At 35.9% G+C, this 46,002-nt stretch carries 42 protein-coding genes and 1 pseudogene; 28 read left to right on the forward strand and 15 right to left on the reverse strand.

Annotation, left to right across the window (positions count from 1 at the left end; all coding sequences use genetic code 11):
- The first annotated feature begins 518 nt into the window (after window positions 1-518).
- Window positions 519-1,025, forward strand: coding sequence for a hypothetical protein (locus tag DNJ77_RS07445; protein WP_157966642.1), 507 nt, complete (start codon window positions 519-521; stop codon window positions 1,023-1,025).
- A gap of 22 nt (window positions 1,026-1,047) precedes the next feature.
- On the opposite strand, the gene feoB is transcribed toward DNJ77_RS07445, so the two are convergent.
- The 3 genes from feoB to wrbA form a co-directional block, all read right to left on the reverse strand.
- Window positions 1,048-3,363, reverse strand: a complete 2,316-nt coding sequence (gene feoB / locus DNJ77_RS07450) for a Fe(2+) transporter permease subunit FeoB (RefSeq protein ID WP_116964368.1) — start codon at window positions 3,361-3,363, stop codon at window positions 1,048-1,050.
- Window positions 3,360-3,581, reverse strand: a complete 222-nt coding sequence (locus tag DNJ77_RS07455; RefSeq protein WP_116964369.1) for a FeoA domain-containing protein — start codon at window positions 3,579-3,581, stop codon at window positions 3,360-3,362. Before DNJ77_RS07455 ends, feoB begins: the two co-directional genes overlap by 4 nt.
- A gap of 80 nt (window positions 3,582-3,661) precedes the next feature.
- Window positions 3,662-4,246 (reverse strand): NAD(P)H:quinone oxidoreductase, encoded by a 585-nt coding sequence (gene wrbA / locus DNJ77_RS07460; RefSeq protein WP_116964370.1) that lies wholly within the window; start codon window positions 4,244-4,246, stop codon window positions 3,662-3,664.
- Between the two features lie 11 nt (window positions 4,247-4,257).
- On the opposite strand from wrbA, the gene DNJ77_RS07465 reads away from it, so the two are divergent.
- Together DNJ77_RS07465 and DNJ77_RS09955 are read left to right on the forward strand one after the other, a co-directional pair.
- Complete coding sequence (locus tag DNJ77_RS07465) at window positions 4,258-5,439, forward strand: YihY family inner membrane protein (RefSeq protein WP_116964371.1); 1,182 nt, start codon at window positions 4,258-4,260, stop codon at window positions 5,437-5,439.
- Between the two features lie 120 nt (window positions 5,440-5,559).
- A complete protein-coding gene (locus DNJ77_RS09955; protein WP_157966643.1) occupies window positions 5,560-5,706 on the forward strand; it encodes a hypothetical protein in 147 nt (48 codons plus the stop codon).
- A gap of 343 nt (window positions 5,707-6,049) precedes the next feature.
- Here DNJ77_RS09955 and priA read toward each other — a convergent pair whose 3' ends face one another.
- Window positions 6,050-8,224, reverse strand: a complete 2,175-nt coding sequence (priA, locus tag DNJ77_RS07470; protein WP_116964372.1) for a replication restart helicase PriA — start codon at window positions 8,222-8,224, stop codon at window positions 6,050-6,052.
- A gap of 368 nt (window positions 8,225-8,592) precedes the next feature.
- On the opposite strand from priA, the gene carA reads away from it, so the two are divergent.
- The 8 genes from carA to DNJ77_RS07510 all read left to right on the forward strand — a co-directional run bounded on the left by carA (window position 8,593) and on the right by DNJ77_RS07510 (window position 16,674).
- Complete coding sequence (gene carA, locus DNJ77_RS07475) at window positions 8,593-9,645, forward strand: glutamine-hydrolyzing carbamoyl-phosphate synthase small subunit (RefSeq protein ID WP_116964373.1); 1,053 nt, start codon at window positions 8,593-8,595, stop codon at window positions 9,643-9,645.
- An 11-nt stretch (window positions 9,646-9,656) separates the two neighbouring features.
- Window positions 9,657-10,115, forward strand: a complete 459-nt coding sequence (dut, locus tag DNJ77_RS07480) for a dUTP diphosphatase (RefSeq protein WP_116964374.1) — start codon at window positions 9,657-9,659, stop codon at window positions 10,113-10,115.
- 65 nt (window positions 10,116-10,180) lie between these two features.
- Window positions 10,181-10,750 carry a CDP-diacylglycerol--glycerol-3-phosphate 3-phosphatidyltransferase gene (gene pgsA, locus DNJ77_RS07485; RefSeq protein WP_116964375.1) on the forward strand — a complete coding sequence of 190 codons (570 nt, stop codon included), beginning with the start codon at window positions 10,181-10,183 and terminating at the stop codon, window positions 10,748-10,750.
- Window positions 10,751-10,938: 188 nt separating this feature from the next.
- Window positions 10,939-11,295, forward strand: a complete 357-nt coding sequence (gene yajC, locus DNJ77_RS07490; RefSeq protein WP_116964376.1) for a preprotein translocase subunit YajC — start codon at window positions 10,939-10,941, stop codon at window positions 11,293-11,295.
- Window positions 11,296-11,348: 53 nt separating this feature from the next.
- Window positions 11,349-13,295 (forward strand): protein translocase subunit SecD, encoded by a 1,947-nt coding sequence (gene secD / locus DNJ77_RS07495; protein WP_116964377.1) that lies wholly within the window; start codon window positions 11,349-11,351, stop codon window positions 13,293-13,295.
- A 9-nt stretch (window positions 13,296-13,304) separates the two neighbouring features.
- Window positions 13,305-14,264, forward strand: coding sequence for a protein translocase subunit SecF (secF, locus tag DNJ77_RS07500; RefSeq protein WP_116964378.1), 960 nt, complete (start codon window positions 13,305-13,307; stop codon window positions 14,262-14,264).
- A gap of 249 nt (window positions 14,265-14,513) precedes the next feature.
- Window positions 14,514-15,848, forward strand: coding sequence for a chloride channel protein (locus DNJ77_RS07505; protein WP_116964379.1), 1,335 nt, complete (start codon window positions 14,514-14,516; stop codon window positions 15,846-15,848).
- Between the two features lie 64 nt (window positions 15,849-15,912).
- Window positions 15,913-16,674: a methyltransferase domain-containing protein gene (locus DNJ77_RS07510; protein WP_157966644.1), complete on the forward strand. Its 762-nt coding sequence runs from the start codon at window positions 15,913-15,915 to the stop codon at window positions 16,672-16,674.
- Window position 16,675: 1 nt separating this feature from the next.
- Here the strand turns inward: DNJ77_RS07510 and secB are convergent, their stop codons facing one another.
- Complete coding sequence (gene secB / locus DNJ77_RS07515; RefSeq protein WP_116964381.1) at window positions 16,676-17,137, reverse strand: protein-export chaperone SecB; 462 nt, start codon at window positions 17,135-17,137, stop codon at window positions 16,676-16,678.
- A gap of 224 nt (window positions 17,138-17,361) precedes the next feature.
- The gene (gene mfd / locus DNJ77_RS07520) at window positions 17,362-20,817 is read right to left on the reverse strand and encodes a transcription-repair coupling factor (RefSeq protein WP_192877948.1); all 3,456 of its coding nucleotides are present in this window, start codon (window positions 20,815-20,817) and stop codon (window positions 17,362-17,364) included.
- Between the two features lie 102 nt (window positions 20,818-20,919).
- On the opposite strand from mfd, the gene DNJ77_RS07525 reads away from it, so the two are divergent.
- The gene (locus DNJ77_RS07525; protein WP_116964383.1) at window positions 20,920-21,474 is read left to right on the forward strand and encodes a DNA-3-methyladenine glycosylase I; all 555 of its coding nucleotides are present in this window, start codon (window positions 20,920-20,922) and stop codon (window positions 21,472-21,474) included.
- Here the strand turns inward: DNJ77_RS07525 and DNJ77_RS07530 are convergent.
- Window positions 21,453-22,646, reverse strand: a complete 1,194-nt coding sequence (locus DNJ77_RS07530) for a multidrug effflux MFS transporter (RefSeq protein WP_116964384.1) — start codon at window positions 22,644-22,646, stop codon at window positions 21,453-21,455. The two genes, DNJ77_RS07525 and DNJ77_RS07530, sit on opposite strands and share 22 nt — an antisense overlap.
- 328 nt (window positions 22,647-22,974) lie before the next feature.
- Here DNJ77_RS07530 and DNJ77_RS07535 point away from each other — a divergent pair, with 328 nt between their 5' ends.
- On the forward strand, window positions 22,975-23,475 hold the full coding sequence (locus DNJ77_RS07535; protein WP_116964385.1) for a hypothetical protein: 501 nt from the start codon (window positions 22,975-22,977) through the stop codon (window positions 23,473-23,475).
- Window positions 23,476-23,499: 24 nt separating this feature from the next.
- Here the strand turns inward: DNJ77_RS07535 and DNJ77_RS07540 are convergent, their stop codons facing one another.
- Window positions 23,500-23,988 carry an IS1 family transposase gene (locus tag DNJ77_RS07540; protein ID WP_116964386.1) on the reverse strand — a complete coding sequence of 163 codons (489 nt, stop codon included), beginning with the start codon at window positions 23,986-23,988 and terminating at the stop codon, window positions 23,500-23,502.
- Between the two features lie 207 nt (window positions 23,989-24,195).
- On the opposite strand from DNJ77_RS07540, the gene DNJ77_RS07545 reads away from it, so the two are divergent.
- From DNJ77_RS07545 to DNJ77_RS07560, 4 genes are all read left to right on the forward strand, one after another.
- Entirely contained in the window at window positions 24,196-25,206 is a 1,011-nt protein-coding gene (locus tag DNJ77_RS07545) for a glucokinase (RefSeq protein WP_116964387.1), read from the forward strand.
- A gap of 102 nt (window positions 25,207-25,308) precedes the next feature.
- Window positions 25,309-26,463: an acyl-CoA desaturase gene (locus tag DNJ77_RS07550; RefSeq protein WP_116964388.1), complete on the forward strand. Its 1,155-nt coding sequence runs from the start codon at window positions 25,309-25,311 to the stop codon at window positions 26,461-26,463.
- 210 nt (window positions 26,464-26,673) lie between these two features.
- Window positions 26,674-27,567, forward strand: coding sequence for a GTPase Era (gene era, locus DNJ77_RS07555; RefSeq protein WP_116964389.1), 894 nt, complete (start codon window positions 26,674-26,676; stop codon window positions 27,565-27,567).
- A gap of 20 nt (window positions 27,568-27,587) precedes the next feature.
- Window positions 27,588-28,646: an HlyD family secretion protein gene (locus tag DNJ77_RS07560; RefSeq protein WP_116964390.1), complete on the forward strand. Its 1,059-nt coding sequence runs from the start codon at window positions 27,588-27,590 to the stop codon at window positions 28,644-28,646.
- On the opposite strand, the gene DNJ77_RS07565 is transcribed toward DNJ77_RS07560, so the two are convergent.
- Window positions 28,647-29,492: a 2OG-Fe(II) oxygenase family protein gene (locus tag DNJ77_RS07565; RefSeq protein ID WP_116964391.1), complete on the reverse strand. Its 846-nt coding sequence runs from the start codon at window positions 29,490-29,492 to the stop codon at window positions 28,647-28,649. It lies immediately after the preceding gene.
- Between the two features lie 262 nt (window positions 29,493-29,754).
- Between DNJ77_RS07565 and DNJ77_RS07570 the strand changes: the two genes are divergently transcribed.
- Window positions 29,755-30,708 (forward strand): DNA-directed RNA polymerase subunit alpha, encoded by a 954-nt coding sequence (locus DNJ77_RS07570; protein ID WP_116964392.1) that lies wholly within the window; start codon window positions 29,755-29,757, stop codon window positions 30,706-30,708.
- Window positions 30,709-31,055: 347 nt separating this feature from the next.
- Here the strand turns inward: DNJ77_RS07570 and DNJ77_RS07575 are convergent, their stop codons facing one another.
- The 5 genes from DNJ77_RS07575 to DNJ77_RS07595 form a co-directional block, all read right to left on the reverse strand.
- On the reverse strand, window positions 31,056-31,913 hold the full coding sequence (locus DNJ77_RS07575; RefSeq protein WP_116964393.1) for a DMT family transporter: 858 nt from the start codon (window positions 31,911-31,913) through the stop codon (window positions 31,056-31,058).
- On the reverse strand, window positions 31,910-33,142 hold the full coding sequence (hemA, locus tag DNJ77_RS07580; protein WP_116964394.1) for a 5-aminolevulinate synthase: 1,233 nt from the start codon (window positions 33,140-33,142) through the stop codon (window positions 31,910-31,912). The genes DNJ77_RS07575 and hemA overlap by 4 nt, the downstream gene beginning before the upstream one ends.
- A gap of 663 nt (window positions 33,143-33,805) precedes the next feature.
- Window positions 33,806-34,300, reverse strand: a complete 495-nt coding sequence (locus DNJ77_RS07585) for an Hsp20/alpha crystallin family protein (protein ID WP_116964395.1) — start codon at window positions 34,298-34,300, stop codon at window positions 33,806-33,808.
- A 174-nt stretch (window positions 34,301-34,474) separates the two neighbouring features.
- Window positions 34,475-35,188 carry a Crp/Fnr family transcriptional regulator gene (locus DNJ77_RS07590; protein ID WP_116964396.1) on the reverse strand — a complete coding sequence of 238 codons (714 nt, stop codon included), beginning with the start codon at window positions 35,186-35,188 and terminating at the stop codon, window positions 34,475-34,477.
- Window positions 35,189-35,337: 149 nt separating this feature from the next.
- Complete coding sequence (locus DNJ77_RS07595) at window positions 35,338-36,597, reverse strand: MFS transporter (RefSeq protein WP_116964397.1); 1,260 nt, start codon at window positions 36,595-36,597, stop codon at window positions 35,338-35,340.
- Between the two features lie 301 nt (window positions 36,598-36,898).
- Between DNJ77_RS07595 and DNJ77_RS07600 the strand changes: the two genes are divergently transcribed.
- The 10 genes from DNJ77_RS07600 (at window position 36,899) to DNJ77_RS09960 (ending at window position 45,787) form a co-directional block, all read left to right on the forward strand.
- Window positions 36,899-37,966, forward strand: a complete 1,068-nt coding sequence (locus tag DNJ77_RS07600) for a hypothetical protein (RefSeq protein WP_116964398.1) — start codon at window positions 36,899-36,901, stop codon at window positions 37,964-37,966.
- A gap of 25 nt (window positions 37,967-37,991) precedes the next feature.
- Entirely contained in the window at window positions 37,992-38,702 is a 711-nt protein-coding gene (gene purC / locus DNJ77_RS07605) for a phosphoribosylaminoimidazolesuccinocarboxamide synthase (protein ID WP_116964399.1), read from the forward strand.
- 3 nt (window positions 38,703-38,705) lie between these two features.
- Window positions 38,706-39,500, forward strand: coding sequence for a phosphodiester glycosidase family protein (locus DNJ77_RS07610; protein ID WP_116964400.1), 795 nt, complete (start codon window positions 38,706-38,708; stop codon window positions 39,498-39,500).
- 619 nt (window positions 39,501-40,119) lie between these two features.
- Window positions 40,120-41,595, forward strand: coding sequence for a class I tRNA ligase family protein (locus DNJ77_RS07615; RefSeq protein ID WP_116964401.1), 1,476 nt, complete (start codon window positions 40,120-40,122; stop codon window positions 41,593-41,595).
- Window positions 41,596-41,597: 2 nt separating this feature from the next.
- Entirely contained in the window at window positions 41,598-42,872 is a 1,275-nt protein-coding gene (locus tag DNJ77_RS07620; protein ID WP_116964402.1) for a lysine N(6)-hydroxylase/L-ornithine N(5)-oxygenase family protein, read from the forward strand.
- Window positions 42,854-43,213: a cupin domain-containing protein gene (locus DNJ77_RS07625; protein ID WP_116964403.1), complete on the forward strand. Its 360-nt coding sequence runs from the start codon at window positions 42,854-42,856 to the stop codon at window positions 43,211-43,213. Before DNJ77_RS07620 ends, DNJ77_RS07625 begins: the two co-directional genes overlap by 19 nt.
- Entirely contained in the window at window positions 43,210-44,253 is a 1,044-nt protein-coding gene (locus tag DNJ77_RS07630) for an FAD-dependent oxidoreductase (protein ID WP_116964404.1), read from the forward strand. The genes DNJ77_RS07625 and DNJ77_RS07630 overlap by 4 nt, the downstream gene beginning before the upstream one ends.
- Window positions 44,250-44,762, forward strand: a complete 513-nt coding sequence (locus DNJ77_RS07635; RefSeq protein ID WP_116964405.1) for an MFS transporter — start codon at window positions 44,250-44,252, stop codon at window positions 44,760-44,762. Before DNJ77_RS07630 ends, DNJ77_RS07635 begins: the two co-directional genes overlap by 4 nt.
- On the forward strand, window positions 44,717-45,445 hold the full coding sequence (locus DNJ77_RS07640) for an MFS transporter (RefSeq protein ID WP_116964406.1): 729 nt from the start codon (window positions 44,717-44,719) through the stop codon (window positions 45,443-45,445). Before DNJ77_RS07635 ends, DNJ77_RS07640 begins: the two co-directional genes overlap by 46 nt.
- Window positions 45,446-45,637: 192 nt before the next feature.
- Window positions 45,638-45,787 carry a hypothetical protein gene (locus DNJ77_RS09960; RefSeq protein ID WP_157966646.1) on the forward strand — a complete coding sequence of 50 codons (150 nt, stop codon included), beginning with the start codon at window positions 45,638-45,640 and terminating at the stop codon, window positions 45,785-45,787.
- Between the two features lie 60 nt (window positions 45,788-45,847).
- Here DNJ77_RS09960 and DNJ77_RS07645 read toward each other — a convergent pair.
- Window positions 45,848-46,002: pseudogene (locus tag DNJ77_RS07645) on the reverse strand (IS5/IS1182 family transposase); the annotation flags it as partial.

The following is a 46,002-nucleotide window of genomic DNA, read 5'->3' on the forward strand; positions in this document are numbered from 1 at the left end:
GTGTTGTTCAATTGAGCTTCATTCTCTACAGCTGTAGGGGTAATGCTACAGCCTGTTATTAGTAAAGCTCCAATCGCAAAAGGTAAAGCTTTTACAAGAAGGTTCCTTTTTTTATTAGTATGATTATTCATAGCGTTACTCCAGTGAATGATTTGTTCATAAGCTTAAGTGATAGTTAATTAGAAACTTAGACGAAGATTTTTAAAATGCAATATAATATATTGATAATGTACAGATAATATAAGCTAATAACTATAAATTGTTTCATAAGGATATGTAAAAAACTTACTATAGGATAGGGTGCAAAAACTCTTGATAGTAAGCAATTTAATTACTTTCAATAAAACTCTTCCTATATATGGTTTGGAGATATTTTGGAATTGCTGTATATTTAATGAGCTTGAACTATACTTTAACTATACAAGTATAAGAAAAGCATAAGGACAGTTGCAATGAACAGGCAAATGGGCCTCACAGTTTTTGCACTTGCAACATTTTTGAGTGGATGCAGCTTTCTTTTGCCATCCAAAAAGATTGAGCGTAATGACCAGTGGTCATCTTTTGATAGTATTCAACAGGTTTACGATAAAGTCACTCCAAATAAAACAAGTGTAAATGAGTTAAAAAATATGGGTTTTGATCCATACGCGGCCAATAATGTTAAGATTGAAAATTACTTAGATACACGTATTCGTTTTGACCCTTTGAGTACAGGTAAGAATATTCCTGCTCCTGTTGCCAAATGTTTAAGCATGTTTAAGCATTGCCAGGCATACGTTGTCAATGTCGATTACGACTATGAAAAACGTATTGGTAATGTCTTTCTTGATTTAACGAGTTTTCGTCGAGAAACAATGAAAGAAGGCTGGGGGTTTCAAGCAGTATTTATTATTCAAGATGAGCTTGTCGTCTATAAGCTATGGTCAGGTGAGCCTAAACGTAAAGCCTATATTGATGAGATTCGCCCATTGGGACCACTGCAAAGTTTAGATGATTTAATCACAGGAGCTGCTATTTCTTTCTAATATTATCGTGTTGCAATATATTTTAATGGCAATTTGAAGTAACTTTTGAAACTTTAGCAGTCGTTCCACAGTCTTTTAAACATGTTTGATTGAGCTCTAGTTTAAAGCATAGCTTTTGTGACAAACGCTTCATTATAATAACTAACATTGCCATATAAATAATAACTGCAAGTATCCAGCTCAATGCGTGCAAGGGGGCTATGGTCAATTGTGCTAATTGATAGGAGATAACAGCAGCTGTATAAGCAATTGAGGTGCTCCAGATAACAGATATTACTGCCCAACCACGTGTAGCTTCACGTGCCATAGCACCAATCACTGAAGCGCAAGGAACATAAAGTAGAACAAATAACATATAAGAAAATGCGGCAGCCAGAGAACCAAAAGCAATAATCATTGAACCCATCGCTGTTTTATCCATATTAGCATCACTTTCATTAGCTGAGAATGGATTAATAAAAGCACCAATGTTCATGTTTTTGAAACTATCAACAGTGTCGTACCAAGATACAGCAAGACCTTCCAAAAGGTCAAATGTTTCATCAGCTGTGGCGGCAAGACTCTGAGGTTTTTCCTGAGTATAAAGAGTATTTAATGTGCCAACAACAACTTCTTTGGCCAAGGTTCCTGTAAGTAAGCCTACAGTTGCTTGCCAGTTTTCTTCAGACACTCCCATTGGTTTCAGAATTGGTGTAATAGCACGTCCAGTTTCAGCAAGTATAGATTGTGGAGACCCTCCTGCTATAACTTGACCGTTTGTTTCAATACTATTGAGCGTTCCCACTAATACACAAATCGGGATAATCACCTTCCCTGCACGAAAAATAAAACGTTTTAAGCGATCCCAGCTATTGAAGCAAATGGTTTTAAGGTTAGGTAGATGATAGACAGGTAATTCCATAACAAAGGGGGTACTTTGACCGGTTAACAATGCAAATTTCACAACATAGCCTGTAACAATAGCACCAATAATTCCAGCGATGTAGAGACTAAATATAATAAAGGCACTATTATGCGGAAAGAACGCTGCGGCGAATACTGCAAAAATCGCTAAGCGTGCACCACAGGACATAAAGGGTGCCATCATGATTGTCATTAATCTATCACGACGTGTTTCAAGTGTTCGTGCAGCCATTACCGATGGCACATTACAGCCAAACCCAACAATCAAGGGCACAAAAGCCTTCCCTGGTAGTCCAATCGCTTGCATGAATCTATCCATGACATAAGCAGCACGCGCCATGTAACCAGAGTCTTCTAAAAAGGATAAAAATAAAAACATGCAACCAATTTGTGGAATAAAGGTTAAGACGGTATTAATACCTAAGCCTATCCCTTGTGCAATTACTGCAACAAGCCATAAAGGTAAGCCAAGGTATAAACTTAAATGGGTCATGCCTTCAATAAAAATTATATTTGATGTATTATCGAATAAAGGTTGTAAGGCACCACCAATAGTGATCGAAAACTCAAACATTAAGTACATTACAAATAAGAATATTGGGATACCAAGATATTTATTCATACATACTTTATCAATCAGTTCAGTGGTTTTATGGGGTGTAATTGCTTGAGTTTTACAGACTTTTTTGATGACGTTTTCAATTGCCTTATAGCGTGCAGTAGATAAAGCGATGTCAGTTTTCTGATCAAGTTTAAAGTATGCTTTTAATTGTTGTAAGCGCTCGTAAGTTATACCGTCAAATAGTGTTTTTAACAGGTAGTTATCTTCTGCTAACGATGTAGCAAGCCATAAATTGGGATAATCGTGAGTAAGCTCAGTCAAAGTATTGGTTAAAGCATTTATTTCGTTTGGGTAATACTGTTCCAATGTATAACAAGACGATGAGTGTGTTTGAAATAACGCACTTTTTAGCTCATCAATTCCTACTTTTTTACGACCAATGACTGGAACAACCATACAACCTAACGTTTCTTGAAGCTTTTGATAATTTATGACAATTCCTTTTTTATTTGCAACATCTATCATATTAATTGCTAAGATAACAGGAATTTCTGTCTCGATTAATTGCATGGTCAGATAGAGATTTCTCTCTAAATTTGATGCGTCAATGACGTTGATAATTGCATCTGGCTTATCTTCGACGATAAAGCGTGATGCAATTTGTTCATCAATTGAAGATTGATCGCTTGTGGTTAGTGTATAAATGCCAGGTAGATCAACGATTTCAAGGCGTTGATTATCAGATTCAATATAACCAACCTTTCTATCGACGGTAACACCACTCCAGTTACCTACTTTTTGTTTAAGCCCAGTTAAAGCATTAAAAAGAGTCGTTTTACCACAATTGGGATTACCTATGATTGCATATTTCATATTTTTTCAACCTGCATGAATAAAATTTCTGATTTGCGAAGTGAAACCGAAAAGTTTTTTATGGTAATGTGGTAAGGGTTACCAAACAGTGCTTTTTTAGCAATATAAAAGCTACCCCCTGGAATAAAACCAAGTGAGAGTAATTTTTGCATGTAGTTACGAGGGCAGTTGTCGTTAAATCCTAGGATTTTATAAGCCTGCTTGGTTTTAATAGTCATAATTATCGTGAATTGGTTAGCAAGTAGCTTGGCATTATAGCTATCAGTTGAGTTTGAGTCAACTCAATTGATAAGCATTATCATTTAAGTTTTGCAATGTCTGCAACTCGCTTGCCAAGTGCCTTGGCTAGGATGATTTCATCATTTGAAAGCGAGTTATTTGAATTGATCCCATCGTAATGACTTAAACCATAAGGAGTCCCCCCTGTTTGGGTATTTTGGAGTGAGGGTTCGCTATAAGGAATGCCAACGATTATCGCACCGTGATGCAAAAGTGGTAACATCATTGATAACAAGGTAGTTTCTTGTCCTCCATGTAAGCTAGCGGTAGATGTGAAGACAGCGGCAGGTTTATTGATGAGTGTCCCTTTAAACCATAAATCAGTCGTGCTATCAATAAAATATTTAAGGGGGGCTGCCATGTTTCCAAAGCGTGTAGGGCTACCTAAAATAATACCTGAACAGTTGATAAGGTCTTCTTTAGTGACGTAAATTGCACCTTCTTTGGGAATATCAGGCTCTGTTTTTTCACAGTTGCTAGAGATATTTGGCACTGTTCTAAGTTTTGCTTCTAAACCCGTTAGTTCAACACCTTGAGCGATCTTATGTGCCATTGCTTTTGTAGAGCCGCCCTGACTATAATAAAGAATTAAAATGTTCTGCATAAAGGATCCTTATGGCAAAGTTAATATGCCACTATAGTAAGCGATTTTTAAGTTTCTGGGTATGGGTGTTTAAAGCATATATGCAACAAAATTGCCTTGCCAAAGCATCGGTCTTAGCATTAACGAGTCTATTTGCCTTGGTGCCATTGTTAATGGTGTCAATTTCTATTTTAAGTATGTTACCTGTCTTTAAGAGTATGCAGGGTGACTTTCAGCAGTTTATTTTACAAAACATGCTGCCAAGTTCAGGTGAAGTAGTGAATGAATATTTAAAAATGTTCATGCAAAATCGTGCAGGGCTTCCAATTACTGCTGTGGTGGTATTGTTCTTTATCAGTATTATGATGATGCGTTCACTGGAAAAAGTACTCAACGACATCTGGCAGGTCAAAAAAGAGCGCCCCTTATCCCAAGCTTTTTTATTATATTGGGCGGTGTTGAGTTTGGGACCGTTACTGGTTGGTGCAAGTTTAGGTTTGAGTTCATATTTGCTGTCATGGCATTGGCTTAATGATGGTGTGAGCAGGTTTGTGAATTTTTTGCAGATTTTGCCATTTGTCTTTAATTTAATCGCATTTACGTTTATCTATCAGGTTGTGCCCTTCACGCGTGTGAAGCTTAAGCACGCCATATTAGGCGGCTTGTTGATGGCGCTTGTGTTTGATCTGGCTAAAAAAGCATTTGCTTGGTACGCGCTGAATTTGCCGACCTATGAGATGCTGTATGGTGCCCTGGCGATCATTCCGTTGTTTATCCTTTGGGTTGCCATTTCCTGGCAGTTATTGTTACTTGGTGCGATCGTTGTTCGCATGTTAAGTCTTGAGCCAGTCTTGCGCGGACAAGGAAAAGCCATGCGTTTTGAGCTTTCGATCAAAATTTTAAAAGTGCTTTATGAACAGCAAAAAAGCAAACGGGCTGTGAGTAAAAATGAGTTGATTAAAATTGGCTTAGATGTTGATTTAAACGCATTGGATGAGCTGCTAGCGCTACTGGTAAAACACCACTATGTCTGTATTACCCAAGAGCAAAAGTATGTGTTAAGCTGTGATCTTGCCACGGAAAAGCTCAATGTGCTCTATCAAAACCTGGCATGTTTTCTGAGTCTTAGTAAGGATGAAAATATTGAGCTAAGCTCGCTTAAGGCAGGCATGCACAAACAGATGGATTTAGCGCTAATTAACTTGGTTATTTGACTAAATAAGATACAGTTTGGTCAAAATAATCGGTTAACTTTTTTGTAGACACTGGCAGAAAAATCACTGGGTATTTCATTGACTGCAATAAGGATTCGCCATCAAAAGGAAGTCAGGTAATTGTCAGTTATTCTCCTTCCAGATTTCATCATCCCAAAGGTGGTCGCTCATACTTTTGATAATCTTGAGCGAATTGTGACCAGAGATGAGCCAACTTGGCTTATTGGTCCTGCGGCTGCTGAAATGTTAATCTTCTGGTTTAATTGACCTAATATGGGTGTTAGCTGTTGCCATTATTTTTCAGTTGATCGTTCTATGGGCAGCATATCGTTATTGTTGCCATAAGCATGTGCTATTTGGTGTTTAGAAGGAAGCTGTGGATGCTGGAAATATTAAGCTATCCGTAAAGCTGGATGAGTAAGTATAATACTCTCAACTATCTTGACAGTTGGGGGTATTTATAGTGCTTAATGTGATTTGGCGAAAGAGACAGTTTATGCCCTTTACCCAAATTTAGGTTATTTCTTAGATCTAGATGAAAAGCTAGAAGGTAAATTAAGTAGTGTGCAACAAATCATTAGTATGATACTCAAGTAACCCATTATTGACTTTATTTAATTTCGATCGGATCGATATCAACTGTGATTTTTACTTTTTTTCGTGTAGTTGCAATTTCATGTTTAATGGATTTAAGGAGTTTTTGCAAAGTTGAGCGGTTTTTTGCTGTGAGCATCAACATAAATCGATAATAACCTGCTTGTTTGATATTAATGGCTGGCAAAACAGGAGAAATGTCACATTTAAATTGATAGTGCAGGTTATAGTGAGATAAGCTGTGATAGAGTTTTTGCAAAGCATAAGTACACATTTCAGTTTTTGTGGCTTGTGCGTAGATGTATGCTTGATAGGAAAAGGGTGGGTAGTTTAAAAGTTTACGTGTTTCAAGTGCATGGTGCAAGAATTGCTCATAGTGTTTTTGTAAAATCAAATGCAAAATTGAGTTATCTGGTTGATAAGTTTGGATATAAACTTCTCCACTTTTATTACCACGCCCTGTTCTTCCTGCCACTTGCGTAATTAATTGCGCAGTTTTTTCAATAGCGTGGAAATCTTGACTATAAAACCCAGCATCAGCATTGATAACTCCAACCAGTGTGACATGCTGAAAGTCGTGTCCTTTGGTGATCATTTGCGTGCCAACAATAATATCGATATGGTTACTTTTGATATTGTTTAATTGTGCTTCAAGCTCACCTTTTCTTTGTGTTGAGCTGCGATCTAAGCGAGCAACGTTGGCATAAGGGAAAATATCCATAAGCTGGTCTTCTAGCTTTTCGGTACCATTACCAAAATCAATTAAATTATGTGATTTACAATTTGGGCATTCAGTAATGATTTCTTTTGCCTTTCCACAAAAATGACAGGCTAAGTGTTGGGGTTTTTTGTGCAAGGTATAAGGTTTTTGGCAGTGGTTACAGTTTGCACACCAACCACATGCTTGGCAAATAAGGCTATGTGCAAATCCACGCCGATTAATAAACAGCAATGCCTGTTCACCTTTAGCAATTACTTGTTGTATTTTATCGATCAATACTTGGCTTAAACCTAAGACAGTTTGTTGTTTTTGCATATTAATGATGTGTATCGTATTTTGTGTTTGATTAAGTGCTCGTTTTTTAAGAGAAATCAAATGATATTTATTAGAAATGGCATGATGATAGCTTTCCAGAGAGGGTGTACCACTACCCAAGAGTATTGGAACATTGAACTTTTGTGCTTTCATAATTGCAACGTCTCGCGCATGATAATTGGGTATGTTCTGCTGTTTGTAGGATGCATCATGTTCTTCATCTACAATAATCATTTTAAGCTTAGGCAAATCAAAAAACAGCCCAATTCTGGTGGCAATAATTATATTAATGTTCCCTTCCTTTGCATGAAGCCAAACATCTAACCGTGCTTGATCTGTTAGTTGTGAATGAATAACAGCCATTGGTTGAGTCAATCTGTTTTGAAAGCGATTAAGCGTTTGTGGTGTGAGATTGATTTCAGGAACAAGAATCAAAACTTGCCCACCTTTTTCTACAATAGGTTTGATTGTTTCAATGTATATTTCCGTTTTTCCACTACCAGTTACACCATATAATAGTATTGTATTGAAATAATCTAAACGAGTAGAAATTGTTGAGACTATTTTTTGTTGTTCTGTTGTTAGTGTTTTAGGATACGTTTGTCGTTGTGTGTTATAAAACGGATTATATGGATACACGTATTTCTGAATGGCGCTTTTATTTAGTAAAGCTTTTAGTGTTTGTGGCAGAACTCCCAATTTAATGAGTTCACTATGGTTGAGAACTTGACGTTGCTTGAGTAATTCAATTAACTGATTTTGTTTGTGTGCATTTTTGGCAAGTTTAATATTAGAATTCGCTAATCTATATTCAATTACTTCAGAGTAAAAGGCTTGTTCTTTTTGTAGTAGAAGCTTAGGAATTGCCAATTTTAATGCCTGATAGAGTGAGCATTGGTAATAGGTTGAAAGCCAATTAATGAGCACGATGGTACGATTAGAAACGATGGCGTTACAATCAAGCACTTTGATCACTTGCTTTAGCTTATCCTTAGTAACGGCACAGTCAGGATTGATTTGGCTAATAATACCAATAAGCTTGCGCTTTCCTAAAGGAACTAAAACACGTGTATAAAGCACGGGATGAGAAAAAGGGTAAAGATAGTCCAGTCCATCCTCAAAAGGTCCTTGCACCAGTATTCGAACGATTATCATTGTAATACTGCTTTACGAAGGTTGATCACTTTTTTTCTGTAATCTTACGATGAACTACATTATTTGTTTGACCATCATAAATCCCTGTTACTATGTGTTGCTTTAATGTCATAAATTACTCCAGGCTTGAACTTTAGAGTGCTACAGTAATACAAAATAATGAAAATTCCAACTACAATAAGTATGCTATTTCTACAAGGATGCTGCTTTAAAAATTGTGATAGGAATACTCTTGATTAGATACTTAGAGTAAAATTTTAATGAGGTGATTCTAAAAATGCTTTCTAACTTTAAAATATCCTTTTGCTTATTTGCAATCTGAGGATGCTTCCCATAGAATAGGTCAACTTCAATCAAGGCGTTTTTTCATGATTCCAGCAAAATTGGTTTTACAGACAGGAGATGTATTCGAAGGTAAGGTTCCAGATTGGGTCAAAGGTATTAATTTTGGCGAAATTGTGTTCAATACTGGAATGGTAGGTTATACAGAAGTATTGACCGATCCATCTTATAAGGGGCAAATAGTTTGCTTTACATACCCTATGATTGGTAATTATGGTGTTGAAAACCAGGATCATTGGGAATCAGATCAAATTCATGCTGCCGGGATTATTGTGTCAGAATTGGCACCATTTTATGCACGTGTGCAAGGTGAGCACTCCTTGAAGGAGTGGTGTGAAAAATACAACACTCCCATTATTGCAGATGTCGATACGAGAGCGCTCACCAAAGTCTTACGCCAGCACGGTGTGGTTGCAGGAGCTATTGTTGTGGGCGATAATATGCCCATAAGCTATCCAGATATTAGCGATTTAGACTTAGTTGCTGAGGTCACAATTAAGGAGTCTGTTGTCTATGGTGATGGTCAGAAAAAGGTTATTGTAGTAGATTGCGGGATGAAAGCCAATATTTGGCGTTACCTTTGTTCATATTCAGGGGTAACTTTAAAACGAGTGCCATATGATTATGATTATACGAAGGAACCTTATGATGGTATATTTATTTCGAATGGTCCAGGTGATCCTGCTCGTTGCCAGCAAACAGCAAACTTCTTGAAAATAGCAATGGCAAAGTGCCCACAAAAGCCAATTTTTGGTATTTGTCTTGGTTCACAAATTATGGGGATTGCAATAGGTGCTAAAACCTATAAGTTAAAATTTGGTCATCGTGCTCAAAATCATCCTTGCCTATTAGAGGGGACGAATCGAAGCTATTTGACTTCTCAAAATCATGGTTTTGCCGTTGATGAGAAAACCATCCCAAATGATTGGGAGGTATGGTTTAGAAATTTAAATGATCATACTATTCAAGGCATTAAACATAAAACCTTGCCATATTCATCAGTACAGTTTCATCCAGAGGCAGGACCTGGTCCTGTTGATACAGTATGGTTGTTTGATCGTTTTATTGATCAGCTATAAGGAAAATATAAATGCGTATTCCAACAATAGAGTTAAAGTTATTAAAGCCTGAAATTTTTTCGACATTACCTAAATATGGTACAACTGGAGCAGCAGCAGTAGATTTGCATGCTGCAATTGATAAGGTGCTTATTCTTAAACCTAATGCGTGTGAGCTTGTGTCTACCGGTATTGCAATTCATATTGCGGATCCATCGCTAGCAGGTATGATACTCCCACGCTCAGGTTTAGGGCATAAAAAGGGACTTGTTTTAGGTAACTCTATCGGACTCATTGATTCGGATTATCAAGGAGAGTTGATGGTATCTTGCTGGAACCGCTCAAATGAAGATATCATTATCGAGCCCTTGATGCGATTTGCACAATTGATCATTGTTCCGGTGGTGCAGGTTAATTTTGTAGCGGTTAATGAATTTAATAGCGAGAGTGAGCGCAACATTGGTGGTTTTGGGCATACAGGTGTAAAGTAAAGGCTTGTTGCACTTATAAGCCAATGCTACACTAACAAAGTGTTAGGAAAAATGGTTGTAATAAGATGATTTGGACAGTCCCTAATATTTTAACCATGTTGCGGATTTTATTGATACCTGTATTAGTGGTTGCCTTCTATGTACCGTTTCCACATCATCATGGTGTGAGCGCAACTATATTTCTACTTGCGGCTATAACTGATTGGTTGGATGGTTTTTTAGCGCGTTATTTTGAGCAAACGACGAAGCTTGGAGCCTTTTTGGATCCTGTTGCTGATAAGCTTATGGTTGCAACAGCTCTTGGGCTTTTAATTGCTTTATATCCGTACCCATGGGTGGCGCTTCCTGCAATTATCATTATTTGTCGTGAAATTATTGTTTCTGCCTTGCGTGAATGGATGGCAGAAATTGGACAACGTGCTGTGGTAAAAGTTTCTTTTGTTGGCAAGGTGAAAACAGCTGCACAAATGGTGGCGATCTTTCTTTTGTTGCTTAAACCAAAGGATCTTACTAATTTGTGGGTAATTAGCGGTTTTGTGCTGCTCTATATTGCAGTCATTCTAACGGTTTATTCGATGTGGTTATATTTGTCAGCAGCTTATAAGGCTGTAAAGGCTGATTTAAACAAGTCATAAATAGTTAATCGAATAAGAAATAGCTATTTGAGATAGGGTCAATTTCCATAAAAGTTGCTAGAGATCACTCATTTTTTAATGAGGATGCTGCATTTACAGCAGACAGTTGTTGTCAAAGTACCACCTGTCATGTACATTAGTTGGGTTTTGAAATAAGCCAGAATTTTAGATATAACAGGAGACAATAAATGAAGAGATTAGTTGTGATTCTATCGACCTTATTATTAACAAGCACTGCATTTGCTGAAGGTGTAGCTGCAACAGGTAGCGGTGCGATGAGCTCTATTTTAATGTTGGTTGCATTTTTTGCTATCTTTTATTTTTTGTTAATTCGTCCACAGATGAAGCGAAATAAAGAGCAACGTAAAATGATTTCTGAACTGACTAAAGGTGATGAGGTCATGACAACAGGAGGTATTCTGGGCAAAATTGTTAAGGTGGGCGAAAATTATACTGAAGTTGAAATTGCAGAAAATGTAGTAGTCAAACTACAGAAAAATGCTGTTTCAGGCATTTTACCAAAAGGTGCCGTTAAAACGAATTAATTTTTGCTACCTTCTATACAACTCAAGCATATAATCAATAAGGTATTATGACTATGCTTCATCCTAGACAAAAAGCTGCGGTTAACAAGTATCCTTTATGGAAATATTTGATGATTCTAATGATTGCTATTTTGGCAATCATTTATGCTTTACCAAACCTGTTTGGTGAAACACCTTCATTACAAATATCACCAAAAGATGGCACAATTAAAGCATCTCTTATCAGTCAAATCAAAGATACATTAGAGCAACAAAAGCTCCCATATAAATCATTGCATCAAGAATCAAGTACAGTTGTGCAAGTTAGTTTCTCAAATGCACAAGATCAGATAGCGGCACGTACGCTTTTACAAAAGTCGATTAGTAATGATTATATTGTTGCCCTTAACATGGCAGGCAATACGCCAAACTGGCTATTAGCATTAGGTGCTGAACCCATGAATCTTGGACTTGATTTGCGTGGTGGAATGTATTTGGTGTTAGAAGCTGATACACAATCGGCAATTAACGCGCGTTTAGATAATACTTTAGAGAGTATTGTTCAGGGACTTAAAAAGTTCACAATTACACCGGAATCACAGCTCAAAGCAAGTCAAAAAATTAAATTAAGCAAAGATTTTTCCGTGCCTGTGACGTATAGCAGCATTGGTTATGTTGCCTTACAATTTGCAAGTAGCGGGGATTTAGATAAGGCTGTCAATTATTTAAAGTCAGATTACACTAAAACACAAAATAACCAGCTTGTTTATAGCGTGCTTAAAGACAAAATGCTACTAATAAGCTTTAATAGCCAGTTGATTGCACAAATCAAGCAAGAAGCCATTTCACAGGTTGTGACTGTTATGCGTAATCGTATTAATGCACTAGGTGTAGCAGAAGCTTCTGTTGCTGCATCAGGTGACTCACGTGTGATTATTGAGTTACCTGGTCTTCAAGATGCAGCTCGAGCAAAACAAATATTAGGAGGCACATCTACTGCGAGTTTCTATATCGTTTCTCCTGTTATCGATCGCTTGAAAGTAGAAGAGCAGGGTATTAAGGTGTATCCATTAATCTCAAGTGGACATACATTTTACTATCAACTTGAAGGAAGTTCTGTTGTCAGTGGAAGCTCGATTGTTAATGCTTCACCTGGAGTTGATCATCAAACAGGTCAACCAATTGTGGCGGTGCAATTAAGTTCAGATGCGGCAGGGCATTTTAGGGAGATAACCAGTAAACATGTTGGTAATCTAATGGGTGTTATGCTTGTTAATACAACGTATAAAAAAGAAGTCATTGAGGGTAAAGAAGTCAATAGTATTGAAAAAACAGAAAAACTTGTCAATGCAGCAACTATTCAAACGGCTTTAGGTGCAAACTTTCAAATTACAGGTCTTGATCAGCGTGAAGCAAATAACTTAGCACTTATGATTCGCTCAGGTGCGTTGCAAGTTCCTGTGCATATTGCTCAAGAGCAACAAATTGGACCTACACTAGGTAAGCAAAACATTGACCAGGGAATGATTTCAATTATTGTAGCGCTTGTTTTGGTTGTACTGTTTATGGCAATTTACTATCACTTATTTGGCATGATCGCCAATGTGGCATTAGTGCTTAACTTGATTTTAATTATTGCAATTATGTCGATTATTCCAGGAGCAACTTTAACGTTACCAGGAATTGCTGGTATTGTGCTTAATCTTGGGATGTCGATTGATGGTAATGTGTTGGTATTTGAGCGCATCCGAGAAGAACTTAGAAATGGTATGCCGGTCCAAAGCGCAATTTCAGCAGGATATGAGCGCGCATTTGGGACGATTGTTGACTCCAATGTGACAACGCTTATTGTAGCAATCATTTTGTTTGCGATTGGCACAGGAGCAGTGAAAGGGTTTGCAGTAACACTTATTATAGGTATTATCACTTCCATGTTCACAGCGGTGACTGTATCACGTGCGATGACCAATTTGATATATGGTTCTAGGCGTAATCTTAAAAAATTATCAATTGGGATATAGGGGTGCAGCATGGAGTTTTTTAGGCATACAACAAATATCGACTTTATGGGCATCCGCAAATGGACTGCTCTTGTTTCGATCATATTAATTGGATTATCAATCATTTTTTTAATTGTGCGTGGTTTGAATATGGGACTGGATTTTACTGGAGGTTATCAGGTCCAAGTCAATTATAAAATAGCACCATCAACGCAAGATGTTGCAAAAATCCTTGCCAAAGATGGTTTTCCTACCGCACAAGTGACGACTTTTGGCTCAGTCGATAGCTTGATGATTAAACTACCAATTCAAAAAAATGAAAACAATCAAGTGATGATTGATAAGGAAGGTCAGTCAGCACAGCAGCTGTTAAAGCAAAGAATTGAAGCGACGCTAGGCAGTGAAGCTCAGGTTGCAAGTTTGAATTATATTGGACCTCAGGTTGGTAAAGAGTTGGCAACAAATGGTTTATTAGCACTTCTAGTAGCCATGATCTGTATCGTTGGTTATATCGCCTTTCGTTTTGAAATGAAATTTGCAATTAGTGCGGGCATTGCGCTTATTCATGATCCAATTATTATTTTGGGTGTGTTTTCAGCCTTCCAATTGGAATTTACTTTAACAACTTTAGCAGCAGTATTGGCGGTAATCGGTTATTCGTTAAATGATACGGTTGTGATTTATGATCGGGTACGTGAGAATTTCCGTAAAATGCGTAAAGCAAGTGTGATTGAGGTAGTTAACCGCTCAGTAAATGATACTTTGTCACGCACGATTATGACCTCAGGCTTAACATTGCTAGTGGTGGTTGTACTTTATTTCTTTGGTGGACCTTCATTACACGAATTTTCTTTAGCATTAATTCTCGGTGTGATCGTTGGAACTTACTCCTCAATTTATGTTGCAGGTGTATTAGCTGTCCTGTTTGGTCTTAAACGTGAATCTTTACTGCCACCACAAAAGTTAGCTGATAGCGATAGGAATGAATGAGATCATTTCGTAAAATTCAATCATATGGCAGTGTTAAGTTATTTAAACCCTACTATCGTTCAATGATGATTATTTAATAACACAAGAACAAAAGCAACATGTTATTTCACACCTTTTTATGCTTTTATAATAGCTAATGAACTGACTAATTTTGTCATAATAAGTAATCAATTTGTGCTTTTTTTTCAAAGGAATCCAGCGTAAAATGCGTAAAGCCATTTTGCCTTAAACCCAACGCAGATACATTTCATGAAATATTTTGCTTTAAAAGCGCTAAAAAAGGATAAAATCTTTACTGAATCCCGTAAGCTTATGTCTTTTTCGTCGTGGCGTAGGCGTTTGATTTTCTGGGGTGGAGCGATTTTGGTAGGTCTGATATGCGTATTATTTGCCTATGTTTGTGACAATTTAAATGATAGCTTTAATGCACTTAGCCAAGCTCACCCTTATTGGCCACTTTTCATTATGCCAATTGGTTTTATGGTTATTATTTACTTATTAAAAACATATTTTGATGGTGCAGAAGGCAGTGGTATTCCACAAGTGATAACGGCCTTAAAAGTTAAAAATATGCAACGACGTAGCAGGCTTGTTTCGATGCGTATTGCCTTAGGGAAGTTTATGTTGACAGCACTAGGCTTTTTAAGTGGTGCATCGATTGGTCGAGAAGGACCAACAATTCAATTGAGTGCATCAGTGATGCACTTTTTAGGTCGATTAGAAAAATTTAATCGTGAAGATACCGAGAAAGGTTTGTTATTAGCAGGTGGTGCAGCTGGAATTGCAGCAGCCTTTAATGCACCATTAGCCGGAGTTGTGTTTGCAATCGAAGAGCTTGCTGGTTCATTTGATAAAGGGATTACAGGTACGATGATTACAACAGTCGTGCTATGTGGTTTTGTGTCATTAGAAATCATGGGTAATTATGCTTATTTTGGTGCAAGTTCTGCTACTTTGGATATTTTAGGTGGTGGTTGGATTATTATAATCGTTGTTGCTGTGGCATGTGGTTTTTTAGGTGGACTTTTTAGTCAAATGCTTCTAATAATATCAGCAGCATCTATTAGGATTATTCGTAGGTATCCAATTATTTTTGCAGGTAGCATTGGCTTTGTTGTTGCTGTGATTGGTGTACTAACAGGTGGTATTATTTATGGCAGTGGTAAAGATACTGCAGTAGCGTTATTAAATGGTTATGATACACATATAACTGCTTTTTTTGGTTTATGGAAAATGATTGCGACGTTGTTATCTTTCATTAGTGGTATTCCTGGTGGGATATTTGCGCCATCTTTATCCGCAGGTGCAGGATTTGGACATATGATGAGTTTTTTGTTTGCAGATAAATATGCGAGTGCAGTGATTTTAATTGGCACAGTTGCTTATTTCTCAGGCGTTGTGCAAAGCCCAATTACGTGTTTTATCATCGTATCTGAAATGACACGTAATGTTTCAACAGGAATGCTGTTACCGATTATGTTAGCAGCGCTGTTAGGTACAGCTACCTCAAGAATTGTCTGTAAAGAACCTATTTATCATATGTTATCGTTGCGCTATTTAGATAAGTTAAGGGGGGAGAAATAGACCTTTGGTATTTACATAAAGCTTCGTTACAATAGGGCACTTTTATAAAACGATGATGTCAATCATGTTTGATTATAATTTATTCAATAAACATTCTATTAAAAACAAACAAAGATTTAGCCAACTAAGCTTTATTAAGCTTGAAATAGGTAAGCGGTTACTCGATAAGCTTAGTTTTATAAAAATAATTCCTAAAATCATTTATGTTGAGGGATTGAGTGCAGAAGATCTGACAAATTTAAAAGTCTGGTTTACAGATGCCAAAATCATAACAGAGTTATCACAACCAGTTGATTTAATTCTTTCAAATTGTTTGCTTCACCTTAATGAGAGCATCGTAAAATGTTTAAAAAACTGGCAAAATTGGCTAAAACCGGAAGGGATCATCTTATTTACAAGTTTTGGTAGCACAACTTTGCAAGAGTTAAAAAAAGCCTGGCAATTCATAGATTCGTATCCCCATATCAATCAAATGGTTGATTTACACGATTTAGGTGATTTACTGCTAAAACAGTATTACCAAAATCCAGTAGTTGATGCTGAAATTTTGACTTTGTCATATGATAATTTAACTATATTATTTAGCGATATTCGAAGTCTAGGTGAGCCATTAGCCGATACCAAAATGCGCCGTACATTTATAGGCAAAACTCGTTGGCAGCAATTTATAGCTCGATTGGAGAAAAAAGGGTTAAATATCAGTTATGAAATTATTTATGGTTATGCTTATAAAAGTCGAAAAAGTCTGGCTACAAAAACAATAGATGGTGAAGCGATGATAAGTTTTGAGCAATTACAGTCTTCCCTTAGAAATAGGAAAACTTAATTTAATGTTGCGTTTGTTCAGTTGCTTGTTGTTGAGCAAGTCTTTGCATATAAAGTGCATCGAAGTTAATGGGTGCTAAATTAATTTGAGGAAAGCCACCACGGTTAATAAGGCTGTCGATAGTCTCTTTAGCATATGGGAACAATGTAGTTGGACAAAATGCACCCAACATTGGCTCAATTTGGTCTTTTGGCATATTTTGTAATGTAAAAATACCTGCTTGTGATACTTCAATTAAATATGCATTTTTGTCTTTGTTTTTTACAGTCACGGTTAAGCTGAGTTCTACTTCGTAAACATTCCCACCCTCCAGTTTCTTGGAGTTAGTGTCTACATTTATATTGGCTTCTGGTTGCCATTGTGCTTTAAATACATCTGGGGTGCTTGGCGCTTCAAATGAGATATCCTTAGTATAAATTTTTTGAATAACAAAATTAGGTTTAGCGCTATGTGTGTTTTCCATTTTGGTTTCCTGTTTAACGAGTCATGATTTATTGAACTATTATGCCTCATAGCATAGCAAAGTCCAACCACTTTACTGGCAACAAAAATGCTTAAGTACTGTATTTATAATTAACCTAAATTGGCAAATACAATTTATATGTAAAAAAGAGTAAAAGCCATAGATTAAATATCACGTTGTGATTGATGGTGATTGGTTCTTAATTAACCTTTTGTATGAGTATCCTATGTAGCCGAAGGTACAATCGATTTTTCAAGCTTGGTAATAAAGTGATTGATAAATGCAATTCTCTCTTTTGCATGGGGTAATGCTTTTTTTATTAAGAGGTTTTGAGCTTGACTTAACTGAAAATCTTGAGCTTGCATTTGGACGATTTTGATCAAATGAATAGGGTCAAATTTAAGTGGTGTAATAAAGCTGATCTTGCCACCACTTGAGTGCATTTCAATTTTTTGAATGCCAATTGCAGTGGCATTTAGCTTAAGATAAGTAATATCAAATAAGTATTGCCCATATTCAGGTAACAAACCAAAGCGATCAATGATTTCTACCTTAATTTGATTGAGTTCATCTGAAGTCATAGCGCTAGAGATACGTTTATAGAGTCCTAAACGTGTGTGAACATCAAAAATATATTCTTCTGGAAAAAGCGTTGGAATGCGAAGTTCAATAGACGCATCACTCTGGAAAGATTGATTAATTTTTGTTGCATCAAATGTTTCCCCTTTTTGTAAAGCATTAATTGTTTTTTGTAATAAATCCATGTAGAGATTAAAGCCTATGCTTTGGATGTTGCCACTTTGTTCTTTACCTAGCATTTCTCCAGCGCCTCGAATTTCCAGATCGTGATTTGCAAGCATATAACCACCACCTAAAGATTGCGTTTCAGCAATTGCTTCTAGCCGCTTTTTAGCATCTTTGGTCAGTGAAACATCAGGTGGTGTAAGTAGATAAGCATAAGCTTGATGGTGTGAGCGACCTACTCGACCTCTAAGCTGATGCAATTGTGCCAAGCCAAAATTATCAGCACGCTCGATGACGATGGTATTAACATTAGCGATATCAATACCTGTTTCAATAATTGTTGTACAAACTAATATTTGGTAACGATTTTGTTGGAATTCGAACATGACCTTTTCAAGTTCACGTTCACGCATTTGTCCATGTGCAACAGCTATTTTAATTTCAGGAAAAATTTGTTGTAATTGCTCTGATTTGTCATATATGGTGATGACACTATTATGTAAATAATAAACTTGTCCACCACGCAAGGTTTCACGCATAATCGCTTCACGAATAATGCTGATATTAAACTGCCTTATAAAAGTCTTAACAGAGAGTCGTTTAGCAGGAGGTGTTGAAATAACCGATAGATCACGAATATTTGAAAATGCCATGTTAAGCGTACGTGGAATAGGCGTTGCTGTCATGGTTAAAATATCTATATTCGTACGCAGTGCTTTCATTTTTTCTTTGTGTGTGACACCAAAACGATGCTCTTCATCAATAATTAATAATCCAAGGTTATGAAATTTAATTTTATCGGATAATAGTTTATGGGTGCCAATTATAATATCAATCATTCCATTATTGATTTTTTCAATGGCATCACCTTGCTCGCGTGTGGTTTTAAAACGAGATAAAACATCAACATTAGCACCTGTTTCACTAAAACGGTCACTGAAATTTTCAAAGTGCTGCTGTGCAAGCAATGTGGTAGGTGCTAAAATGGCAACTTGTTTGTTATTGTTGATAGCAATAAAAGCAGCTCGCATTGCAACCTCAGTTTTACCAAAACCCACATCACCACAAACCAATCTATCCATTGGCTTTTCAGTGATCATATCCTTTATTACATCATTGATTGCAATAGCTTGATCAGGTGTTTCTTCAAAAGGAAATCCCTCACAAAAAGCAAGATATTCGTTTTCATTAAAAATATTACCATAGCCTTTTTTAAGCAAACGTTTAGCGTAAATATCTAAAAGGTCAGCTGCAACATCATTAATTTTTTTAGCAGCCTTTTCTTTTTCCTTTTCCCATTGATCGGAACCCAATTTACTAATTGGTGCATGCTCAAGGTCTGTACCGCTATAGCGACTAACAAGGTGTAAAGCATAAATAGGCACGTAAAGTTTTTCATCATTTTTAAAACTTAAAGTGAGGAATTCTGTCTCTTGATTGCCGACATCTAATTTGGTCAAGCCATCATAACGGGCAATACCATGTTCAATGTGAACCACAGGACTACCAATAGTGAGCTCCGATAGATCCTTTAACGCTACAGTTGGAAAATTCTCAATATCTTTTTTTATTTTACGGGAGCGTAAGTTAATTGCACTGTGACTTGCAAATAAATCAAACTCGGTAATGATAGCGTAGTTTTGATTAAGAATTACTCCTTGCGTAAACGGTGCTACGATGATGATGTACTGCTCATCAGTGGATATGGCTTCCGACCAGTTAGTGTGGTGATGTAGCTTAAGATGAAGTTTTGTTAGGTTTTCATAAAGTAAAGCTTTACGACCACTGCTTTCAGCGCAGAAAATCACTTTTTTAAACGTTTGACCATTGAGTAGATCCAATAAATTTTGATAGGGTTCTTTATAGTGATAATGCACATGAATATCTGTTATGGGCGCAGTAATAAGATTATTTGCTTTTGGCTTATAGTTTTTAAGCCATTTGATGTGGTTAAAGGTTTGAAGTTTTTGATTAAAATCAGTTACTGATAAAAATACTTTATCATATCTCAAAATGGGTCGCTGATGATCATGAGCCAGTTGGTCATGACGAATGATAATATCTTGATAGTAACGCTCAAGCGCTTGTTGACAGTTATAAATGCTATGAACAATTGTCTTTTGGGGTACATAATCAAAAATAGTACATAACCTTTCATAAAAAAGTGGCAAGTAAAACTCAATACCACTGATGCTTTGACCTTTGATAATCTGTTGGTAAATTTGATTTTGAGACTTGGCGTGTGGTAAAAACGAAAACCAATTTTGTGCAAATTGATCCAAGCTTTTCTTATCTAGGACAAATTCTTGCGTTGGTAAAATCTGAATTTTATCAATCAGATTATTTGATCTTTGAGTTTCTAGGTCAATGGTGCGAATGCTGTCTATTTCATCGTCAAATAGATCAATACGATATGCTTCATCTGATCCCATTGGAAAAATATCCAAAATACTGCCACGAACGCTAAACTCACCGCGACTAATAACTTGTGATACATTTTGGTAACCAACTGTTTCTAATTGACGCTTTTTTTGAGTAATGTCAAGCCGATCACCTTTTTTCATTACGAAACTTTGTTGATTTAAAAAAGATTGTGGGGGTAAGTATTTTAAAAGTGTGGTGGCATTTGCAATGATAATCAGTTGATCATGGTTTTGGATGCGGTTTAAAGTACTTAAGCGGGAAGAAATAACGTCTTCAGAAGCGGAAAAATGGTCAAATGGCAGAATCTCCAAATCCGCAAAATAAACAACGTCTTGAGTTGTTAATAGAAAACTTAGCTCATCATAAAGTTGTAGTGCAAGTTGTGCATTTTCAGTAATAACTAAGTGTGTACAAAGACTATTTTGGTTGATATATTCGCTTAACGCTAAAGAGATTGATGTTGTTTGAGCATTAGCGAAAATATTGCGTGTTGTATGGGGTAACAGTTGCATTAATATGGGACTTACTTTTCAAATTACGCTATTTTAAAGACTCATGTTAAGGTTCGCAATAAAAGTTACCAAACTCTTAATATTTAAACAGGAATATAGAAAATGAAAATAAAGCGTTGCCTATGGGCTGAAGATGATTCTGATATGATTGCTTATCATGATGATGAATGGGGCATCCCTTTGTATGATGAGCAAAGACTATTTGAGTTTTTATCGTTGGAAGGTGCACAAGCTGGGTTGAGTTGGAAAACGATTTTAAAGCGAAGAGAAGCTTATCAAAAAGCATTTCACTGTTTTGAAATCAGCAAAGTGGCATTAATGAGCACTGAAGATATGGAGTTATTACTGACAAATAGTGGCATTATTCGCAACCGTTTAAAGGTTAAAAGTGTAATTAATAATGCAAGATGTTGGCTTAAACTTAAAGAGAATCTATCTGTGGTTGAGAAATTATGGACATTTTCGCCAGAAAACCAAGATATTTATTATCATCAACATGACGTTCCTGCGTTTACAGATGAAGCACAAGCAATGAGTAAATGGCTAAAATTAAATGGTTTTACATTCGTTGGTCCCAAGATATGTTATGCCTTTATGCAAGCAACTGGTATGGTGAATGATCATATAAAAAGTTGCTATTTGTCACGGACACAATAAGTTACTAAGATTGCAACGATTGACATAACTAGAATTAATAGCGCAATGAGTAAATTAGGGGTAATAGGGAGGGTTAGAGCAACGCCACTAATTAAGCCAGCAGCCAATATGTTGAGACAGCCGTATAAACTACCAACTGCACCTATACGTGTTTTAAACGTAACAATAGCTAAAGCACTACTGGTTGGGAAGATAATCCCCGCTGAGAAGTTAAAAATAATCACCGCAATCATAATAAAGGAAAGGCTAGTTGTGAAAAATATAGCTTGAATCGTGATCAATATTCCAGAGAAGAAAAATAAAAAAATCGCTAGACGTTGAACCTTCTCAATAGGTATGTATTTTAAGGCAATGCCGTTAATAAACATACCAACAGCAATAAAAGTCTCTCCTACAGCGAAGACGATTGCATAATCGATTTCACTTAGACCAAAATAGTATTGAAATAAAAATGCACTTATAGATAAATAAGTAATAATAGCGCTCATAATCGTACTTGTAATTACCATGTTTTTAATAAACACTTTATTTTTAATTACCCAAATATAGGTTTGTAGCGATAGTTTAGCTGATAGTCTTTTTTGAGGATTTAATAATGTTTCAATAAGGTAAAAATAAGCAAGACCGTAGCAAATTAGGCTTAAAATGATAATAAAGACGAAATCTGCACGCCAGTGATATATATGGGCTAAGAATGCGCCTAAAATGGGAGCCAAAGCAGGTGCTATGAGTATGCCTATGCTCATAAATGACATAAATCGTGCATAATTGATATCATTTGGAATGACATCACGTAATATAACACGCCCTAAAGACATTGGAGCTGCCATTCCAATGGCTTGAAATGTGCGTCCGATCATAAGCATACTAAAATTAATGCTAAAAATGGTAATAAGTGTGCCAACAATGCTAACGGAGAGCCCAAGCAGGAAAATTTTGCGGCGACCAAAGCGCTCAGATAAAGGACCATATATAAGTTGGGCACAGGCAAACATAATAAAATAGTAGGTGACACTAAAAGCAAGCAAATTTGTGCTTGTCCCAAAATCATTACTAATGTTTGGTAAAGAAGGAACGTAAATGTCGGATATAAAAATTCCCAACATTGATGTTACCATAATAATTGTAACGAATATTGCCTTGGCAGTAGCCGAGGTTTTCATGTTTAGCATATTTTTACCTTATTTATTTTTTATATCTATGTAATTGTATTTTTAATTTGTAATTTTATTTGAAAATACGTTGATATTTGTAAAATAAAAGTTTAGATTGGGAAAGTCAATCGATTGATGCTTATCATTTATCAAACCTTACACAAGTAAGAAAACAAGGAGGAAAAGTTATGAATAGTATTAATAACGATAGCACATATGTACATGGAGAATCATCTGCAAAAGAAATTTGGTAGTATTGTCTATTAGCTGCATGTGTGTGAGTTGAAAAACATGTATATATCCAGCACACTTTAAACTAACCACTCAGTATGCATAAGGAGGTATTATGAAAAAGATAATTTTACCCATAACCTTAGCTTTAATTTCCAGTGAGGTTTTTGCTGACGCTTATGATGCATCTGGGAATTATATTCCAAGTGGTCAAACCACTCCAAGATACGAAACTAAAATGGTTGTACACAAGTATCAATATGCAGGGCAATATATTAATGACCTTAAATTGGTCAATTTTATAGACTATTATTTGAGCTTATATCCATCGGGGTTAACTGATCTTTATTTTAAGGGTTTTTCACCCCAACAGGCAGAAGAGTCAACTGTATATGATATTCAGGAAACTAGTATTATAAACGACAGCAATAAACTAATGACTTTTAATGAGTTTAAAACTTGGGCTTTGCACAACGTTAGTCCTAATAGTAAAGGGCTGGAAAAGTTACAACAATTAGATGAAGCAACTTTTATACAAAAAGTTGTTCAAGCGCAACAAATTTTAAACAAAACAAATAATGATGTGATTAGTATAAACACCCCGAAAGTCAAATAGCCGGTAGTGTCTTACTTTAGCGTTTTAGATATTTCTACCCCATTCAATACGGTTAATGTAAAGCCCGATAACGGTATCGTGCATTAACTCGCTTTTTGAAAAGCAGATACTTTTCCTGGCAAATTGCTTTATTCTGGTTCTAAATGTTAAAAATTTGCGTTCAATCTTCTGTGTATTACGTTTCCCTATATCATGATATTCACCGGGAATAAAGCTCCGGTTACATTTCAACAATCTAAAGGCTTTTTTTATCGTATTAATCACGGTTTTTGTGCTAGCTTTTAAAACACGTGCTATATCTCGTATACCACTACCATTGCTACACATATCAATAATTTTTTCTTTTATCTTGGGCAGCCGACCTAGTGCTTTATATTCAAGTTGAAAGTACTTTCTGCAACCTTGACAGGGATATCTTTGCGTACCATTTGGACTAGATTTCAATTGGTTTTTACCTGATTTAACTGTTTTTATTGAGTTGCAATTCCTGTAACGTACATCAATTTTTGCCATTTTTGATTTGGGATTATAAAAACAAATGTGCCAGATGATAACACTACCCGCAATTTTAAGTCGAACTCATTTAATGCTAAGTTAAAATATTTTCTTAAAGTAATAAGTTTAAAGTAATAAGAATGTCATAACAGATGGATTTACATTTAGCTCAAACAGTGATTATATAGCTAGACTCAGAAATAAAGCTAACGTATTAACATAATAATGATCGTACTATCTGGAGATGTCGGGGGCACAAATACACGCCTTCAAATAACGGAGCATCAAAGTAAAAAAGCGAAAATAATCTTTGCCAAAAAATATTTGGCAGCTGAGTTTAAAAGTCTATCTGCGATCATTGAGCAGTTTTTGGCAGAGGCTACATTTGATCGATCCAAGATTCAAGCTGTGTGTATTGCAGTTGCAGGTCCTGTTAAAAATGGAGCAATTGAATTTACGAATTTACCCTGGGGTTTAACCGAGAATGAGTTAGCAGAGGTGCTTTGTTTGGATAAAAGCAAAGTAAGATTAATTAATGATTTTACATCGATTGGTTATGGTCTAGATTCGGTAGAAAAAAACAATTTAATTTGTCTACAAAAAGCGGAAATTGATCCTGATGCGCCAATAGCCATGGTAGGGGCAGGCACAGGAATTGGGATGGGAATTGTAACTAAACATAACGGTCAAACTTTAGTCTATCCAAGCGAAGGAGGACACCAAGATTTTGCGCCAGTAGATGATGAGCAAATTGGATTATTTCAATTTTTGAAAAAGCGGCTACATCGGGTTTCAATCGAGAGAATTTGTTGTGGTCCTGGTCTTATTAACATCTATAAATATGTCGTTGCAAATCCATTGTATAACCAGCCTGAGTCGCCAGAATTAAAGCGAGATATGCACAAAGGGATTGACCATGCTCAGCTTATTACTCAGTATGCGTTGGAAAAAGGTGATCCTATGGCGTTAAGAGCCGTGGATATATTTATTCGTGTATATGGTGCAGTTGCAGGTGATATGGCACTGGTTACTTTACCAAAAGGTGGATTGTATATTGTTGGTGGAATTGCACCTAAAATTATTACACAAATGCAGGATGGTCGTTTCATGAAAACCTTTCAAGATAAGGGGAGGTTATCTGGTTTAATGAAAGAAATTCCTATTTTTGTTGTTATGGATACTGACGTTGGTATCAAGGGGGCTGCCGAATTTGCGTTATCATTGTGCAAAAAATAATCCTGGCAATTTTACCAATATCCTATATGATACCCATGCAAAATGGGTTTATTTTAAAACGTCCAATTTGATTATATATAGACGGTTAATGAAGGTAAAAATATGCAGAAAATATTAAAACAACCAATAGACTTAAAAAGTGTATTGGTCTTAACGTTGACTCCTATTGCTGCTGTTATTTTTATTCCATATTATGCAATTAGCTATGGATTTTCAGCAGCAGATTGGTTTTGGTTTAGTTTTTTTATGATAGCAACTGGAGTTTCGATTACAGCGGGTTACCATCGATTATGGGCTCATCGTGCTTATAAGGCAAAAGCACCATTGAAGATATTCTTCATGTTGTTTGGTGCAGCTGCGCTACAAAACAGCATTATCAAATGGTCCTCAGATCATCGTAAACATCATCGTTTTGTCGATGATAAAGAAATGGACCCTTATGCAGCAACAAAAGGCTTTTGGTATAGTCACTTTACATGGATGTTACGTCATTTACCTAAAAAAGTGGCGCAAGTTGAGAACGTAAGTGATTTAGAAAATGATAAAATTGTTGCTTTTCAGCATAAATATTACGTTCTATTAGCAATTTTTATGTGCGTGATTTTGCCCATACTTATTGGTGCGAGCTACGGTAGTATTGGTGGTTGTTTGTTATTAGCAGGATTATTGCGTTTGGTGCTCAATCATCACTTTACTTTTTTTATTAATTCACTTGCACACATTTGGGGTAAGCAAAAATTTTCAGACGAAAACACCGCGCGTGATAATCCAATCTTGTCGTTAGTTACTTATGGGGAGGGTTATCACAACTATCATCACAAATATGCAGGTGACTATCGCAATGGAGTGAAGTGGTACGACTTTGATCCATCTAAGTGGTTGATTTATGGAGCATCCAAAATTGGTTGGGCATATGATTTAAAAACAATACCTAAGCCTGCTATTGAGGCAGCAAGAGCATCCATGCAACTAAAAGAAGCACAAAGTAGAATTAAAGACAAACGCTATATTAAGCTCGTCGTTGACTTTGAGAAAAGGTTGGAGGATCAGTATAAAGTGCTTTTTGATAGTATCAAGGAGTGGGCAAAAGCCAAACAAGCTTGGTTACAAGCTAAAAAAGATAAGTTATCTGCCACCCAAATTTTACAGTTAAAAGAGCACTATAAGTCATTGAAACAGAAATTTAAAACCGAACGTAAATTATGGCGCACACTTTCAAACTCATCTGTCAAGGTTGCTAAATTAAAAGTTGCATAGTTTAAAATTCCTCCCACCCATCTAAATGATGGTGGGTCAATAACTACCTGTTTTAGCAGGCAGTCATTTAACATTTAATGTGAGTGATTATCTTATAGTCCACGATTAGTTTAAACCTTGCAATGCAACATAGGTCTCATGATTTTGTTCGACAACATGCAAGTGTACGACTACAATAAACACAAATTTATAAGGACAGCAATCGTTAGAATGAAAAAATGTGGCTATATTGCAATTATTGGGCGACCTAACGTAGGTAAATCAACATTGCTTAATCATATCTTAAAGTATAAAGTCAGCATAACTAGCCGCAAACCACAAACAACAAGGCATCAAATTACAGGAGTTAAAACCGTTAAAAATGCACAGTTTATCTATGTTGATACTCCAGGCTTGCATCAAGATGAGCCACGAGCAATTAATAGAATGATGAATAGGCAAGCAATGAGTGTAATCAACGATGTTGATGTCGTGCTATTTGTTGTTGAAGTGGGTAAATGGACAGCTGCTGAAGAATGGATTTTGCAAAAACTTGGGAGCGTTAAGGTATCTGTGATATTGGTTATTAATAAAGTTGATCAACTACATAATCGCCAGCAAGAGCAATTGTTTGAAAAACAAATAAGACAAAAATATCATTTCGCGGCGAGCTTTTTGATCTCGGCAAAACAAGGGCATTTAATCACAGAGTTGGAGCAAACAATTGAGCAGTACTTACCTGTAAGTGAACACTTTTTCTATGCTGAAGATCAAGTTACTGATCGTACAGAGCGTTTTATGATCGCAGAAATTATCCGTGAGAAACTTATGCGCACTTTAGGTCAGGAAGTGCCATATCAATTAACGGTTGAGATCAATAAATGTAAATTTGATGAACAGCGTCAATTAATGGAAATTTTTGCAACGATTTTGGTTGAGCGTATGGGACAAAAAGCAATGGTAATTGGCAGTAAAGGACAAAAACTCAAGAAAATTGGTAGTGAAGCACGCAAGGATATCGAATATATGCTGGGGAAAAAAGTCTTTTTGGAATTATGGGTTAAAGTCAAAGAAGGCTGGTCAGATGATGAGCGTGCACTTAAATCATTGGGATATGATTTGTAATTTTAAAAAGGTAATGGAAAATGACAGAAGGTGATAATATATCCACGGCTGATACATCGTTTGTAACTGAAAATGCTCAAATTGAAAATAGAAAAAATAAAGCATGGATTAAATATCTAGTTTTAGCAATTGTCGTAGTTGTCTGTGTTGGTGGTTTTTATACTTATGTAAAATATACAGAAATCTATCCATCAACAGATGACGCTTATATAAATGCCAATATTATTCAAATATCAGCACAAGTGACAGGTAAACTTGGTAAGCTATATATTGAAAACAATCAAGAGGTCAAAAAGGGGCAGCTTTTATTTACTATCGAGTCACAGAGTTTTCAATATGCACAAGATAAAGCAAAGGCTGATTTAATCCTCTTAGAACAGGAGGTAGCTGCAATTGAAGATAATATTGAAGTACAGAAAGCTAAACTTAAACAAGCTCAAGCACAGCAGTTTGTAGCTGAACAAAAAGAAATAAGGATCATAAAACTTGTATCTAAAGGCATGGCATCTCAAGAAAATGGAGACGAGGTGAAAGGGAATTTAGAGGTTGCCAGAGCGAATGTAAATGCTGCGCTTGCAGGTATTGCCCAACAACAAAAGCAATTGGTATTACAGCAGTCTAAAATTGCAGCAGCGAAAGCAAACTTGTCTACCGCTGAACTTAACCTGAGCTATACCAAAATCTATGCACCTACCTCTGGCTTTATTACCAATTTTAATTTACAGCATGGATCTTTGATTACCCAAAATCAAAATTTATTTGTATTGGTAAGTAATGAGCATTTTTGGATAGATGCAAATTATAAAGAAACTCAAATGTCACGCATGAAAGTTGGTCAAAAAGCAACGATTAGATTGGATATGTATCAAAATGTCGAACTAAGTGGCACAATTCAAAGTATTTCTGAAGGAAGTGGTAGTATATTTTCGCTTCTTCCACCTGAAAATGCATCTGGGAACTGGGTGAAGGTAGTGCAGCGTTTTCCAGTTAAAGTTATATTAGATAAAGGGGAAATAAATAAAGTTCCACATTTACGAGTTGGGTCATCTGCCACAGTTCAAGTCGATACAAACAGTTAATTATTTAACGCCTAGCTCAATCAATCTTTCTTGTAAAAAACTATCTGCAGTTGGGTACCTTTTGGAAAGATAAACTTCAGGTTTAGCATGCATAAAGCAAGGAATAGACATCCGATCAATCCCTAGTGCTTCACCTTCTGGTTTAATAACACGGTGTTTTGTCGCAATGTACTCAAAATCAGTCATTTCTTGTAACATATCGCCGATGTTAATAATGATTGATTGTGGTTTGCAAAGTACCTCATACCATTTATCTTCTTTATGCGAATAAACTTCTAATCCTGGAGAAGATGCAACAGGTAGTAATGTAATGAGATTGATATCTTCATGTGCAGCAGCTCGAATTGCACCTGGTTCTTCATCACCTTGGATAGCAGGATAGTGCAGAATTCTAAAGAGTGTACGTTCTAGCGACAGCGCATCAACTAAAGGCATTGCGAGCTTGTTAGATACTGCATGATCCATATGACTATCTATCCATTGCAATAGTGTTTTTCCTAACGTGAAAAGTTGATTAAACAGTTCTCGTGCTTGATTGGAAACTTCTTTTGGATATCGTCCATGTGGAAAATATAAATGGAAGTAATGCTTAATATCACGAGTTATTTCACCTTTGGCGATTTCAGAGACATCAAGTGGAAAGTAACCATCTTGTGTATCCTTATTATAATAATAGTTTTTTGCAGCATCAGAGTTAATGAATTGACGCCACTCGGTATAAACTTCTTCAACTAACTGCCAATCAATAGGATGTTTCTCTAATACTGCAAACCCCGTTTGTTTTAATGAGTCAGTAAAAAGTTTTGTAGCATTTGCTGCATAAAAATCAACGTTTAAAATTTTCATAAAATACCTTATGATTAAACCAAGTTTTGGCTATCCTAAAGAGCGAGTAAGATGATGTCAATAAATGGTAAAAGAGATGATAATAAATACCATTTTTTTTTACTTAGATTGATTTTCTTTTAGGTTTTTTGGTAAAAATTTGCTAGAATACTGCAAATTTCTGACACCCGTATCCTTTTCATAAATTACTATATAATGATTTATTGTTAATAAATTGTGGTTGTTTATGTTAGGTATGCAAAAGTAAAAGGTATATGAGAGAATGGCATTAGAGCATTTATTGCATCCAACAACAGTGAATAATCAAGAAAGAATTGGCAATCAAGCAAAGATTACTTTAGAGCCTTTGGAGCGTGGCTTTGGTCATACCTTAGGTTTTTCGTTAAAGCAAATCATGTTACACGTTTTATCAGGTGCATCGTTAACAAAAGTTAAATTTAACGATGGTGTGAATAGTGAGGTCAAGTTAGCAACAACTGAATCAGTTGAAGAGTTATTGCTTAATTTGCAAATCATTAAGTTTAAACTGGATTCAGCTCATACCACTGGTAATATAAGTATTAAATTATCAGGAAAAGCTCGTGAAGTATACGCTGCAGACTTAACCTTATCAGAAGGTGTAGAGATTTTAAATCCTGATGTGCTTATTTGCCAATATGTAGGAAAAGATAAGCTTAGCATTGAAGGATGGATAGAGTCAGGTGCTGGTTATAAACCTGCAAATCAGAACTTTATAGATGGTTACTTTATGTTAGATGCTTCTTTTTCACCTGTTGTCAGTCTCAATTACAACGTTGAAAACGCGCGTGTTGCACAAAGAACTGACTTGGACAAACTTATTTTAGATGTGCAAACAGATGGCAGCTTGACACCTTCGGAGGCATTGAGTTTAGCGGCACAAAAGATTCAATCTCAAATGTCTAGAATTGTTGATGAAGAAGCATTAGCTGAACGTTTGCACATTGAAGAAGAACCAAAAATTGATCCGTTTTTATTAAAAACAGTAGAAGAGTTAGACTTAACTGTGCGTTCTGCAAACTGCTTGAAGTCTGAGAATATTCGTTATATTGGTGAGCTTGTTCAACGCACGGAATCTGAGCTTATGAAAACACCAAACTTTGGACGTAAATCTTTAAATGAAATTAAAGAAAAACTTTCTTCGTATGGATACTCATTAGGCACAATTGTTGGAGATTGGTCAAGGGATTTAATATAGTAGAGTCGTCAATATTAGGTTCTGTTCTGTAAACCAAAAAAACTACACGCTACGTAATTAGAGTATGCAAGATACGATGCTTGATTCAACGATTGTAAGAGGTGCATGCTTGTTCGGCAGGTTATAAAAAGAAGGCAATGCGCTTCAAGCGTTTGGTAGAAGCAAGGGTGGCTTTATCAATATGATCCTGTACATGAAGAAAAAATTGCAAACAACTGCTTGAAGCGTTATTTTTTCTTGATTTGCATAACATGAAAAAGCATCTCAAGCAGCTGACAAGTAGTTTTAATGGGAACGGAGTATACGAGTGACAAACTAAGACACTACCCACTCACTACCTTGAATAGTTACCTTAAAGCAATAAGCGCTCCAACACCACTGAACAAACATCCAAATAGTAAATAAAAGGTAGGAGCAGAATCTCCAATGATTACTGAGGAAATACCGCCTATCGCGGGGAAAAGTGCTACCATATAGCTGCTTGCAGATGCTCCGATGCGCGCAACTAATTTAAGATAAAACATCCATGCAGTAAAAGAGGAAAAGACAATTAAAAACATCAAAGCCCCGAGGTAGGAAAAGGATATTGGCAATGTAAAGCTCTGTTTTTGTATCAGACAAACCATAAGTGAAAATATAAAAGCGACGGCAAAACCAATGCTATTTGAATACATCGCATTCACACCACATCGTACATTTCTTGCGGAGGCAACATCACCAATCGCCGTCAATAGCGTTCCAAGCAATGCAATGGCTATTCCCTTTAAATTGCTCACTCCAGCGCCATTCATTAACAAAGGATAAACAAGTATGGAGACACCCATAATGCCCATCGAGCCTCCAACCAGAATTCTAGGATGAAGACGGTCTCCTAGACATATGCGAAGCGCAATTGGAGTCATAACAGTTTTGAGTGAAAATATCAACGTTACAAGTGCAGCAGAAACCCATATTGTCGCATAATACAGGCAAATATAACTCAAGGCTAGGTTGCATATTCCAAAGCTCGCTATAGGGAGAAAATCCTGTCGAGAAAGCCTTCCCCTAGGTTTTATAAGATACAAAAAAGCAACAAACAATAAAACGGTTCCGCCCAATCGATACGTCAGCGATAATTCAAGGTTCACAGGGGTTCCTTGAATTTTGATGACGACAAAGTTCACTCCCCAAACAATGGCGCAAAAGGCGTACATAAAAACTGTCATGCGTTTAAAAAATCCTGCTCGTGACTGAAAGAAATTCCAAAATAGTGAAAAACTTCCGTGAGTGCGAAAGCTAATTTCTCGATCTGCTCTTTGGTATGGTTTGGCGTCACGTTAACGCGAAAGCGCTCTGTGCCTATAGGAACTGTCGGTGAATTGATTGGCTGTAGATAGATATGATGTTGTTCTAGTAAACGCTTTGCAGCATCCTTGCATTTTTTTGCATCTCCAATCAACACGGGAAGAATATGTGTGCGACTTGATGCCATTATTGGAATATGTGCGCGAATTAGCGCATCCCTTAACGTATTGGTCTTCTGATGCAACACAATTCGTTCGTTATCTGATGATTTCAGATATTCAACGCTTGCATGACAAGCTGCAACAACCGCAGGAGGTAAGGACGTTGTAAAAATAAATCCAGGTGCAAATGAGCGAATAACATCAACAAGTAGTGATGAGGCTGCAATATATCCTCCAATGACTCCAATACTCTTTGCCATTGTTCCCTGAATGAAATCTAACTTATTGGCAATTCCTAATTCAGCAGCAATGCCAGCACCGCGCGGTCCATAAATACCTATTGCATGCACTTCATCAAGAAATGTTAACGCGTTATATTTCTTTGCAAGCGCTACAATCTTTTGAATTGGAGCAATATCACCATCCATGGAATATACCGATTCAAATACAATAATTTTTGGTCGATCAAATGGTTGAGCTACAAGCAGTGCCTCTAAATGCTCAACATCATTGTGTCTAAACACCATTCTTTCAGCCTGAGTACTACGTATCCCATTAATGATCGATGCATGGTTACGTTCATCAGAAAACACTATGCAGTCAGAAAGCAACCGTAGCAGACATTGTAATGTTGCATCATTTGCACCATATCCTGTGGGAAACACCAATGCGGCTTCTTTTCCATGCCACTCAGCAAGAGCAGATTCAAGCGCGGTGTAGTAAGAGTGTGTCCCACCGATATTTCTAGAACCACCAGAGCCGGCGCCCAAAGATCGAATTGCGTCATGCATGGCTTCTGTCACGATATGATGTTGTGACATCCCTAAATAATCATTGCTGCACCAGACAACAACCTGCTCTGTACTTTTTTGAGTTACTGATTGAGCTAACGGATATTGTCCGCGTATCCTATTGATGGTGACGAACTCTCGATACTGTCCACTTTCCTTCAAAGACTCCAGTTTTTGGCTGATAATTTTTGTATACACCTTGTAAAACCTTGTTTGCTTTTGTTATTTGAATAGTGCGGCGAATTAATATGCCCTTAAGGGGGGGGAGTCAAGCGGAAAATAATTCTGACTAGTCATAAGGGGTTCTGTCGCAGACTCAACAATTAGTTCATAATTTATACAAACAGTCATTCTCTGGACATAATTATGCTGCGAGTGCATAGAACTGTTCATATATGGAAAAACTGTGAAAGGAAAATTAATACAAGTTTGCAAATGGTTGTACTCGCTTCATTAGGCTAATAGCACAGAAGAAACTTTGAACAGGCTCTAAAGTATGACACCACTAATTAATAGTTACTGGCGAAGAAAAATTGACTTTGTCATTATTAAGAAGGTTTTATGCGTGTTGCTAGCGATAACACGCAATTTCTTAGCATATTTCAAACTTCTGATATAGGCAAAATTTGTTTAATCAAAGATCGTCGTTAATAAATTAAAAGACTCTTGGCAACTTCAAAAACAATACATACGCTTTTTATTGATAGTGCTTATCTTAAGTTTTCTTTTTTAGCTTGATAAGCCAGTACTGATTGGTTGATTTTGGTCTCAATTATTATAATTTTTAATTAAGCTCATAAGTTTTGATTGGACTTAAATCACTGAATGCTATAAATGTGTGCTAACAAAATGTACTCTGTGTTACGCTTTTTCAACAATAATTTCTCGAGATTTTTTAGCACACTCTGGCTTCTTAGGTAACGTGATCCACAGCATTCCCTTTTTGAAAGAAGCCTTTGCTTTATCTACATCAACTGTTTCAGGCAAAAGTATACTACGCTCATATCTCCCATAACTAATTTCGCGCATCATATAGTTCTTATTTTTATCTTGTTTAGAGCTGGTTTTTTCACCTTTGATAGTTAAAATGCCATTATCGATTGAGACTTTGATGTCATTTTCACCCATACCAGGCATTTCAATTTCAACTTTAAATTGGTCATTATCATCCACGATATCAGTGGCGGGGTTAAGTGAAACGTTTTCAAAACGTTCGCTAGGAAAATGAAATGGTTCGAACCACTCATTAAAGTCACTCATAACCTTATTGAGTTCATTTTGTAGTGACCAGAATGGGTTTTGCTTGCTTTGACTAATAGTAACAGGAATGTTTTTCTTTGTGCTTAAAAAATTCATAATGCAACCTCCTATGTAATACCTAAGATTAATTAAGCATGACAAGTATCTTTTAGTTTTTAAAAGGCTGCCTTGACTAAAGTCAAGTTGTAAGAAAAAAATGATCTTTTTTTATTGTGTGAGTCAACATTATAGATGATAAATTAAGTCTTAAGAGGGTCGATTGGATTGCATTTATCTCTCTGCCCTACAAGGAAAAGTTTTGGGATAATGATAACAAACATATTGATTTAAGTTAAAACGATCAGGGATATTAATATGTTCATTGTTAACTTGTATCCCACATTGCTTACTAAGCTTGCCTAAAGCACGAGAAAATGTTTCAGGTTTCATACCTAGGCGCAACGCTAATAAAGCTTTATTATAAGGTAGTTTTAAACTTATATTTATTTGCTTTTTTGTATTGTCACATAATTGTAATAGAAAACTGCCAACTCGTTGCATGGCATTTTGAGTAGACAAATGTTCAATGTGTGTAGTTAACTGTCGTTGCTTTTGCAAAGTAGCTTGCAAAAAGTTTAACGATAAGTTGTGATCAGACAATATCAGCTGTTTTAATGATTGAATGGGTAAGGTAAAGATTTCAAGATGTGAAATAGATTGTGCTTCATAAGTATACTCTTTACTCGATGTAAAGAGGAAGTTTTCACCACAATAATGACTTTGAGTAAGCACATCGACAATGATTTCTTCCCCGTCAATGCTTTGTTTATATAACTTAATACTACCAGTTATGACATATAAAAAAGTTTGTTGGCTTTGGGCGTGGTTAAAAACAATGGCATCTTTTTTATAAACGTACCGTTTAGCGATTTGTGATAGTCGTTTTAAGCTTTCTTGTGAAGCTTGTGAAAACAAGCCAATGCATTGAAAGAAGTCTACTTGCATAACAATTTACCAAAATCATGATCAGAATATCAAACTAGCTGTTTCTATATTGTTATTATTTTACATTGCAAACTATATGAAATTGGTAATAAAGTGTATTCTATTTAATATAAATAAATAGTAGGGTAATATCTTAAATAATCTTGTTTTTAAATGTTCCTCTTGGTTAATTTAGAATTTTGCTGAGGGATAAAAGCCAGAATAACAGCGATGATCAAACCAATTGTAATAGGTAAAAGTGCCGTTTGGAAACCAGATAGTGTATTTGTAGTATATTGATAAGCAGATTGATACCAACTTAAAATCCAACCAATTAATGGCTGCAATAGCGGACCACCTAGACCAATGATAATCATGTTAGTAAAACCCATTGCCATGCCTTGTGCATCTGGATGTACAATTTTTTCGACACTACCAAACGGAAGAATATAAGCACCTGATCCGCATCCTAATAAAAACAAGACAATATTAGCAATGCTAAATTGCATGGGTAAGTACAAAAGCAGTGAAAAGCTAATAAATGCAATGATACTGAAGAGTTGCATCACGAGCTGACATCCTATCTTGCTAGCAAGCCAACCGCTTAGAGCGGCACCGACAGCTGCACCAATAAAAACAAATGCAGTGGCATATGCGGCATAATTTACATGATCTGGATATAGAGTTTGTAAAAAGCCAATACACCACAAAGAGGCAAAGGCACTAATAATGGTAAAAATTAAACCGCCAAATAAGTTATAACGCCAAACGTTTAGGTTTTTAAGTAATATAATAAAGTGTTTTAATATGTGAGGTTCACAATTTGTTTTTTGTGATTTTGTTGTATTTTTACAAATTTCATGTTGAGTGGATTTTACAAAGATAAGAATAAGAAGTGCAAGGATAAACCCAATTATCGCACAAATAATCATAGCAATACGCCAGCCATAACTTTGAATCCAAATTTCCAAGAAATAATCTCCAAGGGCTCCTCCTAGCATCCCCATCATTTCAATAAGTCCTGCAAGGAGGGTAAATCTTTGAGGGTACCAACGTGCCGCTAAGTACATTGCACAAGCCACACCTGGCGCACTTGCGATTCCCATGATAATGCGAGAAATATTGGCACTTCCAAAGCATTCAGAAAAAGAAAAGCCTAAAGTACTGACTGCAAGTATAAAGGTTGAGACAAACAATGTCTTTTTAGGACCAAATTTATCAATAATAAAGCCTGCTGGAATTTGTAACAGAATGTAAGGATAAAAAAAGGCTGATGATAGAAAGCCAATTTGTATCAAGTTAAGATATAAGTCTTGCATTAAAGTATGCACCATTAAGCTCGTTGAGCCTTGTAATAAAAATTGGTACAAAACAAAAAAGCCGCCTAGAAAACAAATCCAAGCAGCTATGAGATTACGATGACTAATCATAGATCCTAATTTACGTTAAGAATATCATTTCTAATATGCTTCTTTATACTGAAAAAAAAGGTAAATGTCGAAATATGTTTTTGACAATAGTGAATGTACGAAGGAAAAAAATGGAAAAACCAATTTAAGTAATGGACCTAAACTAGCTTTTGAATCCATAATTATAGGCTTGACAAAAACTTTTTTATCTTGTCTATCTTGAGTATTGGCTTAATTAACTGAGCTTTTGCGCTAAAATCAAATGCGTACTTTGGCTGCTTTTGTGTATAATAGGGTTACTTTTTCTCAATCACCATAACGCATGAAATTAAAAAAAATTATCTTATATTCATTCACCATTTTTGGCGTTACAACACTAACAAGTTGTGGTTCAACCAGTGATTTTTTCCGTAACCGTGACTTTGATTATGCACGCCAACCTGTAGAGCAAAACAAGCCACTTGAAGTGCCAAAGTCTGTGTCTGACAACCCTAATATTCATCCAGCACTTGTCGTGCCAGAAGGGCAAACAAGTTTTACAACTAATGAGTTTAAACAAGCACAAAGCGCTTTATTGCCACCTAATTTTGGATCAGGCTATAACGTGAGTCTTATTGAACAAAAGCAACTTTACGTGGTTTCTACTAAACTTGATTATGATAAAAACAATCAAGCAAAGCTTATAATTTATGAGCCATATAAGTTAGTATGGAAAATTATTGAAGATGCTTTACAAAATAAGGTATCGACAATCGTAATTGAAAAAACAGACAAAGACAATAGTCGGTTTGTGATTAAAGATAAACTGTCAGCTAAATCATACTATGTATTTATTGAACCTATTAAAAATGAATTTAGACGTGCCCAGCTTTCATTGTTTGAAATAGATGAAAAGCCAGCAACAGATAAACTATCTCAGCAATTGGTCGAAGCGATTGATAAAGCGATAAAGGGTCAACAAGTTGATGAAGCAATGCTCATTAATGCACAATTTGGCTTTATTAACACAAATAGTGGTTTGAAGTTCCAACTTTATACCGACGATACACTCGCGTCTATCGTATTTGTAGGTGATGAGCAAACCATAAATAAGACTTTAAAACAGGCAATTAATAATGCTGGTTTTAAATACATAGCGTATGATGAAAAACAGCAAACAATTTTGATTGAGGATAGCAAAGACCAAAGCTATTTATTGTATTTATACCCTTATACACAAAACGGATCAATTTTCAGTGATATGAGTAATTGGCGCAACTTCTTTAGAGAAGAGCAGCAACAATTAAGAGTATCTTTATTTGATATAAAACAAGTTCTTATTCCCGTTGAAGTCGCTAAACTCATTTTAGCAAACATTGCAAGTCATATTCCATTAACATCCGCACAATAAATGAAGTAGAAAAAGGCTAAATAAAATGAAGAAGTCATTAATATACCAAGGAAAAGCAAAATCAGTTTATCAAACAGACAATAGCAATGAAGTTGTGATTGAATATCGAGATGATGCTACTGCTTTTAATGGTGTGAAAAAGGAAGCCTTAAAAGATAAAGGTCATGTCAATAACTTATTTAATGCCTATATTATGCAAAAACTTGAGGAGAGAGGAGTAAAAACACACTTTATTAAAGTGCTATCCGAAACAGAAAGTTTGATGAAAAAGCTACAGATGATTCCTGTTGAATGTGTTGTTCGTAACTATGCTGCAGGTGGAATTTGTAAGCGCTTGGGACTTGAAAAAGGCATGAAATTTGAGCGTCCTGTTTTTGAATTTTTTTTGAAAGACGATGCCTTAGGTGACCCTATGATCAACACATCACACATCTTGACTTTTAATTGGGCAGCGCCTGAGGAAATAAAATATATGCGCAAGGTGACTTTTACAGTTAATGATATTTTGTCTAAGTTATTTGATGATGCGGGGTTGCTATTAGTTGATTATAAGCTTGAATTTGGTCGCTTTAATGGTGCGTTATTGTTGGGTGATGAGTTTAGTCCTGATGGCTGTCGGCTATGGGATAAACAAACAAAAGATGTATTTGATAAAGACCGTTTTCGTCAGGATTTAGGTGACGTGGTAGGGCACTATAAAACCGTTGCTAAACGTATTGGGCTTACGTTGATATAACTAATGCGTTTTGTTTTGTATAAATTTTTATTGTTCGCATTGATTTGTTTTTTAGGAATAACCTTAAGTTATGCGTGGCAATTAAACACCGTTAGTCAACATAAATTAGTAAATGCTGGTGTATCTTTTTATGAGTTTGCAGCTATTGAAAAGAAAACCTTTCCTATATTAGTTGATGTTGTTGTTCTTAAAAATAATCAATATCACGCGGGTTTGTTTATCCAACGTGAGGATAATATTCAAAGTACACTAGATATAGCATCATATAACAATGCTTTTTTAGCCACAAATGGGGGCTATTATCGTGAGGGTTTTTTAGTCAATGGGCTTTTAATTGATCAGGGAAAACTCAGATTGGGATTAGTTGAAAATAGCTTGCTATCTTCAGTTATAACGATAGATAAAAATGGTCAAATAAGTATTTTAGACAAAGATCAAAACTATAAAAATGCATATTATGCGTTTCAAGCAGGACCAGTTCTCATGAAAAATAATGAGATACAAAAAGTTGAAAACACACGTATTTCAAAAAGAGTAATTTATGCAGAAACTACGAATAATCATTTAATGGTATTTTTTATTGATAGTGCAACTTTGCAACAAAGTGCTAATGTCATAAAGGCAATTACAGCTCAACTTAATTTCCATGTTACACGAGCAGTAAATTTTGATGGAGGTATAGCAGCAGCTTTTGTATTGCGTCAAATTGTAACACCAATTATTTATCCAGAGTACGTTCCAGTAAAAAGTGTAGTGTATTTCAAACTTACTGAAAATGAAATAGGCAAAAATCGATAAAAAAACTTAATTATTATTTGAAATATTTGATAGAGATCAGATTTGATGAATATGACTAAGGACAACAGATGATAATCACATGCTGCGAGACACGGAAAGCGTTATTGCCGCTAATCAATCAACATATAAAATTATATTTAGAAATGAAAAATGAGTATGAGAAAATTAAAAATGCGTGAGTCCAGTTAGTTAAAGGCTTTATCAAGCAGTTTGGCGTAGATCTTATTGCAGGTGTTTTAGGTGATCGTGAGTTTATTGGTGGAGTATGGTTAAAGTTACTCAATGATCATGGAATTCCATTTGTTATTCAGGTAAAGCAAAACCAATTAACCACCATTGCAAAGGAGGCTTGAAGTGGATGTTTCGGCACTGCTTTATGGCGTAAAAGTACATGAGATTAAAAAATATCAAAGATAATCAGTTGTAAAATCTTTCATATAATTTGCGATAAACCAATAACTTTTAAATGCGATTCCTCTGATAAACTATTCTTTTTGTGTTGATTTATATTTGCTTTTTCAATATTATACATTTAGTTACTTAAATTAACTAAAAACTAAAATGTTTCTGAATAATAATTGCAAAAAGTACCTTTTAGTTTCTGCCATTCCAACCCCAAATGGAATGGTTGCATTTGGGACATATTGGAGGGCCATTTTTAAAGTTAGACGTAATCAAAAGATCAAATCAGCAAATTGGCAACGTTGTCTTCTTTTGTAGTGGCTCTGATAGCTATGAGTCTCATGCTTTACTTGCCGCACATAACCAAAAAAAATCAATTGAAGCGCTTTGCTTTTTTTATCATGATCAAATTGTAAATGACTTGAAAACCATGTTAATTGATATGGATCTTTTCTTGAATCCATTGGATATCAAGTATAAAAATCATTTGACTGAAATAACACAACAGCAAGTAAAGCAATTGGTTGATATGGGCAAAGCTGTTGAAATTAATGAACAGTACCCTTTTTCTAATAACTATGGATTTCTACCTCCCAGTTTTATTGCTGGTATCTGCCCAGAGTGCAAGCACGCTACTTCTGGCTTTATTTGTGAAACATGTGGATTTACCTATAGACCAGAAGAAATGACAGGCGTTCACTGTCGCTCAGAGTTTAAGTTAACAGAAATGAAGAGAGTTAGTACGCTATTTCTCAAAATGGATAAACCACAGCTGCAGAAGGCGCTTGTGGCTTCTTATGTCCCGAAAAACTCTCTTGAATTGACACAAAGTTTTCTAGCCAAGAATGACTACACACGATTAACCCTTCCAATTAAGTGGGGGATTTCAGCTTCGCATGAACGAGTTTATTATAGCTATGGTACATTTTTTTCTTACTACACAGCATTGAGAGAGTCTTGTGTTAAAGCTTTAAATTTAAAAACTCTACCCTTTACTGAGGATGCGGACGTTAATACAGTGGTCAGTTTTGGTTTTGATAACACATTGACTTTTTTGGTAGAGACATTAAATCAAGCTCTGTCATTAGGTCATAAAGGTTTTGATTGCTACTTGTCAAATAAATTTTTAACATTAAATGGAGATAAGTTTTCTACCAGTAGAAACCATGCTATATGGGTTCACAAGTTACCTAAAAATATTAGCATCGATTTGATTAGATTATTCTTGCTCAAAGTTAATGCTGATCAGGATCAGAGTGATTTTAATCTGCAGGAATTTGTAAGTTTCTATAATTGGATTGCTTGTATAATAAACGCAAAAATAATTAGTAAATTAAAAGTTCCAAATTTCTATTTGCCTAGACAAGAGCACAACAAACATAGTAGCGGCCTGTTAAGATTATGGGAGCAGAAAAAAATGGATGCAATCCCCAGTAATTATAGTGGAAATAAGTTTTATTTGGATATTATAAGCTGGCTGGAAGGCGACGTTTATGAAAGTGAGTATATGGAATGGTTGCACGGTATCGCGATTCTTTGCTATCCGGTAATGCCAGTGTTGAGTCAAAGAGTGTGGGATTTTCTTGGAGGTACCGGAGTACCATCATTAGAGAATTGCAATCACTTTTCTTCGGAGCCATTCTCAATGAGTGAGATTGAGCAAATTAATATTTCTGAAATCAAGGTAGGCTAGTAATGAATAAGTATGACATAGTTGGCATAGGAGCTGGTCCTGCCAATCTGAGTTTATCTGCGTTATTGGGTGTGAGAGCCCCTGAATTAACGGCGCGATTTGTCGAAAGGCAGAGTAGCTTTAATTGGCATCCTGGCATGCTGCTACCAGAGGCTAAGCTACAGGTGTCTTATCTGAAAGATTTGGTAACTTTGGTAGATCCAACAAATCCATATTCTTATCTTAATTACCTGCATTCAAAAGGCTGTTTATATCAATTTATCACTGCCAATTTCGAAGCAGTTAGCCGTAGTGAGTTTGCTGATTATTTACAATGGGTTTTTAACAGTCTAAATAATGTAGACAAAGGCTCTGAGGTGACTGACCTTGATTATAATGGTGAGCATCTTAAAGTAACGACTTCTACAGGAGATATTTTATTAACTAAAAACCTTGTTTTAGGAACTGGGCTGCGACCCTATATTCCCAAGTGTTGTCGGAGTATTATTAGCGATACCGTGTTTCACAATAGTGAGTTTATGTTTAAAAAGCGAAACTTTAAAAACAAGACATTGGCCATTATTGGGGGCGGTCAGAGTGCGGCAGAAATAGTTCAATCTTTAATAAGTGATGAAGAAAACATGCCCGCAAAAATTTTGTGGTTTTCGAAAAGATTAAATTTTTTGCCTATCGATGACCCCCCATTCACAAACGAGCTATTTGTTCCCGCGTACTCTCGACACTTTTTTTCGTTGTCATCCGCCAAAAAAGAAAGATTATTGGCGCAACATAAATTAGCGAGTGATGGAATTTCAGAGTCCACTGCTGTATTGATATATAGGCGTTTGTATGAGCTGAAATATGTGAAAAAACTCCCTCAGATTTGTTATTTATTGCCATCTCATGAGTTGCATGACGTGAATCAACTCGATGACCGATATTCAATTTCGGTTTCTGATTTGGAAGCAGAATTAGATAAGCAATACAATGTAGATGGAATAATATTGTGCACAGGTTATCACTATCATGAACCACATTTCTTGAAAAAAATTTCAAATCAATTAAATAGGGATAAGCATGGTCTTATAGTTGATGAGGACTATCGCTTGCATTGGGAAGGAGATAAAAACTGCGCCATCTACATTCAAAATGGTGCACGACATACGCATGGTGTTGCCGATCCCAATCTGAGCTTGCTTGCTTATAGGAGTGCAAGAATCATCAATCAAATTTCAGGGAAAGAGGTTTATCAAAATGTTGAAGGTGATTGCCTGATTCAATGGGGCTTGGTTCAATAGCTGAAGAGAGATTTATGGAAATTTTAGAAAAACAATTTTTAGAAAATCTTCCGTTAGGTATAGAAGTTCAAGAGGTTTTATTTGCTGGCAATATACAGGGAGTTGCTCCTTTTAAGTCTTCTTTCTTTACGGTTCAGCCAGGCGTTACTACGCCATTCGATTGCCATGAAGTAAGAGAACTATGGTTAATCGTCAGTGGTACGGGACGTGTAACGTGTGATAAAAGTGTTTCTGAGGTAAAAGAAAAGGATGCGGTGTACTTTGATTCTTTTCAGCGGCATTCGGTAGAAAATATTGGTAATACTCCGCTTATTATTATTTCGATTTGGTGGAACCCATGAAAGAATATCAAAGCGATTTATTAATTATTGGTTGTGGGATTGTAGGGCTGACAACAGCAACACTCGCTGCAATACGTAACCCAAGCCTTTCAATGACTCTGGTAGATAAAAATTTAATTGGTTTTGGAGCATCAGGGTATTCTGCTGGCTTCTCGACACCACTTGCAAAAACGGACACAGAGAATGGAAAAAAATTGATTATTGAGGGTAGCTCTGTAATGCAAGAACTCCAAGACCATATTGATCTGAAGTTAAAAAAGAAACAGGCATACTACATTGTAGGTGCTACAAGCATAAATAATTTTCAGAAATATTATATAGCATCTGACTTGGAAGATTCTAATGATTGTGCATTAAAAACCAAATGTTCTATAGGGAATTATTTAAACATCCCAACGGATAAGAAAATTTATTTTTCTAGGCAAAGCGCTCACTGTGCTGATTTGCCAATGCTGATGAACCAAATGTCATTGTTTCTCAGAAGAAAAGCCCATATGATTTTTGAATGCTCTCCGATTCATCACATGGATAAAGAGCATATTACATTGGAGAGCGGGGTGAGCTTAAAAAGCAAAAAAAACCTTTTTACAACTGGTCCTTGGCAGTATGGGGAGGCACTTCAAAAAACTAATCAGGTGAAAATAAAAAAGGTTGCAGCATTGCATTTAGCTTCTATACCTGCTGAGGATGATCCAGCAATTATTTTTTTTGATGAGAAAGCTTTTTTATTGCCCTTGCCCGAAAAAGGTTATTGGCTGATGAGCTTCACTTCAGAAGATTGGGATGTAGCACCTAAGCAACAGCTGACATTTTCAGAGAAAGATTTAGAAATCGCTCTTGGGATTCTGAGGAAATATTCAAACGAACTGGGTGATTTATTTTCAGGTGGAAGAGTGTTTTGCGATCATTATTCGCCATCTGGGGAGATTTCAATTTCAACCCTGTCAAAAGCAAACCTTCTTGTTGAAGGAGCATCCGGATCTGGATATCGATTCTCTTATGCTATCGCTAGCCAAATATGTAGAGAGTTTTTAACATGAAAGAAAAGTCTGTGGTTTTTATTTTTATAGGTGCATTATTGCTATCATTTTCATATGGTGCTTTTTTCCTGTTACCTTTGTTTATAGAGCACTTGGGTGGGGCTCAAGATGCTACAGGGTTTCTCTTGGGAGTTACTGGAATTGGAACTATCTTTGCCGTTATTGTTAGTAAATTAATGTTAAAAAAAATGAAAAGTAATTTAGTAACTGTAATTGGTTGTATCTCATATACTGTTGGAATTTTATTATTTGTTTTTGTTGTACATTCTATGGGACTTAAAATTATTCTAGCTTCTCTACTGTTAGGTATAGGTTGGGGGTTTTATTACAATTCAGCACCATATTCCCTTTCTTTATTTGCAAATAATACCAATAGAAGTGTGTTTTTTAGTTATTTATCAGCTTTTAGCGTTCTAGGTTCTGGTGTGGCACCTGTTGCAACGCATTTTTTTGGAAGGACCAAATGGATTTTCAATATTTATTTTTTATTGCGGGTATTGCAAGTTTAGTTGCTGCAGGTTGTTTTTATTTAGCAAGACCTGAATTCAAAGAATTTCCAAAAAATGAAACACATTGGAAAACATTTTCTTTGATTATAAAATCAATGGCTCTATACCCTCTCATTATGGTATTTTTGGGAGCCTGTGCGTTTACCATTATGGTGAATTTTCAGTCAACATACGCAAATAGTATTGGAATGAATTATTCATCTTTTTATTTAATTTATTCCCTTTCTGTTGTTTTATCGCGACTTTTGTTGGGTAAGCGTCTTTCTCAATATAATCAGTATAAAGTTGCAATTGTGTTGTTAATCCTAATGGTGATAAGTTTGACCTCATTCTTGTTTTCAAGTGACAGTGTTTTGTTGTATTGTATTAGCTCAGCTTTATTTGGCATAAGTTATGGTTTAGTATATCCGACAATACAGGCTATTGCTGTTAATGTTACACAACCAAATCACCGGGCGGATGTGATTACCTTTTTTTCTTTATCATATTTTATTGGTGTCTATGCCTTTCCTCCAATAGCTGGATTGGCTATCGTGGCTTTTGGCTATACGAGTGTTATTATTATAATTTCTACCTTAGCTTTTATTGAGTTGATATTGGCACTTGTTTTACTAAAATTATCTATTTTTTCGATTAATCCAGAATCTCTGTACACGAAGAAAGATTTGCAAAGTGCTGAGTAAGACGTTATTTTTTCTTGATTTGCACAACATGAAAAAGCATCTCAATCAGCTAACGAATAGTCTAAAGAAAATTTCGGTAGTGTTATTATCTAGCAAATTTGTTTTTATAATTTCAAATAAAAAATAGCGAAAATTGATGTACGCTGCAGGAATTACAACTCAATAAAGACAGTTGAAGCAGGTAATAACCAATTGAAATCTAGTCCAAATGGTGCGCAAAGACACCGTTGCCTAGATTGTGGCGAATACTTTCAACTTGAATATAAAGCACTAGGTCGGCTGTCCAAGACAAAAGAAAGAATTCTTGATATGTGTAGCAATGGTAGTGGTATTCATGGTTGAACTATTCTACAGCCATGACTGGAAGAGCTATTCAAAATATATTAGAGTTCTTTCCAAACCTCAATTAGTCAATTTAAAGTTGTAAATTCCCGTTATTAAATTAAATCGAAGTCCAAACCTTTTTCGTCTATTCCGATATTTGTCGGCAATAATTTTAAAACGTTTTAACATGCCTATTACGTTTTCATTTAGTACACGGAGACTGGATAATTTTC

This window comes from Fastidiosibacter lacustris, assembly GCF_003428155.1.
Lineage (GTDB): Bacteria > Pseudomonadota > Gammaproteobacteria > Francisellales > Francisellaceae > Caedibacter > Caedibacter lacustris.

Excerpts from the sequence above, each read along its gene's own strand:
- DNJ77_RS07540 (WP_116964386.1), bottom strand. The coding sequence starts at position 23,988 with ATGGCAAAAATTGATGTACGTTACAGGAATTGCAACTCAATAAAAACA.
- carA (WP_116964373.1), top strand. The coding sequence starts at position 8,593 with ATGATTCCAGCAAAATTGGTTTTACAGACAGGAGATGTATTCGAAGGT.
- yajC (WP_116964376.1), top strand. The coding sequence starts at position 10,939 with ATGAAGAGATTAGTTGTGATTCTATCGACCTTATTATTAACAAGCACT.
- DNJ77_RS07530 (WP_116964384.1), bottom strand. The coding sequence starts at position 22,646 with ATGCTAAACATGAAAACCTCGGCTACTGCCAAGGCAATATTCGTTACA.
- priA (WP_116964372.1), bottom strand. The coding sequence starts at position 8,224 with ATGATAATCGTTCGAATACTGGTGCAAGGACCTTTTGAGGATGGACTG.
- DNJ77_RS07585 (WP_116964395.1), bottom strand. The coding sequence starts at position 34,300 with ATGAATTTTTTAAGCACAAAGAAAAACATTCCTGTTACTATTAGTCAA.
- DNJ77_RS07595 (WP_116964397.1), bottom strand. The coding sequence starts at position 36,597 with ATGATTAGTCATCGTAATCTCATAGCTGCTTGGATTTGTTTTCTAGGC.
- DNJ77_RS07610 (WP_116964400.1), top strand. The coding sequence starts at position 38,706 with ATGCGTTTTGTTTTGTATAAATTTTTATTGTTCGCATTGATTTGTTTT.
- DNJ77_RS07615 (WP_116964401.1), top strand. The coding sequence starts at position 40,120 with ATGGAATGGTTGCATTTGGGACATATTGGAGGGCCATTTTTAAAGTTA.
- DNJ77_RS07535 (WP_116964385.1), top strand. The coding sequence starts at position 22,975 with ATGAAAAAGATAATTTTACCCATAACCTTAGCTTTAATTTCCAGTGAG.
- DNJ77_RS07625 (WP_116964403.1), top strand. The coding sequence starts at position 42,854 with ATGGGGCTTGGTTCAATAGCTGAAGAGAGATTTATGGAAATTTTAGAA.
- DNJ77_RS07510 (WP_157966644.1), top strand. The coding sequence starts at position 15,913 with ATGTTTGATTATAATTTATTCAATAAACATTCTATTAAAAACAAACAA.
- DNJ77_RS07620 (WP_116964402.1), top strand. The coding sequence starts at position 41,598 with ATGAATAAGTATGACATAGTTGGCATAGGAGCTGGTCCTGCCAATCTG.
- DNJ77_RS07465 (WP_116964371.1), top strand. The coding sequence starts at position 4,258 with ATGGCAAAGTTAATATGCCACTATAGTAAGCGATTTTTAAGTTTCTGG.
- secD (WP_116964377.1), top strand. The coding sequence starts at position 11,349 with ATGCTTCATCCTAGACAAAAAGCTGCGGTTAACAAGTATCCTTTATGG.
- pgsA (WP_116964375.1), top strand. The coding sequence starts at position 10,181 with ATGATTTGGACAGTCCCTAATATTTTAACCATGTTGCGGATTTTATTG.
- DNJ77_RS07545 (WP_116964387.1), top strand. The coding sequence starts at position 24,196 with ATGATCGTACTATCTGGAGATGTCGGGGGCACAAATACACGCCTTCAA.
- wrbA (WP_116964370.1), bottom strand. The coding sequence starts at position 4,246 with ATGCAGAACATTTTAATTCTTTATTATAGTCAGGGCGGCTCTACAAAA.
- DNJ77_RS07505 (WP_116964379.1), top strand. The coding sequence starts at position 14,514 with ATGAAATATTTTGCTTTAAAAGCGCTAAAAAAGGATAAAATCTTTACT.
- DNJ77_RS07630 (WP_116964404.1), top strand. The coding sequence starts at position 43,210 with ATGAAAGAATATCAAAGCGATTTATTAATTATTGGTTGTGGGATTGTA.
- dut (WP_116964374.1), top strand. The coding sequence starts at position 9,657 with ATGCGTATTCCAACAATAGAGTTAAAGTTATTAAAGCCTGAAATTTTT.
- DNJ77_RS07575 (WP_116964393.1), bottom strand. The coding sequence starts at position 31,913 with ATGACAGTTTTTATGTACGCCTTTTGCGCCATTGTTTGGGGAGTGAAC.
- DNJ77_RS07525 (WP_116964383.1), top strand. The coding sequence starts at position 20,920 with ATGAAAATAAAGCGTTGCCTATGGGCTGAAGATGATTCTGATATGATT.
- secB (WP_116964381.1), bottom strand. The coding sequence starts at position 17,137 with ATGGAAAACACACATAGCGCTAAACCTAATTTTGTTATTCAAAAAATT.
- DNJ77_RS07600 (WP_116964398.1), top strand. The coding sequence starts at position 36,899 with ATGAAATTAAAAAAAATTATCTTATATTCATTCACCATTTTTGGCGTT.
- era (WP_116964389.1), top strand. The coding sequence starts at position 26,674 with ATGAAAAAATGTGGCTATATTGCAATTATTGGGCGACCTAACGTAGGT.
- mfd (WP_192877948.1), bottom strand. The coding sequence starts at position 20,817 with ATGCAACTGTTACCCCATACAACACGCAATATTTTCGCTAATGCTCAA.
- purC (WP_116964399.1), top strand. The coding sequence starts at position 37,992 with ATGAAGAAGTCATTAATATACCAAGGAAAAGCAAAATCAGTTTATCAA.
- DNJ77_RS07640 (WP_116964406.1), top strand. The coding sequence starts at position 44,717 with ATGGATTTTCAATATTTATTTTTTATTGCGGGTATTGCAAGTTTAGTT.
- DNJ77_RS07455 (WP_116964369.1), bottom strand. The coding sequence starts at position 3,581 with ATGACTATTAAAACCAAGCAGGCTTATAAAATCCTAGGATTTAACGAC.
- DNJ77_RS07550 (WP_116964388.1), top strand. The coding sequence starts at position 25,309 with ATGCAGAAAATATTAAAACAACCAATAGACTTAAAAAGTGTATTGGTC.
- DNJ77_RS07560 (WP_116964390.1), top strand. The coding sequence starts at position 27,588 with ATGACAGAAGGTGATAATATATCCACGGCTGATACATCGTTTGTAACT.
- DNJ77_RS07590 (WP_116964396.1), bottom strand. The coding sequence starts at position 35,188 with ATGCAAGTAGACTTCTTTCAATGCATTGGCTTGTTTTCACAAGCTTCA.
- DNJ77_RS07635 (WP_116964405.1), top strand. The coding sequence starts at position 44,250 with ATGAAAGAAAAGTCTGTGGTTTTTATTTTTATAGGTGCATTATTGCTA.
- DNJ77_RS07570 (WP_116964392.1), top strand. The coding sequence starts at position 29,755 with ATGGCATTAGAGCATTTATTGCATCCAACAACAGTGAATAATCAAGAA.
- secF (WP_116964378.1), top strand. The coding sequence starts at position 13,305 with ATGGAGTTTTTTAGGCATACAACAAATATCGACTTTATGGGCATCCGC.
- feoB (WP_116964368.1), bottom strand. The coding sequence starts at position 3,363 with ATGAAATATGCAATCATAGGTAATCCCAATTGTGGTAAAACGACTCTT.
- DNJ77_RS07565 (WP_116964391.1), bottom strand. The coding sequence starts at position 29,492 with ATGAAAATTTTAAACGTTGATTTTTATGCAGCAAATGCTACAAAACTT.